This is a genomic window from Rathayibacter sp. AY1G1 (genome assembly GCF_002932095.1).
Classification (GTDB): domain Bacteria; phylum Actinomycetota; class Actinomycetes; order Actinomycetales; family Microbacteriaceae; genus Rathayibacter.
Map to the genome: position 1 here is coordinate 1 of NZ_PSUZ01000020.1, position 56,860 is coordinate 56,860.

The following is a 56,860-nucleotide window of genomic DNA, read 5'->3' on the forward strand; positions in this document are numbered from 1 at the left end:
GGCGGCGAGCGCGTCGACGGAGGCCAGGTCGGAGGCGATCACCTCGGCCTCGAGGTCGAGGGTCTCGAGGGCGCGCTCGGCGCCGAGCTTGAGGATGGCGGAGGTGCCGATTCCGGCGCCGCAGAGGGTGACGATCTTCATGCGCTTCTTCCGTGGTGCGGGTGGTGCGGGGTGCTGTCGGTGAGGACGGCGTTGATGCTGCGGAGGGTGCGGGCGGCGGCGAGGGCGCCGACCGCGTCCGGACGGCTGAGCACGTCGGCGAGCCCGGAGACGAAACCGACGTGCCCGTGCGCCTGGGTGGCGGCGATCCCGATGACGACCGAGACCGGATCGTTGGTGCTGTGCCCGAAGGCGACGGGCTCGGCCAGCGTGACGACGGAGAGGCCGTCCGCGAGGACGTCGTTGCCGGGCCGGGCGTGCGCGAGGGCGAGCCCGGGCGCGATGACGATGTACGGCCCGAGCACGTCGACCTGCTCGACCATGCGCCGGGAGTAGGCGGCGTCCACCGCGCCGGTCCGCTCGAGAGCACGGCCCGCCTCGAGGACGGCCTCCCGCCAGGATCCGGCGGAGTGGCGGAGGGCCACCGCCTCCTCGGGGAGCGCGTCGAGCGGCACCGTCAGGCCGCCTCGAAGCCGGCGCTGATCGTCTCGACGAGCTCGCGGCGCTCGTCGAGCGGCAGGAAGGCGGCGTGAGCCGCGTTCAGCTGGAAGGCCTCGAAGTCGTCGAGATCGTACCCGAACGCGTCGGACAGGAGGGCGAGCTCGCGGCTGAGGGTCGTCGCGCTCATCAGGCGGTTGTCGGTGTTCACCGTGACGCGGAAGCCCAGCTGGTAGAGCAGGTCGAAGGGGTGGTCGGCGAGCTCGGCACCCCACGCCGCGACGGCGCCGGTCTGCAGGTTGGAGGAGGGGCTGAGCTCGAGGGCGATCTCGCGGTCCTTCACCCACTCCGAGAGCTCGCCGAGGGTCACGTAGCTCGCGTCGTCGTCCTGGCGCTCGATGCGGATGTCCTCCGCGATCCGGACGCCGTGACCCAGGCGCAGCGCGCGGCCGTCGAGCAGGGCGGAGCGGATGCTGTCGAGGCCGTCCGCCTCCCCCGCGTGCACCGTGGTCGGGAAGTGCGCCGCCGCGAGCAGCTCGAAGGCGGGACGGTGCCTCGAGGCGGGGAAGCCCGCCTCGGCTCCGGCGATGTCGAAGCCGATCGCACCGCGCTCGCGGTGGCGCAGCGCCAGCTCGGCGACCTCGAGCGAGCGGTCGGCGTGCCGCATCGCGGTGATCAGCTGGCCGACGCGGATGCGATATCCCTGCGCCGCCGCCGCCTGCACGCCCTGCTGCAGCCCCTCCTGGACCGCCTCGACAGCCGCGTCGAGCGAGAGCCCGGCGCGCTGGTGCTGCTCCGGCGCCCAGCGCACCTCGCCGTGCACGACTCCGTCGGCGGCGAGGTCGAGCACGAACTCGCGGGCCACGCGCTCGAGCGCCGGCGCGGTCTGCATCACGGCGACCGTCGTCTCGAAGGTGGCGATGTAGTCGGTGAGGGAGCCGGAGTCGGCCGTGGCACGGAACCACTCGGCGAGCGCGTCCGGCTCCTCGGCCGGGAGCGGCACGCCCGTCTCGCGGGCGATCTCGAGGACCGTCCCGGGCCGCAGGCCTCCGTCGAGGTGGTCGTGCAGCGACACCTTGGGGAGCTCGTCGATGAGGACGCCCTCGCCCGGGAGGAGGTACTCCTCGGTCTGATCGGTCACGGTGCTCCTCGCAGGTCGGCGGTGGTTCGCCGACCACCCTAGAGGGTCGGCGGAAGCGGCTCGCCGGGCGGCGCCTCCTCCGTGCCGGGCGGCGCGGGGCTAGGAGACGCGCTCCGCCACGAGGGGGCCGCCGTCGAGCACCTCGTCGCCCTCGTCGCCGATCCGGAAGGCACCGTCGAGCGCCTCGAGCGCCCGGGCGAAGCGCTCCGGCTCGTCTGCCGAGAGGGTGATCAGGGGCTGGCCCGCGCGGACTCGGTCGCCCGGCTTCGCGTGCAGGTCGATCCCCGCCGCGTGCTGCACTGCGTCGGCCTGGCGGGCGCGTCCGGCGCCCAGGCGCCAGGCGGCGATGCCGAACGGCAGCGCCTGCTGCTCCACCAGGACGCCGTCGCGCTCGGCGACCACGACGTCGGTCTCGCGGGCCTCGGGGAGCGCCGCATCCGGATCCCCTCCCTGAGCGCGGATGACCGCGCGCCAGGTGTCCATGGCCGCGCCGCCGTCGAGGGCGCGCTCGACGTCCGCGTCCGGCTGCCCGGCGAGGGCCAGCATCTCGCGGGCCAGGGCCAGCGTCAGCTCCCGGACGTCCGAGGGGCCGCCGCCGGCGAGCACCTCGACCGACTCCCGCACCTCGTTCGCGTTGCCGATGGCCAGACCGAGCGGCACGTTCATGTTGGTCAGCAGCGCCGTGGTCCGCACCCCCGCGTCGTTGCCGAGGTCGACCATCGCCCGCGCCAGCTCCCGCGAGCGCTCGATGTCGACCATGAACGCCCCGGAGCCGAACTTCACGTCGAGCACCAGGGCGTCGGTCCCCTCGGCGATCTTCTTCGACATGATCGAGGACGCGATCAGCGGGATCGCCTCGACGGTCCCGGTGATGTCCCGGAGCGCGTAGAGCTTCTTGTCGGCCGGGGCCAAGCCCGAGCCCGCGGCGCAGATCACGCCGCCGACCGTCCGCAGCTGCTCCAGCATCTCCTCGTTGCCGAGGTCGGCCCGCCAGCCCGGGATCGACTCCAGCTTGTCGAGCGTTCCGCCCGTGTGGCCGAGCCCGCGTCCCGAGAGCTGGGGCACCGCCACGCCGAAGGAGGCGACCAGCGGCATCAGCGGCAGCGTGATCTTGTCGCCGACCCCGCCCGTGGAGTGCTTGTCGACCGTGCGCTTGCCGAGTCCGTCGAACCGCATGCGCTCGCCGCTGGCGATCATCGCCAGGGTGAGGTCGCGGATCTCGTCGCGCTCCATCCCGTTCAGCAGGACCGCCATCGCGAAGGCCGCCATCTGCTCGTCGGCGACGTAGCCGCGCGTGTAGGCGTCGATCAGCCAGTCGATCTGCGCGGTCGAGAGCGTGCCGCGGTCGCGCTTGGTGCGGATGATGTCGACGGCGTCGAAGTCCTCGACGGGGGTGGTGCGGGTCATGCGGAGTCCTCGGTTCGGGAGTGGGAGCGGTGACGGCGGCGCTAGGAGGCGGCGTAGGCCTCGAGCGTGCGCGGGCCGAAGGCGTCGGGGATGACCTCGTCGATCGTCTTCACGCCCGACACGGTCTGGAGGAGCATGCCCTCGGCCGAGTGCTCGAAGAGCAGCTGGCGGCAGCGCCCGCAGGGCATCAGGACGCCGCCCTTCCCGTCGACGCAGGTGAAGGCGACGAGCCGGCCGCCGCCCGTCATGTGCAGCGAGGACACCAGCGCGCACTCGGCGCAGAGCGTGAGCCCGTAGGAGGCGTTCTCGACGTTGCACCCCGAGATCGTCCGGCCGTCGTCCACGAGCGCGGCGACCCCGACGGGGAACTTCGAGTACGGGACGTAGGCGTGGCTCATGGCCTCCAGGGCGGCCTCGCGCAGCGCCTCCCAGTCGATGTCGGTCACGACGGCTCCTCTCAGGACTTCAGGTACGGCTTGCCGGCGGCGGCCGGTCCGCGGGACTGGCCGACGAGACCGGCCACCGCGAAGATCGTCACGACGTACGGCAGCATCAGCATGAACTCGCTGGGCACGGGCGAGCCGATGACGCCGAGCACGTTCTGCAGGTTGGTCGCGAAGCCGAACAGCAGCGACGCGAGCGTCGCCTTGATCGGGTCCCAGCGGCCGAAGATGACGGCGGCCAGGGCGATGAAGCCCGCACCCGCGGTCATCTCCTTGCCGAACGCGCCGACCGCGTCGAGCGTGTAGTACGCGCCGCCGACTCCGGCGATCGCCCCGGCGAGGGAGACGTTCCAGAAGCGCGTGCGGGCGACATCGATGCCCACGGTGTCCGCGGCCTGCGGGTGCTCGCCCACTGCGCGCAGGCGGAGGCCCCACTTGGTCTTGAACAGGCCCCACCACACCGCGAAGATCGCGAAGTACATCAGGTAGACGATCACCGTCTGGTTGAACAGGACGGCGCCCACGATCGGCACCTGGCTGAGCACCGGGATCGGGAGGCGGTCGAACTTCACCGGCGAGTTGAACGTCGACGCGTCGGCGGAGAGGACCTGGGAGTAGAGGAAGCTCGTCAGGCCGGTCACCAGCACGTTCAGCACGACTCCGACGATCACCTGGTCGACCAGGTACTTGATCGCGAAGGCGGCCAGCACGAACGACACCAGGACGCTCGCGACCATCGCCGCGAGCAGGCCGAGCACCGGCTGGCGGGTGAGGGAGCCGACCATCGCCGCGGTGAAGGCGCCGGCGAGCAGCTGCCCCTCGATCGCGACGTTGACGACTCCGACCCGCTCCGAGATGACGCCGCCGAGCGAGCCGAAGATCAGCGGAGTGGCGAGCCCGACGGTCCCGAGCAGCAGCCCCGAGACGGGCAGCGCGGCACCGGCCGACGCCCAGACGAGGAACCCGATCAGGAAGACCAGGGCGAAGACCGCCGAGAGCCAGAGCGGGATCCGGCGGCCGGCGCGGGTGAGCGCGGCCGACGCGACGGCCAGGGCGACCAGGAGGATCGCGACGACCACGCCCGTCCCCCGCGTCGGGAACGGGATGTCCGGCAGCGCGAAGAAGTCGGTCCCCGCGGCGAGGCGGAACGAGCTCGTCCCGTCGCGGCCGAGGGCCACGAAGAGGACGACGGCGAGCAGCGCGAAGACGCCGAACGCGATCGGCGCCTTCCAGCTGCGGATCACGACGCGGTCGGGGGCGGTGGCGACGGCGGTGCTCATGCGGACACCTCCGAGGTGCGGCGGGTGCGGCGCTTCGGGGCGGCCCCGGGCGTCGGGAGGCGGAAGATCGCGCGCACCAGCGGCGGTGCGGCGATGAAGAGGACGATCAGCGACTGCACGACGAGGACCACGTCGATCGGCACGCCCTCGGCGGCCTGCATCGAGTAGCCGCCCGCCTTGAAGGCGCCGAAGAGGATGCCGGCGAAGAACACGCCCCAGGGTCGGGAGCGGCCCAGCAGCGCGACCGTGATCGCGTCGAAGCCGATGCCCGCGTCGATCCCCGAGGTGAAGCCGGTCGTGACCGTCCCCATCACCTGGGCGCTGCCGGCGAGGCCGAGCAGGCCGCCGGAGAGCAGCATCGCGTACACGTAGCTGTTCTTCACGTCGATGCCCGCGACCCGCGCCGCGTGCGGGTTCTCCCCCACCGCGCGGAACTTGAAGCCGATCGTCGAGCGGTTCAGGAGCCACCAGACGAAGACGGTCGCGAGGACCGCGAAGACGAAGCCGAGCGTGAGCGAGTAGCCGGGGCCGAGGAGCGCCGGGAAGACGGCGGTCTCCTTCATCCCGGGCGACTTCGGGTTGTTCGAGCCGGGCGCCTGCAGCGCGCCGGGCGTCCGCAGGAGGTAGGAGATCAGGTAGAACGCGACGTAGTTGAGCATGATCGTGAGGATCACCTCGTGCGCGCCGGTGCGGGCCTTGAGCAGTCCCACGAGTCCGCCCCAGAGCGCGCCGCCCAGGATGCCGGCGGCGAGCGCGACGATCAGGTGCACGCCCCACGGGAGGTCGAAGGAGAAGCCGACCCAGCCCGCGCAGGCGGCGGCGATCAGCATCTGGCCGCGGCCGCCGATGTTGAACAGGCCGACGCGGAAGGCCAGCGCCACTCCGAGGCCGCCGGCGATCAGCGGGGTCGCGAAGGCCAGGGTGTCCGTCAGTGGCTTGATGCCGTTGGCGAAGCCCTCGCGGCGGAAGTTGTAGACCGAGCCCTGGAAGAGCGAGGAGTAGGCACCGGAGACGGACTGCCAGATCGCCTGCAGGGTGTCGAGCGGCCGGGCGAAGAAGTAGCCCGACGCCGCCTGGACGTCCTTGTCGGTCGCGGCGATCAGCACGCCGCCCGCGATGAGGGAGAGCAGCACGGCGAGCACCGACATCAGCGCGGTGCCGGAGAGGATCTCGCGCAGGACGCGGGAGGCGCCGCTCTCGAGCGGGCCGGTGCGCACCTCCTGATCCGGCTTCTGGCCGGGCTCGAGCCCGGACGCCTTCTCGGTCTCCGCGTCGGGATCGACCGCGGGCAGTTGCGCGTCGCTCACGCCGACGCTCCCTTCTCGGCGGGCGTCTGCCCGGCCATCATGAGCCCCAGGACCTCGCGGGGCGTGTCGGAGGGGACGATGCCGATGATCCCGCCCTTGTACATGACCGCGATGCGGTCGGCGAGCGCCGCGACCTCGTCGAGCTCGGTCGACACCACGATCACGGGTACCCCGGTGTCGCGCGTCTCGACGATGCGCTTGTGGACGAACTCGATGGAGCCGACGTCGATGCCGCGAGTGGGCTGCGCCGCGATGAACAGCCGCAGCTCCCGGCTGAGCTCGCGCGCGAGCACCACCTTCTGCTGGTTGCCTCCGGAGAGGCGGCCGACGTGGGTGCCGATCCCCTGGGCGCGCACGTCGAACTCGCGCACCCGCTCCTCGGCGAAGCGCTCGAGCTCCTTGAGCCGCAGGCCCAGTCCCTTCACGAACGGACCGCGGTCGCTGCGGTCGAGCATGAGGTTCTCGGCGATCGTGAACTCGGCGACCAGACCGTCCTCGGTGCGGTCCTCGGGGACGAAGCCGACCCCCGACTCGAGGACGCGGCGCACGGACAGCCCGTCGAGGCGGCGCCCGTCCAGGGTCACCGAGCCCTCGACCCGCTCCTGCAGGCCCATGATCGCCTCGGTGAGCTCGGTCTGGCCGTTGCCCTGCACGCCCGCGATCGCGAGGATCTCGCCGCGGCGGACCTCGAAGGAGACGTCGTCGACGACGGCCTGGCCGTTGGCGTCGCGCACGGTGAGGTTCGAGACGACGAGGGCCTCGTCGCCCGGCACCGCCTGCTCCTTCTGCACCGTCAGCTCGACGGCGCGTCCCACCATCAGCGAGGCGAGCTCGGCGTTGCTCGCGGTCGGCGACGCCTCCCCCACGACTCTGCCGAGGCGGATGACCGTGATGCGGTCTCCGACCTCGCGCACCTCGCGGAGCTTGTGCGTGATGAAGACGATGGCGGTCCCGGCCGCACGCAGCTGGCGCATGATCGCGATGAGCTCGTCGGTCTCCTGCGGAGTCAGCACCGCGGTCGGCTCGTCGAACACGAGCACCCGGGCGTCGCGGGAGAGGGCCTTGATGATCTCGACCCGCTGCTGCACGCCGACGGGGAGGTCCTCGACCAGGGCGTCGGGATCCACGTCGAAGCCGAAGCGGTCCGAGATCTCGCGCACCCGGGCGCGCGCGGCGGCGAGGTCCAGGCGCCCGCCGGCTTTCGTCTCCTCGTGGCCCAGCATGACGTTCTCGGCGACGGTGAACACGGGGACGAGCATGAAGTGCTGGTGGACCATCCCGATGCCCGCCTTCATGGCGTCACCCGGACCGGAGAAGTGCTGGACCGCGTCGTCCAGCAGGATCTCCCCCTCCTCGGCCTGGTACAGGCCGTAGAGCACGTTCATGAGCGTCGACTTGCCCGCGCCGTTCTCGCCGAGGAGGCAGTGGATCTCACCGGGTTCGACGGTGAGATCGATGTGGTCGTTGGCCACGAGCGCGCCGAAGCGCTTCGTGATGCCACGCAGTTCGAGCTTCATGGGACCAATCTAACTTTCGGTTCGCGCCACGATGCGCCGTCGGCCGGGATCGATGGCCGCAGCGGAGCCGATCCGCCCGCCGGACCGACGAAGAGGCCGGCGGGCCCGAGGTGTGCTCGGGCCCGCCGGCCTCTTCGAGGAAGCAGCTAGGACGCCGCGGGAGCGGACGGGGAGGTGACGGTGATGGAGCCGTCGATGATGCCCGCCTTGATGGTGTCGAGCTCGCCCTGCAGGTCGCCCGAGACCTTCGACTCGAAGTCGTGGAACGGCGCGATGCCGACTCCGTCGTTCTCGAGGGTGCCCACGAAGGGAGTGGGGTCGAAGTCGTCGGCTCCGGCGGAGCTGGTGACGTCGGTCGTGCCGGCCTCGATGCCCTTGAGGATCGAGGTCAGGTACAGGTCGGCGCCGTCGGGGTAGGTCTCGTACAGGTCCGCGTCCACGCCGACCATCGCGATGTCCTTGCCGGAGTCGCGGATCGCCTCGATCGCCGACTGGAAGATCGGACCGCCGACGGGGAGGATGACGTCCGCGTTCTGGTCGATCAGCGACTGCGCGGCCGACTTGGCCTCGACGCCCGCCGCGAAGCCGCCGGTGAAGGAGCCGGTCTGCGCGTCGACGTCCCAGCCGACGACCTTGACGTCCTTCCCCTTCTGCTCGTTGTAGTACTTCACGCCGTCGGCGTAGCCGTCCATGAAGATCGTGACGGTCGGGAACTGCTGGCCGCCGTAGGTGCCGACGACGCCGGTCTTGGAGTACGACGCGGCCGCGTAGCCGGCGAGGAACGCCGCCTGCGAGGTGTCGAAGGTGATCGGCTTGACGTTCGGCAGGTCGATCGACGCGTCGTCGATGATCGCGAAGTCGATGTCCGTGTTCGCCTCGGCCGCGGCCGACGTGGCCTCGGCCAGCGCGAAGCCGACGGTGATGATCAGGTTGCAGCCCTGGTCGACGAGGCTGGTCAGGTTCGGGGCGTAGTCCGTCTCGGACTCCGAGGTGACGGTCTTCGGCGTGACGCCGAGGTCCTCCGAGGCCTTCACGAGGCCGTTGTAGCCGAGCTCGTTGAACGACTTGTCGTCGAACCCGCCCGCGTCGGAGACCATGCAGGGCAGGAAGTCGCCACCGGCGGCGGCGCTGGAGCCGCTCTCCTCGGGGGCGGAGGCGCAACCGGCGAGAAGCGCGGTGACGCCGAGGGCGGCGAGACCGCCGAACGCGGCCTTACGCGAGGTGATAGTCAAGATGTCGTCCTCCAGGAATGCGGCCCCGCGCGACGAGCGCAGCAGGGCGTCGATTCCCACACGTTACCCAATGTGACAAGTCGCTCAGCCGCCCGGACGGTGGTGGTCAGGAAGAGTTACACAGTGTTGATCTTCGCGACACGCGGAGCGTGTCGCGGGGCGCGGTCGGCTGGGCTCGATTCCGAGCCGGGGAGCGGCTCGGCGCGGTCGGCTGGGCTCGATTCCGAGCCGCGGAGCGGCTCGGCGCGGTCGGCTGGGCTCGATTCCGAGCCGCGGAGCGGCTCGGCGCGGTCGGCTTCGCGACGGGTGCGTTCCGCAGAGCGGGTCGCGTCGGGCTGGCCTGAATCGCTGGCACGCGATTCCGGCTCGCGGCCCTCTCCCCTGCTGCCGGATGTCGAAGGCGTTCGGAGGAGCTCCGCGCTGCGCGCGGTCGGGCTCGACGCGATGCTCCTCCATGGTGGTCGAGTTGCCGCGGAAGCGGCGGATCGAGACCCAGCCACCAGCACCCAGGGCGACGGCCGAGGCCCTCATCGAGGGTGGTCGAGTGGCCGCGCGAACGGCGTATCGGGACCGCCGCACGCGCATGAGGCGAGGGGGCGGAACGGCGAAGCGCGGCGCCTCCGGGGGGAGGGCCGCGCTTCGCCGGGTGTGACGGAGGGCTAGAGGACGTCGGTGCGGCCGGAGAGGCGCAGTGCGTCGACGACGCCCTTGACCTTCTGGGCGTTCTCGGTCGTGGTCACCAGGAGTGCGTCGGGGGTGTCCACGACGACGATGTCCTTCACTCCGATGAGGGCGATGGTGCGGTTGCCGCCGCTGACGACGATGCCCGTCGCGGAGTCGGCCAGAACACGCGCGTCCTCGCCGAGGATGGCGAGGTCCGAGCGGAGTCCGCTCGAGTGCAGCTTCGCGATCGAGGCGAAGTCGCCCACGTCGTCCCAGGAGAAGTGGCCGGGCACGACGGCCAGCTTGCCCGCGGCCGCGGCCGGCTCGGCGACGGAGTAGTCGATCGCGATCTTCTCCAGGCCCGGCCAGATGCGGTCGACGACCGCGCCGCGCTCCGGGGTGTCCCACGCGGCGGCGAGCTCGAGCAGTCCGGCGAGCAGCTTCGGCTTGGCGCGGCCGAGCTCCTCGAGGAGGCGGTCGGCGCGGGCGATGAACATGCCCGCGTTCCAGAGGTACTGACCACTGGAGAGATAGGCGCGCGCGGTGTCGGCGTCGGGCTTCTCGACGAAGGAGTCGACGGCGAGCGTGTGCGTCGCCCCGTCGATCCCGAGGTGCTTCCCCGTGCGGATGTAGCCGAAGCCCACGGCAGGCTCGGTCGGCGTGATGCCGATGGTCGCGATGTAGCCCGCGTCCGCCGCGACGACGGCCTCGGCGACCGCGTCGTGGAACAGCTGCTGACCGCTGATGACGTGGTCGGCGGCGAACGAGCCGATGATCACGCCCGGCTGGCGGCGCTCGAGGATGGCGGCGGCCAGGCCGATCGCGGCGGACGAGTCGCGCGGCTCGCTCTCGAGGACGACGTTGAGGTCCTCGAGGCTCTCGAGCTGCTCCTCGACGGCGGCGCGGTGGGCGCGGCCGGTCACGACCATGATCCGGTCGGCGCCCGAGATGGGCGCGAGGCGGTCCCAGGTGTCGCGGAGGAGGGTCTGTCCCGACCCCGTCAGATCGTGCAGGAACTTCGGGGCGTCGGCCCGGGAGAGCGGCCACAGCCTCGAGCCGATCCCGCCGGCGGGGATCACGCTGTAGAAGCGGTCGAGCGGGGCGCGGCCATCGGTCTCAGGTGATGTCATGTCCGCAGGATACAAGGGAGCCCGAGCGCGACCGTCCGTTCACCCGGGCGCGCGCCGCCGTTCATCCCGCCGCCGTAGCGTCCGGGGCGTGAGAGTCGCGGTCGTCACCGAGAGCTTCCTGCCGTCGTTGAACGGCGTGACCACGAGCGTCCTGCGGGTGCTCGACGAGTTCGCGGAGCGCGGGATCGAGGCGCTCGTCGTCTGCCCGGCCGCGGGGGCGCCGGGCCACTACGCGGGCCACCGCGTCGTGGAGCACCCGGCGATCGCCTACCGCGACTTCCCGGTCGGAATCCCCACGCTCGCCCTCACCCGGGAGCTGGCCGACTTCGAGCCCGACGTGGTGCACGTCGCCTCGCCCTTCCTCCTCGGCGCCCGCGCCATCGCCTCGGCCGGTCGGCTCGGGGTGCCGAGTGTCGCGATCTACCAGACGGACGTCGCGCGATTCGCGGCCCGCTACGGCATCCGCGGCGCCCGCGCCCTCGCCTGGCGGGTGATCCGCCAGATCCACGCCGGGGCGGACCTGACCCTCGCCCCCTCCACCAGCGCCCTCGACGACCTCGCCGCCGCCGGCATCGAGCGCACCGCGCTGTGGGGCCGCGGCGTGCAGAGCGACCGCTTCCACCCGCGCCGCCGATCCTCCCCCTACGCGCAGGCCGTCCGGGCCGGACTCGGCGCGGACGACGCGCTCGTCGGCTACATCGGGCGCCTCTCCCCCGAGAAGAGAGTGGAGCGGATGGCGGCACTCGCCTCCCTCCCGCACGCGGAGCTGGTCGTGGGCGGCTACGGCCCCTCCTCCGCCCGGGTCGCCGCCGCCCTCGGCCCGGCGGCGCGGATGCTCGGCCGGCTCGACGGCGACCGGCTGCCGGCGGTCTTCGCCGCGCTCGACGTCTTCGTGCACACCGGCACGGAGGAGACGTTCGGCCAGACGGTCCAGGAGGCGCAGGCGTCCGGCACCGCCGTGGTCGCGCCGCACGCGGGCGGCCCCACCGACCTCATCGAGCACGGCGTGGACGGCCTGCTCTACGCGCCCGAGAGCGACTCCGACCTCCGCCGGCAGGTGGAGCGCCTGGTCCGAGATCCCGCACTGCGCGCCCGGCTCGGCGAGGCGGGCCGCCGCCGCGTGCTCCACCGCACCTGGAGCGCGCTCACCGACGAGCTCCTCGCGCACTACGCGACCGCGGGGGCGCCCGCCCTCGCCCTGCCCCGCAGCTAAGGCTCGCCTAAGCCGCGCCCGCCTGCGAGCGCGCTTAGAATCGGAGGGCGAGTTTCTCGTCGCTCCCCGCCCCGTCCCCGTCCACGCGACGTGGGAACAGGTCAGGCCGTCGGAGCACAACCAGGGAGGGTTGTTCGTGTCAGTTCAAGCTGCTCAAACCCTCGCACCCCGGAAGCAGGGGAAGATCCGGCGTCCGGCCGGCACCCTGTACCGCGGTCGCGAAGGCATGTGGTCGTGGGTGCTCCACCGGATCACCGGTGTCGCCATCTTCTTCTTCCTCCTCGTCCACGTCCTCGACTCCGCTCTCATCGCCGTGAGCCCCGAGGCGTACAACGCGGTCATCGGGACGTACAAGAACCCGATCATGGGACTCGGCGAGACCGGGCTCGTGGGCGCCATCGCGTTCCACGCGCTGAACGGCCTGCGGATCATCCTGGTCGACTTCTGGAGCTGGGCGACCCGCAACCAGCGCGTCCTCTTCTGGGTCGTCATGGGCCTCTGGGTCGTGCTGATGCTCGGCTTCGCGCCGCGCCACCTGATCAACGTCTTCAGCGAGGGGGGTGCGCATTGAGCACCGTCGCCGCACCGCGGACCCCGCACACCCCGACCCGCTCCTCCGGCACCAACTGGGAGAAGTGGGGCTGGATCTACATGCGCGCCTCCGGCGTCGTGCTGATCGTCCTGATCTTCGGGCACCTCATCTACAACCTGCTGCTGGGCGACGGCATCAAGGCCATCGACTTCGGCTTCGTCGGCGGCAAACTGGCGAACCCGTTCTGGCAGTGGTGGGACGTCCTCATGCTGTGGCTCGCGCTGATCCACGGCGGCAACGGCATGCGCACGCTGGTCAACGACTACGCGACCTCGCCCCTGCTGGCCAAGGCCTTCAAGGGCGGCATCCTCGTCGCCGTCGTCGCGCTGATCGCGCTCGGCACCTGGGTCGTCTTCGCGTTCGACCCGTGCCCCGCCGGCACCGCCGCGGACCTGCTGCCCTCCTTCTGCGCAGCGTGACCACGGTGCCGCGGATCGGAGAGGGGCCCGCGCCCCTCCCGGTCCGCGGCACCGCGTCCCGGCACCTCCCCCTCCCATCCCCGTACGACGGAGCACCCACCCCGTGAGCACACCAGGCCACTCCCACACCGGCGCCGACCAGAGCGCCTTCGCGCAGACCGTCGGACCCGACGGCGTCCACTACCACCAGTTCGACGTCGTCATCGTCGGCGCCGGCGGTGCCGGGATGCGCGCGGCCATCGAGGCCGGCCCCAAGGCGAAGACGGCCGTGATCTCGAAGCTGTACCCGACCCGCTCCCACACCGGAGCGGCGCAGGGCGGCATGGCCGCCGCCCTCGCGAACGTCGAGGAGGACAGCTGGGAGTGGCACACCTTCGACACCGTAAAGGGCGGCGACTACCTCGTCGACCAGGACGCGGCCGAGATCCTCGCGAAGGAGGCCATCGACGCGGTCATCGACCTCGAGAACATGGGCCTGCCCTTCAACCGCACCGAGGAGGGCAAGATCGACCAGCGCCGCTTCGGCGGCCACACCCGCGACCACGGCAAGGCGCCCGTCCGCCGGGCCTGCTACGCGGCCGACCGCACCGGCCACATGATCCTGCAGACGCTGTTCCAGAACTGCGTCCGGCTCGGCATCAACTTCTACAACGAGTTCTACGTCCTCGACCTGGTGATGACCGAGGTCGACGGAGTGGCCAAGCCCTCCGGCGTCGTCGCCTACGAGCTGGCCACGGGCGAGCTGCACGTCTTCCAGGCGAAGGCGATCATCTTCGCGACCGGCGGCTTCGGCAAGATCTACAAGACCACCTCCAACGCGCACACCCTCACCGGCGACGGCGTCGGCATCATCTGGCGCAAGGGCCTCCCCCTGGAGGACATGGAGTTCTTCCAGTTCCACCCGACCGGCCTCGCCGGCCTCGGCATCCTCCTCACCGAGGGAGCGCGAGGAGAGGGTGCGATCCTCCGCAACGCCTCGGGCGAGCGCTTCATGGAGCGCTACGCCCCCACCATCAAGGACCTCGCGCCGCGCGACATCGTCGCCCGCTGCATGGTCCAGGAGGTGGCGGAGGGACGCGGCGCCGGACCGCACAAGGACTACGTGCTGCTGGACTGCACCCACCTGGGCGCCGAGGTCCTCGAGACCAAGCTCCCCGACATCACCGAGTTCGCCCGCACCTACCTGGGCGTCGACCCCGTCGTCGAGCCGGTCCCCGTCATGCCGACCGCGCACTACGCGATGGGCGGCATCCCGACCAACGTCAAGGCCGAGGTGCTCTCGGACAACACGACCGTCGTCCCGGGCCTCTACGCCGCCGGCGAGTGCGCGTGCGTCTCGGTGCACGGCTCCAACCGCCTCGGCACCAACTCCCTCCTCGACATCAACGTCTTCGGCAAGCGCAGCGGCAACAACGCCGCCGACTACGCCAAGACGGTCGACTTCACCCCCCTGCCCGCCGACCCGGCCGGAGCGATCCGCGACATGCTCGCCTCGCTCCGCTCCGCGACCGGCACCGAGCGGATCGCCTCGATCCGCAAGGAGCTGCAGGACGAGATGGACAAGAACGCTCAGGTGTTCCGCACCGACGAGTCCCTCGAGGCCGTCACCGGGACCATCCAGCGCCTGCGCGACCGGTTCCGCAACATCTCGGTGCAGGACAAGGGCAAGCGCTTCAACACCGACCTCCTCGAGGCCGTCGAGCTGGGCTTCCTGCTCGACCTCGCCGAGGTCGTCGTCTACTCGGCGCGCAACCGCAAGGAGAGCCGCGGCGGCCACATGCGCGACGACTTCCCGAAGCGCGACGACGAGAACTACATGCAGCACACGATGGCGTACCTCTCCGGTGACGCCCACTCCTCCGACGCCGGTGACCACATCCGGCTCGACTGGAAGCCCGTCGTGATCACCCGGTACCAGCCGATGGAGAGGAAGTACTAGCCATGTCGACCGCTACCCTCGAGCAGCCGCCCGCCGCCCCCGCGGCCCCGGAGGCGTTCACCGTCACGTTCATCATCCGCCGTTTCGACCCCGAGGTGGACGCCGAGCCGCGCTGGCAGGACTTCGACGTCGAGATGTACTCGACCGACCGCGTCCTCGACGCCCTGCACCGCATCAAGTGGGACCAGGACGGATCGCTGACCTTCCGCCGCTCGTGCGCGCACGGGATCTGCGGATCCGACGCGATGCGGATCAACGGCCGCAACCGCCTGGCCTGCAAGACGCTGATCAAGGATCTCGACATCTCGCAGCCGATCTACATCGAGGCGATCAAGGGCCTGCCCCTCGAGAAGGACCTCGTCGTCGACATGGAGCCGTTCTTCGCCTCCTACCGCGAGGTGCAGCCGTTCCTGGTCGCCAACACCCCGGCACCCAAGGGCAAGGAGCGCGTGCAGTCGGTCGCCGACCGCGCCCGCTTCGACGACACCACGAAGTGCATCCTCTGCGCCGCGTGCACGTCGTCCTGCCCCGTGTTCTGGACCGACGGGCAGTACTTCGGCCCCGCGGCGATCGTGAACGCCCACCGCTTCATCTTCGACTCGCGCGACGACGCCGGTGGAGCGCGCCTGGACATCCTCAACGACAAGGAGGGCGTGTGGCGCTGCCGCACGACCTTCAACTGCACGGAGGCGTGCCCGCGCGGCATCCAGATCACGCAGGCGATCGCCGAGGTGAAGCAGGCCGTCATCCGCGGCCGCGCCTGACCCTCCCCCTCGCGAAAGCGTCCGGCCCGCCGGGATCCTCGGATCCCGCGGGCCGGACGCGTTCCTGCGTGCAAGCGGGCGCGTGCACGAGAGCGCCGCGAGGCCTCAGTACGCTGGAGGAATGACCGAGGCGGCCGACACTCCCCGCGGGATCCCGGGCCTGTTCGAGCGGGTCATGCGGACGCGGCCGGTGCGGGTGATGCTGCACTACTCCGAGACCGGCGGGCCCCTCTTCGCCTCCGGACTCGCCTTCCAGGCCCTGTTCGCGGTCTTCGCGGCGCTCTTCGTCTTCTTCGCCGTCTTCGGCTTCTGGGTGCGCGACGACTCGGTGCTGCGCGACTCCCTCCTCGACCTGGTGACCCGCTCCGTCCCCGGCCTGATCGGCGGGAAGAACGCCCTCGTGTCGGTGAACGACCTGCTCGACTCGTCGATCCTCGGCTGGACGGGTGCGATCGCGGCCGCCGGCCTGCTCTGGACGGCGCTCAACTTCCTGGGGAGCCTGCGCCAGGCGGTCCGGCTGCTCTTCTCGCTCCCCGGACCCACGACCCTCTTCGTCCTGCTCAAGCTCAAGGACGCGGGGCTCGCCCTGGTCTTCGGGGCGGTGCTGCTGGTCTCGGCCGGTCTCTCCGTGTTCTCGACCTCGCTGGTCGACGTGGCGTTCGGCTTCCTCGGGATCGGCAGCGAGTCGATGCCGGCCCGTCTCGCCGGCAGCGCGGTCGGCCTGCTGATCATGCTCGCCCTGGACACGGGCACGCTCGCCGGCTCCTTCCGCATCCTCTCGGGCATCTCGATCCCCTGGAAGAACCTCTGGGCGGGCTCTCTGCTCGGCGGGATCGCTCTCGGCGCGCTCAAGGTCCTCGGGACGCAGCTGCTGGGCGGTGCCTCCCGCAATCCGCTGCTCGCCTCGTTCGCGGTCCTCATCGGTCTGCTGATCTGGTTCAACCTCGTCTGCCAGGTGATCCTGATCGCCGCGTCGTGGATCTCCGTCGGGATGAGCGACGCCGGGATCTCGGCGCGCAAGCTCACGCCGGAGGAGCGCGAGAAGGAGCGGGAGGAGCAGCTGCGCACCGCCCGCCGCACCCTCGCCGAGGCCGAGCGCGAGCGGCTTCGCGCCGCACTGCCAGAGGCGTCCCTCCTGAAACGACGGCGCCTGGAGCGCCAGCTCGCGCAGCTCGAGGAGGAGCTCGAGCAGCTCGCCGCCTGACCGGCGGACTACTTCCCGTCCCTCCCGGCGTCGCCGCGCCCGATTCCGCCTGCCGATTCTGTCCGTTTCTGTTGACTTCCCTCCCGAACGGGTCTAAAAAGAGGTAAACGCAGATCCGAGGTCGGCAACGACACCGCGGATCCGGCGCACCACCCACGGCGAGACGACGGAGTCCACATGTACGCACCGGAGCGGCACCAGGCGATCCTGGACCGCGCCCGCACCGACGGGCGCGTCGAGGTCCGCGACCTCGCCCTCTCCCTCGCCGTGACGCCGGAGACGATCCGCCGCGATCTCACCAGCCTCGAGAAGCGGGGCCTGCTGCGCCGTGCGCACGGCGGCGCCATCCCCGTCGAGCGCCTGGGCATCGAGCCCGAGGTCGCCGCCCGCGAGGGACACCTCGCCGGCGAGAAGGACCGCATCGCCACCGCGGCCCTCGCCGAGGTGCCCGACGGCGGCTCGATCGCCATCGACGCCGGCACCACCACGGTGCGGCTGGCGGAGCTGCTCCCCCTGGACCGCCGGCTGACGGTCGTCACCCACTCCCTCCCCGTCGCGATGGCGCTCGTCGGCCGGCCCAACATCGACCTCCACCTCATCGGCGGGCACCTGCGCGGAGTCACGCAGGCCGCCGTCGGGCCGTGGGCCGCCCAGGCCCTCTCCACGGTCTCGGTGGACGTCGCCTTCATCGGCACGAACGGACTCAGCCTCGAGCGCGGGCTCACCACCCCCGATCTCGACGAGGCCGTCGTCAAGTCCGCGATCATCGCCTCCGCGCGCCGGGTCGTGGTCCTCGCCGACCACTCGAAGTTCGGCCGGCAGGACTTCGGGCACGTCGCTCCGCTGTCCGCGGTCGACACCGTCATCACCGACGCCGATGTCGACGACGAGCTCGCCGACGACATCGAGTCGGCCGGCCCGGAGGTCGTCCGCGCATGATCGTCACCGTCACCGCCAACCCGAGCATCGACGTCACCCTCTCCACGAGCGGCTTCGCCGTCGGCGAGGTCAACCGCGCGCACGACGTGCGGCGCGACCCGGCCGGCAAGGGCGTCAACGTCGCCCGTGCCCTCGCGCGCAACGGCGTCGAGGCGACCGCGGTCTACCCGGCCGACGCCTCCACCGGCGTCGACCTGTCCACGATGCTCCGGGCCGCCGGAGTCCGCTCGGCCAGTGCGGCGATCGCCCACCCGATCCGCACCAACATCACCGTGGTCGACGACCGGACGGGCCGCACCACCAAGATCAACGAGCCCGGCCCCGCCGTCACGGAGGAGGAGGCTCACGCCCTCTCCGAGCTGATCGGCGAGCACGTCTCGGCCTCGCCCCGCTGGCTCGTCGCCTGCGGCAGCGTCCCCCCGGGATTGGGAGCGGACTTCTACCCCGCCCTCGGCCGCCTCGCCCTGCACTTCGGCGTCCCCCTCGCCGTCGACACCTCGGGAGCCCCCCTGACCGCGATCATCGCGGCCGGCACCGCCACCCTGGTGAAGCCCAACCTCGAGGAGCTCGAGGAGCTCCTCGGCCGCTCCCTGACGACGGTCGGAGACGTCGTCGCCGGAGCCCGTGAACTCCTGCAGCTGCCCGACGCGCGAGCGCTCGTCAGTCTCGGAGAGCACGGCGCCCTCCTCGTCACGGCGCACGCGTCGTGGTGGGCGGGCGCCCCCGCCGTCGTGCCCCTCAGCACCGTCGGCGCCGGCGACAGCACGCTCGCCGGCTACCTCTCGGCCGTCGACGCCACGGAGGCGGAGCGCCTCGCGACAGCAGTCGCGTGGGGTACCGCCGCCGTCCAGCTCCCGGGCAGCGAAGCCCCGGGTCCCGACTCCCTCCGCCTCGACGACGTCTCCGTCGTCGAGAACCCCGACCCCACCCTCCCGATTGGAGAACTGAGCGCATGACTGCTCTCACCGAGGCGTCGACGGTCATCGTCGACCTCACCGCCGCCACGAAGGACGAGGCCACCGCGCAGCTCGCGAAGACGCTCGCCGACGCCGGCCGCGTCACCGACCTCGACGGCTTCCTCGCCGACGTCCGCGACCGCGAGTCGCAGATGGCGACCGGCATGCCCGGCGGCATCGGGATCCCCCACGCCCGCTCCTCCCACGTCGTCTCGCCCAGCGTGGCGGTCGGCATCGCGAAGCAGGGCGTCGACTTCGGGGCCCCCGACGGCCCGGCCGACCTGATCTTCCTGATCGCGGCTCCGGACGGCGCCGACCAGGCGCACCTCAAGATCCTCGCCCAGCTCGCCCGCAAGCTGATCCACGAGTCCTTCACCGGTTCCCTCCGCGCCGCCGCCAGCGGCCAGGAGGTCGCGGACATCATCGCCCGAGAGGTCGTCGTCTCATGAGGATCGTCGCCGTCACCAGCTGCATCGCCGGCATCGCGCACACCTACATGGCGGCCGAGGCCCTCGAGCAGGCCGCGAAGAAGAAGGGGTACGAGATCCAGGTCGAGACCCAGGGCGCCGCGGGCTCCGATCCCATGTCGGACCGGACCATCGCCGACGCCGACGTCGTGATCCTTGCCGCCGACCTCGAGGTCCGCGGCAAGGAGCGCTTCGCCGGGAAGCCCACCCTCGAGGTGGGCACGTCGGAGGCGCTCGCGAAGGCGGCGGACGTCATCGACCGCGCCGTCGCGAAGGTGCAGGACGCGCCCGCCGCGAGCCCCGCCTCCGGCCCGCGCTTCGTCGCCGTGACCAGCTGCATCGCGGGCATCGCCCACACCTACATGGCCGCGGAGGCGCTCGAGCAGGCCGCGAAGAAGCGCGGCTACCCGATCCACGTCGAGACCCAGGGCGCGGCCGGCTCGGACGAGATGACCGCGGCCGACATCGCCGCCGCGGACGTCGTCATCCTCGCCGCCGACCTCGAGGTCCGCGGCAAGGACCGCTTCGCCGGCAAGCCGATCCTCCAGGTGGGCGTCGCCGAGGCCCTGTCCAAGCCGGACGAGGTCCTCGACCGCGCTCTGGCCCTCCGCGGCTCCGGCTCCGCCGCGTCCTCCCCCGCCCGCTCGACTCCGGCCGCGGCCCCCGCCGCGCCGAAGAAGGTCGGCGTCGGCACGCGCATCCGCCAGAACCTGATGACCGGCGTCTCCTACATGATCCCGTTCGTCGCGGCGGGCGGTCTGCTGATCGCGCTGTCGTTCCTGTTCGGCGGCTACCGGATCGTCGACTTCACGGCCCAGCAGATCATCGACGACGGCTTCAACGTCGCGAACATCACCGACTGGGCCGGAGTGATGTTCCTCATCGGAAGCGCGACCTTCGCGTTCCTGGTGCCGGTGCTCTCGGGCTTCATCGCCTTCGGCATCGCCGACCGTCCCGGCATCGCGCCGGGCTTCCTCGGCGGCGCGGTCGCGGTCACCGTCGGCGCGGGCTTCCTGGGCGGCCTCGCCTCCGGCTTCATCGCCGGCTACGCGGCCCTCTACATCTCGCGGATCAAGCTCCCCGCGGCGTTCAAGTCGCTGATGCCCGTCGTGATCATCCCCTTGATCGCCACCTTCATCACCGGCTTCCTGATGTTCGTGGTGCTCGGAGCGCCGCTCCGCGCACTGAGCGAGGGCCTGTCGTCCTGGCTCTCGGGCCTCTCGGGCGGCAACCTGATCATCCTGGGGATCATCCTCGGCCTGATGATGGCGTTCGACATGGGCGGCCCGGTCAACAAGGTGGCCTACGCCTTCGCGACCACCGGCCTCGCCTCCGTCCCCGCCGACGGCGACCCGAACTCCGTGCAGTTCAAGGTGATGGCGATCGTCATGGCCGCCGGCATGACCCCGCCGCTGGGTCTGGCCCTGGCCACGACTCTCCGCAAGCGCCTGTTCACCGACGCCGAGCGCCAGAACGGCAAGGCCGCCTACCTGCTGGGCGCGTCCTTCATCTCGGAGGGGGCCATCCCGTTCGCCGCGGTCGACCCGCTGCGCGTGATCCCGTCCGCCATGGTCGGCTCGGCCGTCACGGGTGCGCTCGTCGCGCTCTTCGGCTCCACCCTCCGCGCCCCGCACGGCGGCGTCTGGGTCACCGGGCTCGTCGGGCAGCCGATCCTCTACCTGGTCGCCATCCTGGTGGGCATGGTCGTCACGGCCGTCTGCGTGATCATCGCGAAGAGCATCAAGCGCGCCCCGGTGGTCGCCGAGGTGCCCGAGCCCGCCACCGCCCAGGCCGTCCCCGCCTGATCCCCTCCGACCGACCGTCCTGAGCGGTCCCGCCGGCGGTCGCCTCCGCGCTCCTCCCCCTCTCCGAGGGAGTGGCGCGAGGCGGCCGCCGGCTTCCGCGTTCCGGGGTGCGAGCGCGGCCGGGCGGCCCGCTCCGCGGCTCCGAATAGACTGCTCCGGTGACTCGCAGCACCCTCCGCATCGCCTCCGTCAACGTGAACGGCGTCCGCGCCGCCTACCGCAAGGGGATGGGCGACTGGCTCGCCGCGCGCGACGTCGACGTCCTGGCCCTGCAGGAGGTCCGCGCCTCCACGGACGACCTCACCGGGCTCCTCGGGGACGAGTGGGACGTGCTGCACGACGAGGCGACCGCCAAGGGGCGCGCCGGAGTCGCTCTCGCCTCGCGCAGGCGCGCCACGATCCACCGCGTGACCTTCGGCGCCGACGACTTCGACTCGGCCGGACGCTGGCTCGAGGCCGACTACGAGGTCGGCGGCCGCTCGCTCACCGTCGTCTCCACCTACGTCCACTCCGGCGAGGTCGGCACTTCCAAGCAGGTCGAGAAGTACCGCTTCCTCGACGCGATGGAGTCGCGCGTGCCCGAGATCCGGGCGCACAGCGAGCTCGCCGTGGTGATGGGCGACCTCAACGTCGGCCACCGCACGCTCGACATCAAGAACTGGAAGGGCAACGTCAAGAAGGCCGGCTTCCTCCCGGAGGAGCGCGCCTACGTCGACCGCTTCGTCGGCGCCGAGGGCGACCCGGACTACAACGCCGGTGCCGGACTGGGCTGGGTCGACCTCGGCCGCCGGTTCGCGGGCGAGGTGCCCGGGCCGTACACGTGGTGGTCGCAGCGGGGCCAGGCCTTCGACACCGACACCGGCTGGCGCCTCGACTACCAGCTCGCCACGCCCGCGCTCGCCGACCTCGCCCGCAGCTACGAGGTCGACCGCGCCGCCTCCTACGACACCCGCTGGTCCGACCACTCCCCCGTGGTCGTCGACTACGAGCTCTGACCCTCTCCCCCGCGAACCGACCCCTCGAGGCCACCCATGACTCCCAGCACCCCGGGCGCCAAGCCCGTCATCTTCTCCGGCATGCAGCCCTCCTCCGGGTCGCTGCACCTCGGCAACTACATCGGCGCGCTGACCCAGTGGGTCGCGATGCAGGAGGACTTCGACGCCTACTTCTGCGTCGTCGACCTGCACGCGATCACGGTCCCGCAGGACCCGCAGCAGCTCCGCGAGCGCACCCGCGCGACCGCCGCGCAGTACATCGCCGCGGGCATCGACCCCGCGCGCTCGACCCTCTTCATCCAGTCCCACGTGCCCGCTCACGCCGAGCTCGCCTGGGTCCTCAACACCCTGACCGGCTTCGGCGAGGCCAGCCGGATGACGCAGTTCAAGGACAAGTCGGCGAAGCAGGGCGCTGAGGCCGCCTCGGTGGGCCTGTTCACCTACCCGATCCTGATGGCGGCCGACATCCTGCTCTACCAGACGGACGCGGTGCCGGTCGGCGAGGACCAGCGCCAGCACCTGGAGCTCACCCGCGATCTCGCCGCGCGCTTCAACTCGCGCTTCGGCAAGACCTTCGCCGTGCCGGAGCCCCACATCGTGCGCGAGACCGCGAAGATCTTCGACCTGCAGAACCCGGGCGCCAAGATGTCGAAGTCGGCGGAGTCGGATGCGGGCCTGCTCAGCGTGCTCGACGAGCCGAAGGCGACCGCGAAGAAGATCATGCGCGCCGTGACGGACACCGAGTCGGAGGTGCGCTTCGACCGGGCGGCGAAGCCCGGCGTCTCGAACCTGCTGACGATCTACTCGGTCCTCGCCGACCGCTCCGTCGAGTCGCTGGAGCAGGAGTACGCGGGCCGCGGCTACGGGGACCTCAAGAAGGGCCTCGTCGAGGTGGTCGCCGCCACCTTCGACCCGATCCGCGCGCGGACCGCGGAGCTGCTCGCCGACCCGGCCGAGCTCGACCGGGTCCTCTCCCTCGCCGCCGACCGCGCGTCCGAGACCGCGGAGCGCACGCTCACCGCCGTCTACGACTCCGTCGGCCTCCTCCGCCGCGTCCGCTGAGGCGGCCGTGCTGCGGCTCGCGCTCTTCGACCTCGACGACACCCTCTTCGCCCATGCCCGCGCTGTGCGGGAGGGGATCGTCGCGTACGCCGCCTCGCTCGGCGCCGCCTACGCCGGCGAGCCGGCCGACGTGCAGCGCCGCTGGCACCTGCTCGAGGAGGAGCACTACCACCGCTACCTCGCGGGCGAGCTCGACTACGAGGGCCAGCGCCGGGCGCGCGCCACGGACTTCGCCGCGGAGGCCGGAGTCGGGCTGACTCCCGAGGAGGCGAGCTCCTGGTTCCGCGGGTACCTCGAGCACTACGTCGCCGCCTGGACCCTCCACGACGACGCGCTGCCCGTCCTCGACCGGCTCGACGCCGCCGGGGTCCGCCTCGGCGTCATCACCAACGGCGTGCTCGACTTCCAGCGGGGGAAGATCGAGGGCACGGGCCTCTCCGGTCGCTTCGAGCACGTGGTCGCCTCCGGCGACGTCGGCGTCACCAAGCCGGACGCGCGGATCTTCGCGATCGCCTGCGAGCGGTTCGGGGTCTCTCCGGAGGAGGCCCTCTACGTCGGCGACCGGCTCGGCACCGACGCCGTCGGAGCGGCCGCTGCGGGCCTGCGCGGCGTCTGGCTCGACCGCGTCGGCGGTCCCGAGCACGGCCGCGTGCTGCCGCCCGAGGCGGTCGAGCTGGGCGTGCGCCGGATCGGCTCCCTGGACGAGCTGGACGCGCAGCTCGGGCTGTCGGCGGACTGAGGCCCCGCCCGGGTCTGGTCTCGATAAGCCGCCTGCAGCGACTAAGCGACCAGCATGCACGTCCGAATTGCCGGGTCTCGATGAGCCGTCTGCGGCGACCACTCGACCAGCATGGGTGTCCCCGAACCACCCCGTTGCGATAGCCGTTGCGCCGTCGTCGGAACGACGAAGCGCCCCACCCGACCCGAGGGTCGGACAGGGCGCTTCACGTGAACGGACTCACGCCATCCGCTCGTTGCGCAAGGCGAACGGGGAGGACGCGTGTCAGCGTCGTCCCCTAGCCGGACGGAACCCGCTCCCCGAGACGCGACCACCTCGATGAGCCGACCGCGCCGCGGCAGGCAGGGACTGCCGCGGAAGGAACTACTGCACGTCCTCGTCGATCCAGTCGAAGGTCTTGGTGACGGCCTTCTTCCAGAGGCGGTACTGGCGGGCGGCCTCGTCCTGGTCCATCTGCGGGGTCCAGCGCGAGTCCTCCTGCCAGTTCTGGCGCAGGTCGTCGAGGTTCTCCCAGAAGCCGACCGCGAGTCCGGCTGCGTAGGCCGCTCCGAGCGCAGTGGTCTCCGCGACGACCGGTCGGACGACCGGGACGCCGAGGATGTCGGCCTGGAACTGCATGAGCAGGTTGTTGGCGATCATGCCGCCGTCGACCTTGAGCTCCTGCAGGGGGACGCCGGAGTCGGCGTTGACCGCGTCCAGGACCTCGCGGGTCTGGAAGGCGGTCGCCTCGAGCGCGGCGCGGGCGATGTGGCCCTTGTTGACGTAGCGGGTGAGGCCGACGAGGGCTCCGCGGGCGTCGGAGCGCCAGTAGGGGGCGAACAGACCAGAGAAGGCGGGGACGAAGTACGCGCCTCCGTTGTCCTCGACCGTGGCGGCCAGCGCCTCGACCTCGGGGGCCGAGCCGATGAGGCCCAGGTTGTCGCGCAGCCACTGGATCAGCGAGCCGGAGACCGCGATCGAGCCCTCGAGCGCGTAGTGCACCTCGCCGTCGCCGAGCTTGTAGCCGATGGTGGTGAGCAGACCGTTCTTCGAGTGGACGATCTCGGTGCCCGTGTTGAAGATCAGGAAGTTGCCGGTGCCGTAGGTGTTCTTCGCCTCGCCCGGGTCGAACGCCGCCTGGCCGAAGGTCGCGGCCTGCTGGTCGCCGAGGATGCCGGCGATCGGGACCTCGCGCAGCAGCGACGAGGACTCGACGTGGCCGTAGACCTCGGAGGAGGAGCAGACCTCGGGGAGCATCGACTTGGGGACCCCGAAGGCCTCGAGGATGTCGTCGCGCCACTCGAGGGTCTCGAGGTCGAGGAACAGGGTGCGGGAGGCGTTGGTGACGTCGGTCTTGTGGACGCCGCCGTCGATGCCGCCGGTCAGGTTCCAGAGGACCCAGGTGTCCGTCGTGCCGAAGATCAGGTCGCCCGCCTCGGCCTTCTCGCGAGCACCCTCGACGTTCTCGAGGATCCAGACGATCTTGGTGCCGGAGAAGTAGGTCGCGAGCGGGAGGCCCACGATCGACTTGAAGCGGTCCGCGCCCTCGTCGCCGGCGAGGCGGTCGACGATCGACTGGGTGCGGGTGTCCTGCCAGACGATGGCGTTGTAGACGGGCTTGCCGGTCGTCCTGTCCCAGACGACAGCGGTCTCGCGCTGGTTGGTGATGCCGACGGAGGCGATGTCGTGGCGGGTCAGGTCGGCGCGGGAGAGAGCCTGGCCGATCACCTCGCGGACGTTGTTCCAGATCTCGATCGGGTCGTGCTCGACCCAGCCGGCGCGCGGGAAGATCTGCTCGTGCTCCTTCTGGCCGGTGGAGACGATCGATCCCTTCTTGTCGAAGATGATCGCGCGGGACGACGTGGTCCCCTGGTCGATAGCGATGACGTAGTCAGCCATGAATGATTACTCCTTCGTAACGGGGGTGAAAGGAAGCGCGGCGGTCTAGAGGACCGGGAGCAGCACGAGCGAGGCGAGGCCCGCGAGCACTCCACCGACGATCGGGCCGGCGACGGGCACCCAGGCGTAGCTCCAGTCGCTCGAGCCCTTGCCCTTGATCGGCAGGAGAGCGTGCGCGATGCGGGGGCCGAGGTCGCGGGCGGGGTTGATGGCGTAGCCGGTCGGGCCGCCGAGGGAGGCGCCGATCGCGATCACCAGGATGGCGACGGGCAGCGCGCCGAGCGCGGCCAGACCGCCGTCGCCCTGACGTCCGCCGCCGAAGCCGATGACGACGAAGACGAGGACGAAGGTGCCGATGACCTCGGTGACGAAGTTCCAGCCGTACGAGCGGATCGCCGGGCCGGTCGAGAAGACGCCGAGCTTGTTCGCCGCGTCGGGCTCCTCGTCGAAGTGCTGCTTGTAGGCGAGCCAGCAGAAGACGGCACCGAGGATCGCACCGATCATCTGGGCGAGGATGTAGACGAGGATCGAGACGATGTTGACGGGCACGCCGGATCCGAACTCGGTCGCTCCGCTCGCGACGAGGCCCAGGGTGACCGCGGGGTTGAGGTGCGCCCCCGAGTTGTACGAGACGATCACACCGGCGAAGACCGCGAAGCCCCAGCCGATGTTGACCATGAGGGTTCCGCCGTTGAGACCCTTGCTCTTCACGAGCGCGACGTTGGCGACGACACCGCAGCCGAGGAGCACGAGCATGGCCGTTCCCACGACTTCGGCGAGGAAGACCACTCCGAGATTGTCCACGTTGACCTTTTCCTTTTCGTAAGACGGACGCGCACAGGCGTCCGCGGCGGGCTTCGATGCCCGACGGTGTGAAGTTATCGGCGCCCTGTCCTAGCGACAAGGAACGGCGCGTGCACGTTTGTGCGTTGTCACGACGGAAGCCCCGGTCGAGGTGGTCCTCGGTCCGGGGCTTCCGTCGATCCGCGCCTGATCGCCGATCAGGAGGCGGGCACGGCCGTCGGGGTCTGCACCGAGGTGCCCCCGACGTCGACGCCGTTGTACTCCTTGAGGTGCGCGATGGTCGCGTCGACCTCCGACGCGCGGGCGGCGTCGTCCCAGCCCAGCACGGCGCCCGTGTGCTCGGCGAGCTCCTCGAGGAGCTCGCGGCTCAGGCCGCCCGTGAAGGCGTGGTTGGTGCGGCGCATCACCAGGTCGATGAGGTGCACCACGCTCTCGCGCTGGGCGAGGTAGCGGATCTCACCGGTGGTGAAGTCCTTGTCGAAGTCGAGCGCCTCGTCGTGTCCGTCGGCCAGGGCCTCGATGACCTCCTGCGCGCGGGTGCCGTAGCGCTCGAGCAGCTGGCCCGTGCGGGCCGAGGAGAGCCCGGAGCGGTGCTGGCTGATCCACTGCGCGCGGGACGCGTCGGTGCGCGGGAAGCCCTTGCCGCCTCCGATGGGGGTCTTCACGGTGGAGACGCGACGGGTCACGCCGATCCGCTTGAAGACCTCGTTCGAGAGGTGCTCCGACAGGGCGCGGAACGTCGTCCACTTGCCGCCGACCAGGCTGAGCACGGGCGAGCCGTTGCCGGGGAGCGTCGAGGGCTCGATGCGGTAGTCGCGGGAGACGAAGCCCGGGGCCTCGTCGTCGTGGCGGGGCAGCGGGCGGATGCCGGAGAACTTGAAGACGATCTGCGAACGGTCCACGCGGATGGCCGGGAAGACGTGGTTGACGAGCTCGAAGAAGTAGTCGATCTCCTCCTCCGTGCACACCGCCGGCTTCGTGGGGTCGGCGTCGATGTCGGTCGTGCCGACCATCACGCGGCCCTTGAGCGGGTAGATGAGGACGATGCGTCCGTCGCTGTGCTCGAAGAACATCTCGCGACCCTCGCAGGCCTCGACCAGCTCGGGGTTGTCGAGCACGATGTGCGAGCCCTTGGTGCCGCCCATGAATTTCGTGGACGTGCCGAGGGCCGTGTTGGTGAAGTCGGTCCACGGTCCGGAGACGTTGACGACGACGTCCGCCGCGAAGGTGAACTCCTCGCCGGACTCGCGATCGCGGAGGACGACGCCCTTCTCGTCGGCGCCGACGGCCTCGACGTAGTTGGCCGCGCGGGCCTTCCTGCCGCCGATCAGCGCGTCGTGGAGCACGTCGAGCGCGAGGCGCTCGGGCTCGTGCACGGAGGCGTCGAAGTAGGTGGCGGTGTACTTGATCTTCGGGTCGAGCTTGGGGAGCTCGTTCAGCGAGCGCTTGCGCCCGTGGAACTGGTGGCGCGGGACCGTGCCGCCGTCGCGGGAGAAGAAGTCGTACATCGTGAGGCCGACCTTGATCAGCAGCGCACCGCGCTCCTGCGGCTTGCCCGACTTGTGGGTCAGGAAGCGCAGCGGAGCCGCGAGGATGCCCGAGAACGTCGAGTAGATCGGGATCGTCGTCTGCAGCGGCTTCACGTAATGGGGAGCGATCTTCAGCAGGCCGTTGCGCTCGTGCACGCCCTCGTTGACGAGTCGGAACTCGCCGTTCTCGAGGTAGCGGATGCCGCCGTGGATCATGTGGCTCGAGGCGCTCGAGGCACCGGAGACGTAGTCGCCGCGCTCGACGAGGGCGACGTCGACGCCGTTGAGCGCGAGCTCGCGGAAGGTCCCGATGCCGTTGATGCCACCGCCGATGACCAGGACCGTGGCGCGGGGGTTGTCGCGGAGAGCAGCGACGCTCTCGCGCAGAGCGGAGTTTCCGGGAGTTCCGTCGGACTGTGCCACTTCGTACTCGCCTTCGTGTCGTAGGGGTGTCGTCGAGGCCTCCGCACCAGCGTGCACCGGGGAGATGACCGATTGATTTCGCGGAGGAATACAGCCATCCTTGACCCGACAACACATCCGGTCAAGACGGGTGGAAATCCGTGCAGGGAGCGCTATGACCCCGGTGAGACCGGTCGTCGAACTCGACGAGACGACCCACGCGACCCATCCCGACAAGACGCGGGACGCGCTGCGTGCGGCCCAGCTGTACTACATGCAGGATCTGACGATGGACGCGATCGCGCACGAGCTGCACACGTCGCGCTCCTCCGTCTCGCGCCTGCTCTCGCACGCCCGCGCGACCGGCCTGGTCGACATCCAGATCCGCTCCCCCCTCGACCGGGCGAGCGCCCTCTCGGCCGAGGTGCGGTCCCACTTCGACATCACGGCGCACATCGTGCCGGTGCCGGACCACACCAGCGAGATCGACCGGCTCGAGCGGGTCGCCCTGTCCGCAGCGAGGATCCTCGGGCAGTTCATCGACTCGAACATGATCGTCGGCATCGCCTGGGGCTCCACGATGAGCGCGATCAGCCGCCACCTGATCGCCAAGGAGACGCACAACACGCAGATCGTGCAGCTGAACGGCGCCGGCAACACCGAGACCACGGGCATCAACTACTCGAGCGAGATCCTCCGCCGCTTCGGTGACGCCTACGCGGCGAAGGTCCAGCAGTTCCCGGTGCCGGCGTTCTTCGACGACCCGACCACCAAGCAGGCGGTGTGGCGCGAGCGCTCCACCCGACGGGTCCTGGAGCTGCAGCAGCGGATGGACGTGGCGCTGTTCGGGCTCGGGTCGCCGTTCGCGGCGGTCCCCTCGAAGGTCTACATCGGCGGCTACCTGGAGCCGAGCGACTTCACCTCGCTCAGCGGCTCCGGGGTCGTCGGCGACGTCGCGACGGTGTTCTACCGGTCCGACGGCAGCTGGGACGACATCCCCATGAACGAACGTGCAAGCGGTCCGGACCTCTCCACGGTGCGCCGCGCGTCGCGCCGGATCTGCGTCGTGTCGGGCGCCTCGAAGCTGCCGGGCCTGCGCGGCGCCCTGGCGGCCGGCCTCATCACCGACCTCATCCTCGACGAGGGAACGGCCCGCGCCCTCATCTCGGACTGACGACTCCCGCCCTTCCGCGGGACGCGCTCGGGTACGCGGCACGCCGACCCAGGCGCACCGGAGCGGCGTCTCGCGGGAGCGGTCAGGACTCGCGGGCGTGCGCGTCGAGGAACTCGTAGACCTCGGCGTCGTCGATGCCGGGGAAGGTCCCCGACGGCAGCGGCGCGAGCACGTGCGCGTGCAGGCGCGCGCTCGGCCAGGCGTTGCCGTCCCAGCGCGCGGCGAGCTCCGACGGGGCGCGTCGGCAGCAGGACTCGTCGGGGCAGCGGGAGAGCTCGCGGCGGTCGGTGTCGCGGCCTCGGAAGAAGCGGGCCTCGGCGAACGGGACACCCACGGTGATCGAGAACTCCTCGGTGGCGGTCGTGCCGGTCTGCGACGCCGACCAGAAGGTCCCCGCCGGGGTGTCGACGTACTGGTAGTACTCCGTCGTCCGGTTGGTCCGGGTGAACGCGGAGCGCGCCGACCAGTAGCGGCAGACCACCTGGCCCTCGACGGCCCCGGTGACGTCGGTCGGCAGCGGCAGCCCGTCGTTCTCGTAGGCCTTCTGGATCGAGCCGTCTCCCAGCACCCGCAGGAAGTGCATCCGGATGTCGAGGTGCGAGGTGAGCAGGTTCGTGAAGCGCAGGGCGGCGGCCTCGTGGGTGACGCCGAAGCCGTCGCGGAAGTCCTCCACCGAGATGTCCCGCTCGCGCTTCGCCTCCTGGAGGAACGCGACCGCCGGCTCCAGCGGCATCAGGCACGCGGCGGCGAAGTAGTTGATCTCGAGGCGCTGGCGGAGGAAGTCGGCGTAGGTCACCGGCCGCTCGTGCCCGAGGAGGCGGTGCGCCATCGCCTGCAGCGCCAGCGCCCGCAGGCCGTGCCCCCCGGGGATCGAGGCGGGCGGGAGGTAGATCCTGCCGTTCGCGAGGTCGATCACCGAGCGGGCGGAGTGCGGCAGGTCGCCGACGTGGATGATCTCGAAGCCGAGGTGCCGGGCCATCTTCGAGACGGAGCTGTGGGTCAGTGCTCCTCCGCGGTGCCCGACGGTCCGGAGCATCTCGCCCGCCACCTCCTCGATCTCGGGCAGGTAGGAGCTGCGCTCGCGCAGCTGGAGCCGCTGGGCGGTGTTGGCCCGGCGCGCCTCCTCCGGTGTGGCACTCGCCTCGCTCCGGCGACGGGCGAGCTCGCGGTAGACGCCGAGGAACGCCTCCAGCACGGGCGTGCTCAGCCCCTTGTTGACCTTGAACTCGGGCAGGCCGAGCGAGCGGTACAGCGACCCCTTCTGCACGCGCGCCAGCTCGATCTCGAGCGCGGCCCGCTCGCTCGGCGGCTCGTCCGAGAGCAGCGCCGCCAGCTCGACGCCGAGCGCGGCCGCGAGGCGCTGCAGGAGGGAGAGGCGCGGCTCGCGGCGCCCCGTCTCGATCAGCGAGAGCTGGCTCCCCGACACGTCGACGCGCTCGGCGAGCTGCCCGAGGGTCAGTCCGCGCCGGGTGCGGAAGTGGCGCAGGCGCTGCCCGAGCAGCACGGCGTCGGAGCCCGGGGCGGGCGTCGAGGGATCGGTCACGGCGAGCTCCAGCGATCGGTTGTGACGGAAGCGCAAAAAGGTGGTTTCTTGACCGCCTGAGCGCCGGGAATACCTCCCGATCCTCCTCCATCCTGGCTTCAGGCGCCACTGAGCGCCCCTCCCGGCCCGGCCGGCCTCTTCCTGGCTGCGGCCGGCGACTCCCCACCCCCGTCGACGACGACCACCGAAAGCGGAGCCAGCATGAGCATCTACAGCAACACCGTCCGACTCGAGCCGAGCACCATGACCGCGCCGACGTCCGTCCCCGCGCCCGTCGTGCCGCCGGCGCCCCTCGCCCTCCGCCGCTGGGTGCGCGAGACCGCCGCGATCCTCAAGCCCGACGCGATCGAGTGGAGCGACGGCTCCCCCGGGGAGTGGTACCGCCTCACCGAGCGGCTCGTCGCCTCCGGCACGCTCCTCCCGCTCAATCCGGAGTGGCGGCCCGGCTCGTTCCTGGCCCGCACCGACCCGGACGACGTCGCCCGGGTCGAGGACCGCACCTTCATCTGCACGACCGACGAGGCCGACGCGGGACCGACCAACAACTGGCGCGAGCCCGCCGCGATGAGGGCCGAGCTCGCTCCCCTCCTCGACGGAGCGATGCGCGGACGGACGATGTACGTCGTCCCGTTCTCGATGGGGCCCGTCGGCGGTCCGCTCTCGCAGCTGGGCGTCCAGGTCACCGACTCGGCCTACGCGGTGCTGAACCTGCGGATCATGGCGCGCGTGGGCTCCGAGCCGCTGGCCGCCTTCACCGAGGAGACCCCGTTCGTCCGCGGCGTGCACACCGTGGGGCTGCCCCTCCGCGACGCGGACGGCGTCACCCGCGAGGACGTCGCCTGGCCGTGCAGCCCCGTGAAGTACATCACCCAGTTCCCGGAGACGCGCGAGATCGTCTCGTACGGCTCCGGCTACGGCGGCAACGCCCTGCTGGCGAAGAAGTGCTTCGCCCTGCGCATCGCCTCGGCGATGGGGCGCGAGGAGGGCTGGCTCGCCGAGCACATGCTGCTGATCCGCATCGTCTCGCCCGAGGGACGGCGCTACCACGTCGCCGCCGCCTTCCCGAGCGCGTGCGGCAAGACCAACCTCGCGATGATGCAGCCCGCGATCCCCGGCTGGCGGGTCGAGACGCTGGGCGACGACATCACCTGGATGCGCCGCGGGGAGGACGGACGCCTCTGGGCGATGAACCCGGAGACGGGCTTCTTCGGCGTCGCTCCCGGCACCGGGGAGAGCTCGAACCCGAACGCCGTGCAGACGCTCTGGGGCAACACGATCTTCACCAACGTCGCGCTCCGCGAGGACGGCGACGTGTGGTGGGAGGGCCTGACCGACGAGGTACCGGAGCGGCTGACCGACTGGCGCGGGCAGCCGTGGACGCCGGCGTCCGGCACGCCCGCCGCGCACCCCAACTCCCGCTTCACCGCGCCGGCCGCGCAGTGCCCGTCGCTCTCCGCCGACTGGGACGCCCACGAGGGCGTGCCGCTGGACGCGATCGTCTTCGGGGGCCGACGGGCGAGCAACGTCCCGCTGGTCACGCAGGCCACCTCGTGGCAGCACGGCGTCTTCCTGGGTGCGACCGTCGCCTCCGAGAAGACCGCGGCCGCGGAGGGCACGGTCGGGGAGCTGCGCCGCGATCCGTTCGCGATGCTCCCCTTCTGCGGCTACAACATGGCCGACTACTTCGCGCACTGGCTCGCGATCGGCGCCGAACTCGGCGATGCGGCGCCGGCCGTGTTCCAGGTCAACTGGTTCCGGAAGGACGCGGACGGCGAGTTCCTCTGGCCCGGCTTCGGCGAGAACGCGCGGGTGCTGCAGTGGCTCGTCCGCCGCCTGGAGGGGCTGGCGGAGGCGCGGCGGAGCCCCCTCGGCGACCTGCCGCTCGCGATCGACACGCACGGGCTCCTGCTCTCCGCGGCCCAGAAGGAGGAGCTGTTCTCCGTCCCGGTCGAGGCGTGGCTGGAGGAGTGCGCGCTCACGGAGGAGTTCTTCACGCGGTTCGGCGACCGGCTGCCGCCCGAGCTGTCCGCCGAGCTCCAGGCCCTGCGGCTCCGGCTCCTCGCCGAGAAGCTGCCGCTGGCGGCCTGATCCCCCTGACCGAGCCGGCTCCTGCCGGACACCCCTGTGGCCCGCGGGCGGATCATCCCCCTTTCCTCGCACCCCCGCGGGTCCACTCCCCCCTTCCGCTCCCACGACGACGGGCACCATGACCGACCGCATCACGCTCCGCTTCCTCGCCGCCCCGCAGGACGCCACCGCCGACGGCCGCAGTGCCCAGGCCGGCCGCGTCCTCGAGTGGATCGACAAGGCCGGCTACGCCTGCGCCGTGGGCTGGAGCGGCGGCTACTGCGTGACGGCGTACGTCGGCAACGTCCACTTCACCCGGCCCATCTCGGTCGGCAACCTGATCGAGGCGACCGCCCGCGTCATCCACACCGGGCGCACGAGCATGCACGTGCTGGTGCAGGTCGCGCAGGCGGATCCGCGGACCGGCCTCTACGAGGACGCCACGCACTGCCTCCTCGTGTTCGTGGCCGTCGACGACGAGAAGAGGCCGCGGTCGGTCCCGGAGTGGCGGCCCCGCTCGATCGAGGACCTGTCCCTCGCCGAGGGCGCCGCCGCGCGCATCGAGGGCCGCCGGAGGCTGCACGACGTGATGCGCGCCCAGGAGTACACCGAGGAGGGCACCGGTCCGCGGATCGTGTTCCGCTTCCTCGCGGCACCGGGAGACGTCAACTGGGGCGGCAACGCCCACGGCGGGATCGTGATGCGCTGGATCGACGAGGCGGCCGACGCGGTCGCACAGCGCTGGACCGGCCGCGACGCGGTGGCCGTCTACTCCGGCGGGATCCACTTCTACCGTCCGGTGCGCATCGGGCACCTCGTCGAGGTGGAGGCGCGCCTCATCCACACGAGCGCCCGGAGCATGCACCTGGCGGTGCACGTGCGCTCCGGGGACCCGCGGACCGGCGAGCTGGAGCTGACCACGCAGTGCCGGAGCGTCTTCGTGGTGCGGGGCTCCGACGGGGCGGCCGAGCCGGTCCCGCCTCTCGAGCCGCGGACCGAGGAGGACCGGCGTCTGGACGCCCATGCGCGCGAGCTGATCCTCCTGCGCGCGGCGCTGCCGCCGCTCCCGCTCGCGGGGACGGCCGGCGCTAGGGTCGGAGCGTGAAGCTGCCGATCCTCGTCCTCAACGGCCCGAACCTGAACCTGCTCGGCACCCGCGAGCCCGAGCTCTACGGCTCGGACACCCTCGCTGACGCCGAGGCGCTGGCGGCGGAGGCGGCCGAGCGGCACGGCTTCACGGTCGAGACCTTCCAGAGCAGCTCGGAGGGCGCGATCGTCGACCGGCTGCACGCGGCTCGCGGCTCCGTCTCGGGAGTGGTGCTCAACGCCGGGGCGTACACGCACACGTCGATCGCGATCCGCGACGCCGTCCTCGCGACCGAGCTGCCGATGGTCGAGGTGCACGTGAGCAACGTGCACCGGCGCGAGCCGTTCCGGCAGCACTCCTACCTCTCGGACGTCGCGATCGCCGTGATCGTCGGCGCGGGGATCGCCGGCTACGGCTACGCGGTGGACGTGCTCGCGCGGGCAGCGGAGAAGCGATGAGCGGCCTCGGACGCTCCTTCGGCAGCGCGGTCGACGCCTACGACCGCGGGCGGCCCGGCTACCCCGACGACGCCGTCGACTGGATCGTGGGGCACGCCCCCGCGCGGGTGGCGGGCGCCTTCATCCCGGAGCGGGCCCGCGCGGCGGGAGCCGACGCCTCCGATCGGCTGCGCGCCGTGGACCTCGGCGCGGGAACGGGCAAGTTCACCGCGTCGCTCGCGTCCCGCGGCCTCGCCGTGACCGCGGTCGAGCCCGACGCGGAGATGCTCGCGCGGCTCGCCTCGAATCTGCCGGGGGTCCGCCCCGAGGAGGGGACGGCCGAGGCGATCCCCGCCGCGGACGCCTCCGCGGAGCTCGTCACCGCCGCGCAGTCGTGGCACTGGGTCGACGCCGAGCGCGCGGGAGCCGAAGTCGCCCGCGTCCTGGTGCCGGAGGGCGTGCTCGCGCTGGTGTGGAACATCCGCGACGAGTCGGTCCCCTGGGTGCGCCGGCTCGGCGAGGTCGCCGGAGCCTCCACCGCCGAGCGCTTCGAGACACTCCGGCCGCCGCTCGGCTCCGCTCTCGAGCGGGTGGCGTTCGCGGCCTTCGAGTGGTCCTTCGAGCTGGACCGAGCCGGGGTGCGGGACATGTTCGCGTCCCGCAGCTCCGTCATCGCGATGCCCGAGGAGGAGCGCGCCGCGGTCCTCGCGGCGGTCGACGCCGTGGTGGACGAGGAGTCGGGCGGGAGCGGGACCGTCGCGATGCCGTACTCGACGCGCGTGACGATCGCGCGCCGCTCCTCCTCCGCCTGACTCCGCGCCGCGCGCCGCGGACCGCCCCGCCCGCCGACTACCCTCGGAGGGCGCCGCACCGGCGTGAGCACCGAGAGCACGAGGAGAGACGCACGTGAGCATCATCGCCGCCGCAGACGGGTCCGCACTGGGCAACCCCGGCCCCGCCGGCTGGGCCTGGTACGTCGACGACGAGCGCTGGGCCGCGGGCGGCTGGTCGCACGGCACGAACAACATCGGCGAGCTCACCGCGGTGCTCGAGCTGCTGCGCGCGACCGCGCAGGAGGAGGAGCCGCTGCACATCCTCTGCGACAGCCAGTACGCCATCAAGGCCTGCACCGAGTGGCTGCCGGGCTGGAAGCGGAAGGGCTGGCGCAAGGCCGACGGCAAGCCGGTGATGAACGTCGAGATCATCAAGGCGCTCGACGAGGAGCTGCAGGGCCGGGCGGTCACCTTCGAGTGGGTGAAGGGGCACGCCAACCACCGGATGAACGAGGCCGCCGATGTCCGTGCCCGGAGCGCCGCGACCGCCTACCAGCGCCGGCAGCCCGTCGACGCCGGACCCGGATGGCCGACGGCCGCCGCCGCGCCCGCCGCGGCCCCCGTCGAGGACTCCGCCACCCTCTTCTAGCCGCGTTCCCCCTTGGGCAGCCGCAGCAGCCCCGTCGCCACCAGCTCGCGCACCCGCGGCAGCACCGAGTCGGACACCGCCTCCTCCTCGACCTGGAGGAGCGAGGCGACCGCCGCCGCGATCGCCGCCACCGAGAGCTCGCCGTCGCAGGCGCCGACCACGGCGGCGAGCGCCGTGTCGACCTCCTCGACCCGGGCGAACCCGCCGCCCTGGCGCAGCCGCAGCACCGTCGGATCGTCGTTGCCCGGCCAGTAGTGCCGTTCCTCCGTGACGTCTCCGGCGACGACCAGGGCGAGACCCGCCAGAGCGCGATCGTCGAGCGACGCGAGGGCCTCGGCCGCGTCGAGGCAGGCGGCGAGGTGGCCGCCCAGGCCCGCGGTCGCGACCGGCGTGGTGATCCGCTCGAGGCGGCGGATCGGCGGGCGGGGCTGCTCGGGCAGGCGGAGCGTGACGTAGCCGAAGCCGACGCCGGTCACCCCGCGCCGCTCGAAGTCGGTCAGCCAGGCGTCGACCAGCGCGTCGAACGCGGGGCCGCGAGTCGTGCCGCCGTCCCGGATCCAGGTCTCGGCGTAGACCGCCGGATCCTGACGCTCGCGCTCCACGACCCAGACGTCCAGAGGAGAGGCGGTCCCGCCCATCCAGGCGTCGAGCCCCTCGGGCCCCGCCTCGAGCGCCTGCTCCAGCGGGCTGCGGGCGTCGGCGAGCCAGTCCGCGATCCGGTCGAAGGCGTCCGCGCCCTCCCGGTACTCCCAGTTCCCCAGGAGCTGCGCGACACCGCCGGGCACCAGGTGCTCGGCGGCTCCGAGGATGACGCGGCGCACGATCTCGTCGCCCTCCAGCCCGCCGTCGCGGTACTCGTAGGAGGGGACGCCCTCGGCTCGCGGCGTGATGACGAACGGCGGGTTCGTGACGATGTGGTCGAAGCGCTCCCCCGCGACCGGCTCGTAGAGGCTGCCGCGGCGGAACTCGATGTTCTCGATCCCGTTGAGCGCCGCGGTGAAGGAGGCGAGCGCGAGCGCGCGCTCGGAGATGTCGGTGGCGACCACCTGCTCGGCGTGGCGGGAGGCGTGCAGCGCCTGGATCCCGCAGCCGGTCCCCAGGTCGAGCACGCGGCCGACGGGCCGCTGGATCATCAGGCCGGTCAGCGTGAGGCTCGCGCCGCCGACGCCGAGCACGTGGTCCTCGTCGAGCGCGCGGCCGAGGGCGAGCTCCCCGAGGTCGGAGGCGATCCACCAGGAGGCCGCGCCGCGCTGGTCGACCACGTCGTAGGGGCGCAGGTCGAGGGCCGCGGTGACGACGGCTCCGGCCTCGACGCGCACCAGGCCGAGCTCCACCGCCCCCTCCAGCGCGAGAGCGCCGAACGCCTCGTCCGCGTCGTCCGCCGAGACGGGATCGGCCAGGAGGAACAGGCGGGCGAGGGTGGCCAGCGCGTCGTGGTCGCCGCTGCGCTCGAGGGCGCGGCGGGCGGGGACCCGGTCGCCGCGGTGCAGCGCCTCGGCCGCTTCGTCGCCCCAGAGCCCCCGCACGGCGTCCACGCCGTAGCGGGCGCGGATCAGATCGTCGCGCAGGAGGGCGATACGGGCTCGGTCGAACGGGTCTGCGGAGAACACCGCTCCATCCTCCTGCACACGGGTCGGCCACCGGGGCCGCCGCGGCCGTACGATCGGAGGCATGCCGCTGACCGGAGAGTACGAACCCAGCACGTCCGAGTGGGCCCGCGAGCAGGCGGAGCTCTACGAGCGGACCGGCGGAGCCGAGGGGAACCTCCTCCGCGGCCGCCCCATCATCGTCCTGACCACCGTCGGCTCGAAGAGCGGGAAGCTCCGCAAGACCGCGCTGATGCGCGTCGAGCACGAGGGCGAGTACGTGGTCGTCGCGTCCAAGGGCGGCGCGCCCGAGCACCCCGTCTGGTACGGCAACATGCTCAAGGAGCCGCACGTCGAGCTGCAGGACGGGCCAGTGAAGAAGGACTACGCCGCGAGCGTGCTCGAGGGCGATCTGCGCGCGGCCTGGTGGGAGCGCGCGGTCGCCGCGTGGCCGGACTACGCCGAGTACCAGACGAAGACCGAGCGTCAGATCCCGCTCGTGCTGCTCACTCCCTGGTCCTGAGCGCGGCGGGCGGCTCGGCCCGTCGCTGAGGCGGCCGTCCTCCGGTCGCGGTCGCGCCGCACGGCAGGCGCCTCACGTGGGCGGCGAGCCCAGCGGATCCCGTCCGGCCTCAGACCCGGGCCGCGATGAGGTCGAGCACCTTCGGGCTCGAGAGCAGCGCGAAGTGGCCGACCACCGAGACCGCGATGTTCTCGCGCGCCCCGGCGAGGCGGCTCCCTCCGGGGATGTACTGGTCGCGCATCCCGTAGATCGACGTGATGCGCGCGTCGGCCTCGCGCTCGGCCAGCAGGGTGCGGATCAGCGGGCGGTGGGGCGCGAACTCCCGGAGCGCCCGCGCCGGGGCGATCCGTGCGAGCGACGAGCCGTTGAACGGGGTCGAGACGGCGATCATCCGCTCGATCCGCCCGTCCTCGCGGTCGTCGACGACCATCATGTGCTTGCCGATCAGGCCGCCCTTGCTGTGCGCGACGACGACGACTCCGCGCAGATCGTGCTCGCGCAGGTAGTCCTGGCCGAGTCCGGCCGACGCGACGATCGGCCGCGTGTTGTAGCCGAGCGCGGGCAGCACGTGGATCGGATGGCCCGCCGCGTGCAGCCTCTCGGCGATGGGCCGGAGGAACTGCCACGTCTCGTAGATCCCGGGGATGAGCAGCACCGGAGCGCCGTCGCCGGACGCATACCGCGACACGTCCCAGCCCTCCCGCAGGTGCACGAAGCGCGAGCCGTAGGCGTAGCGGTAGTCGCGGAGGTACGCGCGCCGCAGCGAGGTCGAGCGGCGCGGGCGGGCGGAGTCACGCGCCGGCATGGGCCCGCTCCAGCTCCGCGATGTCGAGGCGGCTCATCGCGAGCATCGCCTGCAGAGCGCGCGCGGACGCCTCGGGGTCGGCGCCTCCGAGCAGACGCGGGAGGACCTCCGGCACGATCTGCCAGGACAGCCCCCAGCGGTCGCGGAGCCAGCCGCACCGGCTCTCCTCGCCGCCGTCCGCGATCAGGGCGTCCCACAGCCGGTCGAGCTCGGACTGGTCGCCGACGGTCACGACGATCGAGACGGCCTCGGTGAACGGGAACCGCGGCCCGGCGTTGATCGCCTGGAACCGCTGCCCGTCGAGCTCGAACGTCACCGACAGCACCTCGCCGGGCGACGGGGAGCCCTCCGGCAGCACCTGGCTTCCGGTGATTCGCGAGTTCGGCACCAGCTCCGTGTAGAAGCGCGCCGCCTCCCCCGCGCCGTCGTCGAACCAGAGGAAGGTGCTGACCGCGCCCATCGGAGTCTCCGTCCTGCGCGGGAGGGTCTCCGCGGCTCCCTCAGTGTGCCGCGGTGGCGCCCTCCCCGCGACGGATCACAGCGGGTTGACGCCGAACGCCGTGGCCAGCTTGTCGATCTTCTTTGCGCGGCCCAGCCGGGGCAGGTCGCTGCCGTCGCGGATGACGCGGCCGCGGGCCTCGAAGTCATCGAGGAAGTCGCGGGCCCAGGCGACGTCGGACGGCGTCGGGCTGATGACCTCGTTGATCACGGCGAGCTGCTCGGTGTCGAGGCAGAGCTTCCCGGTGAGGCCGAGCGAGACCGTGAGCGCGGACTGCTCGCGCAGCACGGGGTGGCTGTTCGAGACGGTCGGGCCGTCGATCGGGCCGGGCAGGTCGCCGATGCGCGAGGCGACGACCAGGCGCGAGCGCGGGTAGGCCATCGCGAGGTCGTCGGCGCTGGTGCCCGTGTCGCGGCGGTAGTCGCCACTGCCGAACGCGAGGCGGAAGGTGCCGCGGGCGCGGGCGATCGAGACCGCCTCCTCGATGCCGAGGGCGGACTCGACCAGGGCGAGCACCGGGGTGGAGCCGCCGAGGCGATCGAAGGTCTCGGTGACGTGCTCAGCGGCCTCGGTCTTGGCGAGCATGACGCCGGCGAGGCCGGGCAGGCCCTTCAGCGCGTCGACGTCGTCGGACCAGAACGGGGTGGAGTGGTCGTTGATGCGGACCCAGGCGCGCTTCTCGCCGGTCAGCCACTCCGCGACGTCGGTCCGCGCGTCGGGCTTCGCCTTGGGGTCGACCGCGTCCTCGATGTCGAGGACGATCTGGTCGGCGCGGGACGCGTGCGCGGCGTCGAACGTCTCGGTGCGGGTGGCGTTCACCAGCAGCCAGGAGCGCGCGATCTCGGGGGCGACGTCGCGCCCCTTCCGCTTCGCGATGGCGGTGGTGGTGGTCTCGGGCAACGTCACGTTCGGGTCCTCTCGGTGGCGCGGTCCTCGCTCCGCGGACGCCACCGCTCTGCGACGGCGCCGGGGACAAGGGTAGCGGCTCCCCGTCGGCGGGGCTCCGGGCACTCCGGCGTCTCTCCACTCCGGGGCTGCGACGCCCCGAGCGCTCCGGATCATCGGCCCTCCGGGCGCTCCCACAGCGTCAGCACCGTTGTCGGCACCCGGATCCGCTCGCGCGCGACGAACCCCGCCTCAGCGAGCACCGTGTCCGCCTCGCCCTCCGGCAGCGCCTGCCAGACCCGGTCCTCCCCGGCGAGCGCGGCGAGCAGGGCCTCGCCCTCCAGGAGCACGTCGGAGTACGTCCCCGTCGTCCCGTACGGAGCGGCGAGGGCGACGTCGTCCACGCCCGCGAACGCCTCCGGGTAGGCGGCGAGCGCCAGCCGGGGCCGGAGCGAGACCGTCCCGGAGGAGCCGAGGAGGACGGCGTCGCCCGGACGGGCCCGCTCCTCGACGGCGGCCGCCAGACCGCGGAGATCCTGCCCGGCCGGCTTCCCGGTGACCGTGCGCATCTGCACCAGGACCGGCAGGGCGGCCACCGCGATCAGGGCGAGGAGGGCGACGCCCGTCCGGGCCCTGAACGAGTCGAGCGCGAGGCCGAGGAGGACCGCGAGGGCGGGCGTGCTCGACGCGAGGTAGCGCGGAGTGAACATCGGCTCGACGAGGAGGGTCCCGAGCACCAGCACCGCCGTCGGCAGCACGATCCAGAGGACGAGGGCCGGCAGGAGCGGCCCGCGCAGGCCGCCCCGCACCGCGGCGACCGCGAGGAGCGCGACGGCGATCCCGGCCAGCCACCACGCGGATCCGAAGAACGGCTCGACCAGGACGGTGAACGCGGTCACGGGCTGCAAGCGGAGCCAGCCGACCTGGCCGCTCTGCCCTGCGGCGAGGAGCAGCACCGGCACGGCGCCCAGTGCCGAGAGGGCGCTCGCCGGGAGAGCCCGCACGGCACCCCGGGGCGCCGCGGCCGCGGCGAGAGCGACGAGAGCCGGCAGCACCAGCACGGAGTAGAGGAACACGGCGTTCGCCAGACCTGCGACGGCCGCGAACGCGGTCCAGCGCAGGGCGCCTCCGGAGCGGGCCGCCCGCACGACGAGGACCGCCGCTCCCACCACGAGCGCGGTGGCCAGAGCGGAGGATCGCGCCTCGGTCCCCGAGAACGAGGACCGCGGGAGCAGCACGAGCACCGCGGCGGCGAGGAGTGCTGCCCGGGGCCGGTCGAACGATCGCAGCAGGACGACGACGCCCGCCGCCGCCGCTCCCGTGGCGAGAGCGGACGGCGCGCGCACCGAGAGCTCCGACTCCCCGGCGATCGCGATCCAGCCGTGCATCAGCAGGCCGTAGACCAGGTGCACCGCGTCCTTCTCCTGCACGAAGGCGAGGAGCTCCCCCACCGGGAGCCGCGCCAGGCGGAGGGTCGCGGTCTCGTCGTTCCAGTAGGAGGGGATCCAGGAGCCGACGAGGGTCAGCGCGGTGGCGAGGGCGAGGACCGCGCTCGCGGGCAGGGTCCGGAGCGCGCGCATCCCGCCAGCGTAGAGGCCGGGCTCAGCGCGCCGAGCGCTCGGCGAGACCCTTCGCGTACGCGGCCTGGCCGACGTGCTGCGTGTCGTCGTCGATCACCGAGACCAGCCGCACCCCGAGGGTCACCGGCGGATCCCACTGCTCGTCGACGACGCGCGCGAGGTCCTCGTCGCCGAGCGTGTCGAGGAGGGCGAGCGTCTGCCGGTGCACGGCGTCGGCGTACTCCGCGAGCAGCGCGGCGGGCACCGCGGCGAGCGCCGCCACCTCGGCCGGCTCCTGCCCGTAGCCGGTCTCGTCGGGCCCGAAGGGCAGGCCGGACCGGCCGTGGAAGCCGTCGGCCGTCCACACCTGCTCGTGGCCGGCGAGCGGGGCGAGGTGGTCGTCCTGCACCCGGACGAGATGCCAGACGAGCCAGGCGGGCGAGTTCGAGCGGGCGTCCGCGCGGAACGCGAGCTGATCGGGGGTGCTGTCGTCGAGGACGGCGTGCACGTTCTCGTGCACCCGGCCGAAGGCGTCGCGGAGGAGGTCGATGGCTGCGCTCATGCCGCCAGCCTGCCGCTCCCGCGCCCGGCGCGGCACCCCCTCCGCGCGCCTCGGAGGAAGTGCGGAGGCGGGTGCCCGATACTCGGCCCGTGACCTCCGGATCCTCGAACCTGGCGACGAAGCCGTGGCTGACCTCCTACGCGGAGGGCGTGCCCGCCGAGATCGACCCTCCCACCCAGACCCTCGTCGACCTGCTCGAGGACTCGGTCGCGCGGTACCGCCGCGGCACCGCCCTCGAGTTCTTCGGCGCCGAGACCAGCTACGCCGAGCTCGGCGAGCAGGTCGCGCGCGCGGCGGAGGGCCTGCGGCGCCTCGGCGTGCGCGCCGGCGACCGCGTCGCGCTGGTGCTCCCGAACTGCCCGGAGCACGTGGTGGCGTTCTACGCCGCTCTCCGCCTCGGGGCGATCGTGGTCGAGCACAACCCGCTCTACACGCCGCGCGAGCTGCGGCGGCAGTTCGAGGACCACGGCGCCCGGTTCGCGGTCGTCTGGGACAAGATCGCCGACGTCGTCGCGACCATGCCCGCCGACCTGGGCATCGAGCGCGTCGTCTCCGTCGACCTCACCCGCTCCTTCCCGCTCGGCAAGCGCCTGGCGCTGCGGCTCCCCCTGCCGTCGGTGCGCCGGTCACGCGAGAAGCTCACCGCGACCCCCCGCAGCCGCTCCCTGGTGCCCTTCGCGTCGCTGCTGAAGAACCGCCGCATCGCGCGCTCGCACCCCCGCCCGGTCCTCGGCGACACGGCCCTGCTGCAGTACACGAGCGGCACCACCGGGACGCCCAAGGGCGCGATCCTCTCGCACGCGAACCTCCGTGCGAACGCCCTGCAGGGCCGCGCCTGGGTGCCGGGCCTGCGCGAGGGCGACGAGACGTTCTACGCGGTGCTCCCCCTGTTCCACGCCTACGGGCTGACGCTGTGCCTGACCTTCGCGATCAGCATCGGCGCGAAGGTCGTGCTGTTCCCGACCTTCGACGTCGGCCTCGTGAAGGCGGCCGCGAAGTCGTCGCCGCCCACCTTCCTCCCCGCGGTGCCGCCCGTGTACGACGCGCTGGCCCGCGCTTCCGAGCGCCACGAGCTCGACCTGCGCGGCATCCGCTTCGCGATCTCGGGAGCGATGAGCCTGCCGGTCGCGACGGTGGACCGGTGGGAGCGCGCGAGCCGGGGACTCCTGGTGGAGGGCTACGGCATGACCGAGAGCTCGCCGGTCGCCCTCGGGAACCCGGTCGGCCCGACCCGCCGGCCCGGCACCGTGGGCGTGCCGTTCCCCAGCACGACGATCCGCCTCGTCGACCCCGCCGATCCGTCGGTCGACCGCGGCCCGGGCGAGTCCGGCGAGCTCCTGCTCCGGGGGCCGCAGGTGTTCCAGGGGTACTGGAAGCGGCCGGAGGAGACGGCCGAGGCCCTCCTCCCCGGCGGCTGGCTGCGCACGGGCGACATCGCGACCGTCTCGGCCGACGGCTTCGTGACGATCGTCGACCGGGCCAAGGAGCTCATCATCACCGGCGGCTTCAACGTCTCCCCCTCCGAGGTCGAGGGAGTGCTGGAGTCGCACCCGGACGTGACGCGCGCGGCCGTCGTCGGGCTCCCCCGCGAGGACGGCGGCGAGAGCGTCGCGGCGGCCGTGGTCCTGCGGGCCGGGACGGCCGTGGATCCGGAGGCGCTGCGCGACTTCTGCCGGCTGCACCTGACGCCCTACAAGGTGCCCAGGCGGATCGTCCCGGTGGACGAGCTGCCGACCTCGCTGATCGGCAAGGTGCTGCGCCGCCAGGTGCGCGAGAGTCTGCTGGACTGAGGCGACCGGAGCGGGCGGTGGCCCGCGAGGAGGAGGACGACATGGCGAGGATCGTGCAGTACGAGCGGATCGGCGGGCCCGAGGTGCTCGAGACCGTCGAGGCGCCGGAGCCCGAGGCGGGGCCCGGCACCGTGGTGGTCGCCGTCCGCGCGGCCGGCGTGAACCCGATCGAGTGGAAGGTGCGCTCCGGCCTGCGCCCGAGCCCGCCGTTCGACGGTCCGCGGAGGCTCGGGTCGGACGGCTCCGGCGTGGTCTCCGCCGTCGGTCCGGGAGTGACCGGTTGGAGCGTCGGCGACCGGGTCATCGTCAGCGGCGCCACCGGCACCTACGCGACCGCCGTCGCGGTCTCCCCCGACTCCCTCGATCCGCTCCCCGACGGACTCGGCTTCGAGGAGGCGGCCGCGCTCGGCATCCCGGTCTCCACCGCCTACCAGGCGGTGGTCTCGCTCGGCGTCGCGGAGGGATCGACGTTCGTGGTCCACGCGGGCGCCGGCGCGGTAGGACGGGCGGCGATCCAGTTCGCCGTCGACCGCGGAGCCCGGGTGATCGCCACGGCGAGCCCGGCGAACCAGGAGGCGCTGCGCGCGCTCGGAGCGGTGCCGGTCGCCTACGGGCCCGGGCTGCTCGAGCGGCTGCGCGCCGTAGCGCCCAAGGGCGTCGACCGCGTGCTCGACGCGGCCGGGACGGACGAGGCGCTCGCCGCCTCGCTCGCGCTGGTGGCGGATCCGCAGCACGTCGGAACAGTGGTCGCCGGCCCTCGTGCGGCAGAGCTGGGCATCCGGGCCTGGAGCGGCGGCAGTCCCGTGCCGCTGACCGAGGAGGAGCAGCGCCTCCGCCGCGAGGGCGTGCCGCTCGCCGCCCGGCTGGCGAGCGAGGGGCGCTTCGCGGTCGCGACCGGTCCGCGCCTCCCGCTCGAGCAGGCCGCCGAGGCGCATCGGCTCAGCGAGGACGGCCACGTCCGCGGGAAGATCCTGCTCGTTCCCTGACCCGGGCCGGCATCCGGCATCCGTCTCCCCACCGCTTCCCCCGCTCTCACCGTCGAGAAGGAGTCCCCGTGTCCACTGACGACACCACCCCCGTGATCCTGGGGGGCGCCCGCACCCCGTTCGCCCGCTTCTCCGGAGCCTTCGCGCCGCTCTCGGGCGTCGAGCTCGGCGCCGCTGCCATCCGAGGGGCTCTCGAGCGCTCAGGCGCCTCCGCGGCCGACGTCGACGCGGCCGTGCTCGGCCAGGTGATCCAGGCCGGAGCCGGTCAGGGCCCCGCCCGGCAGGCCGCGGTCCTCGCGGGCCTGGGCTGGGACGTCCCGGCGGTCACGATCAACAAGCTCTGCCTGTCGGGTCTCACCGCGGTGATCGACGCGGCGCGGATGATCCGGCTCGGCGAGGCGCAGGTGGTCGTCGCCGGAGGGCAGGAGTCGATGACCAACGCGCCGCACCTCCTGCTCGGATCCCGCTCGGGCCTGGGTGTCGGTCCGCGTCCGCTCGAGGACGCACTCCTCCACGACGGCCTGCTCGATCCGTTCGACCGCCGCCTGATGGGGAGGGTGACCGACGACGGCAACGCCGCACGGGGCATCCGCCGCGAGCGCCAGGACGCCTTCGCCGCGCTCTCGCACCAGCGGGCCGCCGCGGCACGGTCCACCGGCGTGCTCGCCGAGGAGATCATGCCGGTCGCGGTGCCGCAGCGGCGCGGACCGGACCTCGTCGTGTCCGCCGACGACGGGATCCGGGAGGACAGCACGGTCGAGACGCTCGCCCGGCTGGCCCCCGCGTTCTCGCCCGAGGGCACGATCACCGCGGGCAGCTCGTCCCCGATCACGGACGGCGCCGCCGCGCTGGTCGTCGTGTCCCGCGGCTGGGCCCGCGAGCGCGGACTGCCCTGGCTCGCGACCGTCGCCGAGCACGGGCAGGTCGCCGGACCGGACAACTCCCTGCATTCACAGCCGTCGGCGGCGATCCTCCGGGCGCTCGGCCGCCGCGGTGCAGCGGTGTCCGACCTGGACCTGATCGAGATCAACGAGGCGTTCGCCTCCGTCGTCCTCCAGTCGGCGGACGATCTCGGCGTCGAGCCCGAGGAGGTCAACCTCGACGGCGGGGCGATCGCGCTCGGCCACCCGGTGGGCGCCTCCGGAGCACGGCTGGCCCTGCACCTGGCGCTGGCCCTCCGTCGCCGAGGCGGCGGGCTCGGCGTCGCCGCGCTCTGCGGCGGAGGCGGCCAGGGCGAGGCGCTGATCCTCGAGGGCTGACCGGCGGTCCGCCCCCAGGAGCGCGTCGGCGCCTCCGGCTACGCTCGCGGGATGAGCATCCTGAGCGCCGACGGCCTCGCCTTCGTCACCGAGCGCCACCTGGCCACCCTCTCCACCCCCGGCCGCCAGGGCCGCCTGCACGTGGTCGCCGTGGGTTTCACCTACGAGGACGGCGTCGTCCGCGTCATCACCTCCCGCGAGAGCCAGAAGGTGCTCAACGTCCGGCGGGGCGGCACCGCGACGGTCGGGCAGGTCGACGGCATCCGGTGGCTGAGCCTGGGCGGTCCGGCGACGATCGAGGAGGAGCCGGACGCCGTGCAGCACGCCGTCGAGCTCTACTCCCAGCGCTACCGCACCCCGCGCCCGAACCCCCTCCGCGTCGCTATCCGCATCGACGTCGACTTCGCCCTCGCCTCCTCCGGCCTGCGCGCGGAGTAGCCGGGTGGCCCGCGGCGACGCGCTGGGCGGGGGCGGTGCCGTCTCCTCCCTCCGCACCTACCGCTACGTCCGCCTCTCCCTGGTGGCGGCCGTGGTGCTCCTCACGGCCGGCCTCGTCCACCAGCTCGTCGTCGGAGGCCCGCTGCGCTCGATCAGCGCCTCGTACTACACCCCGGTCCGCTCCCTCTTCACCGGGGCGCTCTTCGCGGTCGGCGTCGCGCTGGTCGTCCTCGCCGGGAGGAGCGTGCGGCGCTTCCTCCTGCTGCTGGCGGGCATGACGGCGCCGGTCATCGCGATCGTGCCGGTGCCCCTCGCCTCGGAGGAGCTGCAGCGCCTCCAGGGAGCGGTGTGCCCGGCGGGAGGGGCGTCGTGCCTTCCCACGACGGCCGCGGGTGAGGTCGCCGCCTCCCTGCCCGCCTACCTGGTCACGGCCGCGGCCGTCCTCGTCGCCTCCGTGATCCTGCTCGCCCTCGACCGGGTCCTCGACCGCTGGGCGCTCGTCCGCACCGCGATCGCCGCCGCCCTCCTGATCGCTCTGGCGGCCTGGAGCACGCTTCCGTCGTTCCTGCGGCTCGGCCACTACGCCGCCGCCGGCGTCTTCTTCCTCCTCATCGCCGTCACCGCGGGTCTGCACGCCGTCGCGGTGCGCGAGGAGGGAGCGAGCGGGCCGGGGACGCCGCGCTTCTACTCCCGCTGCTACGCCGTTCTCGCGGTGCTGATCGCCGCGGTCGATGCGGCGCTGGTGCTCCTGCTTCTCACGGGGCGGGGAGCGGAACTTCTCGGCGAGCAGTGGCTCCTGCTCGGCGAGGCCGTCGCGCTCGCCCTCTTCGGGATCTTCTGGGTGCTGCAGACCGTCGAGAACTGGGATCGTCCCGACGTGCTGCTCGTCGCGCGGGGCTGAGGGGGCCGGTGGCGGCCCCCTCAGCCGCTCAGCGCTTGAGGGTGATCGAAGCGCTCCGCCCGAGGTTTCCCGCGGCGTCGGAGGCGTGCGCGACGATCGCGTACCGCCCGGCCGGGTAGGAGGAGGCCGAGACGGTCAGGCGCCACGTGCCGTCCGACGCCCTCGTCGCGTCGCCCAGCCGCGTGGCTCCGCTCCAGAAGCTCAGCTTTGTCGTGCCGACGTCGTCCTTGGCGGTGGCGACCAGGGTGACCGAGCCGCGCACCGTCGATCCGCTCGTCGGCGCGGTGATGACGGTCTTCGGAGCCGTCGTGTCGCGCGACGGCGCGGGCGAGCCCGTGGGTGCCGGAGCAGGAGCCGCGGTGGGCGCCGACGTGGGAGTCGGGGTCGGGGTCGGAGCCGGTTCGTCGCCGAGGCCCCAGGCCGTCCACAGCTCCTCCGCGATCATCGCCTGGCCGGCGACGTTCGGGTGGAAGTAGTCGACGTCCGTCGAGAGCTGGTCGAGCGAGATCGGAGCCGCCGTGAGGGCGCCGCCGTCCCAGACGCAGTCGTTCGCGGCGGACGCGCAGGCCGATTCCAGTGCCTCGTTGAAGGCGGCCTCCCGGTCCTCCGCCGCCGCGAGCGAGGCGGTGTAGGCCGAGCCGATCAGAGAGGCTCCGGTCGTGGCGTCGACTCCGCGCTGGGTCCGGCAGACCCCGCCCCAGGCCCAGATCGCGGCGCCCGGCGTCGGCTTCACGGCCTCCCACTCCGACTCGATGTCCGGGACCGAGCCGACGAGCACCGTCGCCTCCGGCCACTCCTCGCCGATCGAGCGCAGGATCCGGGTCGCCGACGCGGCGAAGGAGGCCGCGGGCGTCATCGCGTAGCCGTCGCGGGAGTCGGGCGAGAGGCTCAGCGAGCAGAGGTCGTTGCCGCCGATCAGCAGCGTGACCACGTCCGGCTCCTCCCCGGCCGCGACCGCGGCGTCGATCCGCGACTCGACTCCGCTGATGACCGCGCCCGACTTCGCGTAGTTCACCGCGCGGACCGCCGTCCGCGGATCCGCCGCCGCCATCCGGCTCGCGATCGAGTCGACCGCGGGCGCCGATCCCGTCGCCCAGGAGTTCTCGACGCAGTCGCGGTTCACCCCGCAGGTCGTCGCCGCGCGCGTGATCGAGTCGCCGAGCGCGAGCAGCGTCTGCGTCCCGGACGCCTGCGCCGGAGGTGCCGCCAGGAGCCCCGCCAGGAGCGCGATCGCCCCCGCGCCGACCCCTGCCGCTCTCCGCCGTGCCCTGTGTGCTGTGGTCCCCATGTCGTCCCGTCCCCTGGTCGTCCATCGTTCGAGTGCCTCGCGTGCTGCGAGAGCACGAGGGGCGAGCGTACGTCGCTGCGGATCCCCCGACGGACCGGAGGAGAACGGCTCCCGCCCGGCGCGGCCCGGATGGGGGACACGGAAGACGCACGGAGGCGAGCGGCCCACAGCTTGGGGCGCCCGATCGTCAGGACCTGCACGACCGGCCCGCGCGCTCTCCCGCCCGGAGAGCACGTGGACCGACGGCTCCTCCTCGATACTCTGAAGCGATGATCGGCCGTCGCCGTGGAGGGAAGAGGGATCAGCATGGACTACTCGAACGAGGACGATCTCAAGCAGAGGATCGGTATCGACTCTTGGAGGAATCTGTCGAAAGAGAAGTTCATAGCGTTCGCATCCGAGCTGCCGAACATGAGCGAGGAGCTCGCCCTGAAGGTCGTCGAGCAGTTCCCGGATTTCAAGAATCTCGTCCTCGACTCGTTCAGTGAAGTGCGAGATCAGGCGAGTTCAGCCGTTCGAGTCAACTGGAAGAGTCAGAAGAAGGTTCACAGGGCCTTCGCCGAGTACCGCGCCGTTCTGAACCGCGAACTGGATCGCGACACCCTGAGCGCGGCGGACCGCTACTCGGTCCTTCGGCTGTTCAAAGAAGCGATCGACGACGAAGCACTCAAGGATTCGGAGCACAAGGCGTTCGTGCTCCGGGCACTGGGCATCGTCGCGATGGTCGCAGTCGCCGGAGTCTCGACGGGAGTCGCCGTCCTCGGCGGTCGAGCCAGGATCGGCGGAGACGCCTAGTACCGAAGCCGATCCAACGGACCACTCCTCCGCCGACGAGCGCGTCGAGGCCGCGAGGCGGTCGACCCGCCGAACAGGCGAGGTTCCCGATCCGGCCGCCGGGAGAACACAGAAGGCCCGCTCTCTCGAGCGGGCCTTCCGTGGTGGTGGATCCGAGGGGATTCGAACCCCTGACCTCTTCATTGCGAACGAAGCGCGCTACCAACTGCGCCACGGACCCGTGCCTTCCGAGCCGTCACCGGCCCGAACAACTCGTCCACACTAGCACGGACGAGCAGGCGCCTCGCACTCGGGTCAGGCCCCGCGGCGGCGCTGCAGCGCCTGGTCGAGGTCGATCGCGTCGACGCCGTCCACGACGCCCATCGCGGCGAAGCGGGAGGAGGGACGCGGCGCCTCGGGAGCGGGAGCGGCGGCACGCGGGACGCGCAGCGGCGCCACCTCGGGAGCGGTCGCGGCGGCGCGCTGGGCGAGCTCCGCCTCCGCCGCGGCGGTGCGCAGGCGCTCCACGGCGTCGATCGACGCCATCGCGGAGGCGGCCACCGTGCCCCGGGAGAGGTAGAGCGGCTTGGGGAGCGGCTGCGGCGTCCAGCTCGCACGGTCCTCGGCGAGCTCCTCGGAGGCGTCGTCCGCCGCCTCCTCGGCGAGCTCGGCCTCGAAGACCTCGGCGCGCCGGCGCTCGGTCGCGGCGGCCGTCGTCGCTGTCGCGGCCGGAGCGGCGGCGCGGCGGCGACCCGGAGCCAGCAGGATCAGCGTGCCGAGCCCCGCGACGGCGAGGAGCAGGCCGACGAGCGGCACCGCACCCGTGCCGCCGAAGGGCAGCATCACGAGCCCGACCAGCGCGGCGACCGCCCCGACCAGCACGGCCAGCGCGGCGCCCTGGCGCCAGCGCAGGACCGAGGGCCCTGACCGCGTGCTCCGCCGTGCGCTCGCGGTCGCCCGTCGCAGCGCGTCGCGCGCCGCCTTCTCCGCCTGTGCCAGCTCCATCGCCTGTGCCTTCTCTTCGGCTCGTCGTCGTGTCTCGGTCACCCGGAGCCGGCGCTGCTGCAGCGCCACCTCGCGGGCTGTCGCCTCCGCACGCACGTGCTCGGGCACTTCCGCGGTCTCGGCGAGGATCCGCAGCGTCTGCTGCAGCCTCACCGCGTTGCGCTCGGTCGCGTTGTACGACCGCCTGCGCATCCACGTGGGGATCAAATAGGCGACCCACAGAACGGCGGCGAGCGCCCAGACGACGCCCCCGCCCAGCCAGTCGCTACTCATGCGGACAACGCTAGGAGCACCGGGCACTCCCGTCCGTCATTACGGGTAGGTGTGTCCGTGCGGATCGCGGATCAGCCGGGGCCCCGTCGGAGGGACACCGGCGCCGTCGGAGGGTCCGGAGAGACCCGAGCGGCGCGAGGCGCGGAGGTCCGCGTCGGTCGGCAGGCCGACCTCCGACGGGACCTGCCCGTCGCGGTAGCGGCGGAGCACGCCGCGGGGCACCTCCTCCGCCACGAGGGCGAAGCAGAAGTGGTCCCGCCAGTCGCCGTTGATGTGGATGAAGCGCCGCCGCAGGCCCTCGTAGCGGAAGCCGAGCTTCTCGACCACGCGCAGGCTCGGCCGGTTCTCCGGGCGGATGCAGATCTCGATCCGGTGCAGGCCCAGGTCGAGGAAGGCGTGGTCGGCAGCTAGTGCCACGGCGATCGGAGTGATCCCCCGCCCGGCGTAGCGCTCGGACACCCAGTAGCCGATCGACCCGGAGGAGAGCGAGCCGTACCCGATGTTCGAGATGTTGAGCTGCCCGGCGAGCTCGCCGTCCCAGTCGATGAGGAACGGCACTCCCCCGCCGGCCCGCGCGTTCTGCTGCAGCGAGCGGATGCTGGCGCGCACGTCGAATGCGGCGCCTCCCCGGGGGTCGGACGCCTCCCACTGGCGCAGCCACGACCGGTTCGCGATCAGCTCCCGCTCGAGAGGGCGGGCGTCGCGCACGCGGATGGGGCGGACGGTGACACGACCCTCGGTGAGCGTCGGGATCGGGAGCGGCATGATGCGACCCTACTGCTCCGCCGCACTGCGGGAGGGGGACTGGACTCCGCGGCGTTCCGTGCTCTCGGGGAACGGACGAACGGACGGGATCCCGTGCCGCAGCAGGGGGTCCCGTCCGTTCCGGAGGAGCGCTCGCCGGGGCTCAGAGGCCGGCGACGAAGTCCTTCAGCCAGGGCTTGAGGTCCTTGCCGAGGTCGTCGCGGTCGGAGGCGAGCTGCACGATGGCCTTGATGTAGTCGAGCTTGTCGCCGGTGTCGTAGCGGCGGCCGCGGAACACGACGCCGTAGACGCCGCCGAACTCGGCCGGGTCCTGCGCCATGCGCTCCAGCGCGTCGGTCAGCTGGATCTCGCCGCCCTTGCCCGGAGCGGTGTGCTCGAGCACGCCGAACACGTCGGGCTTCAGCACGTAGCGGCCGATGATCGCGAGGTTCGAGGGGGCGTCCTCCTTGGAGGGCTTCTCGACCAGCCCGGTGATCCGCACCACGTCGTCCTCGTCGGTCGCCTCGACCGCCGCGCAGCCGTAGAGGTGGATCTGGTCGGGGTCGACCTCGAGCAGCGCGACCACCGTGGTGTCGCGCTGCTCGGCGACGTCGATCATGCGGGAGAGCAGCGGGTCGCGGGCGTCGATCAGGTCGTCGCCGAGGAGCACGGCGAAGGGCTCGTCGCCGACGTGGCGTTGCGCGCGGGAGACCGCGTGGCCGAGGCCCTTCGGCTCGCCCTGACGGACGAAGTGCACGTCGGCGAGGTCGCTGGCGTACTTGACGTGCTCGAGCTTCTTGTCGTCCTTCTTCTGGGACAGGTTCTGCTCGAGCTCGGGCACCGAGTCGAAGTGGTTGGCGAGCGCGTTCTTGTTGCGCCCGATGATCACGAGCACGTCCTGGAGGCCGGCGTCCGCAGCCTCCTCGACCACGTACTGGATCGCCGGCTTGTCGACGACCGGCAGCATCTCCTTGGGGATGGCCTTCGTCGCCGGCAGGAAGCGGGTGCCGAGACCTGCGGCGGGGATGACTGCTTTGCGGATTCGAGTGCCCATGGGGCGCCATCCTAGCGGCGGGGGAAGTCGCGGGAGTTTCGCGCCAGGACCGGCGACGGAAGGCGCCGGACCCCGTTCCGGGGCGGTCCGGGACGAGCGTCCCTCAGGGTCGTCCGCGCGGAGGCCGGCGCGGGGCCCGGTTCTAGACTGAGCGCATGCCAGCCGACATCACGCACGAGAAGCGGGCGCTGCGCGCCGAGCTGCGCGAGCGCCGCCGCACTCAGACCTCGACCGCTCGCGACCAGGCCGCGGAGCAGATCACCGCCCACCTGATCGAGCTCGCCACCCGCGTGGGGGCCCGGTCCCTCGCGTGCTACCTCTCCGCTCCGGACGAGCCGAGCACCCGGCCGTTCCTGGGCTGGGCCGAGAGCCACGGCATCCGCGTCCTCTTCCCCGTCTCGCGCCAGGACGGCCTGCTCGACTGGGCGGTCGGCGACGGCCACACCGAGACCCAGGGCCTGTTCGGCATGCCCGAGCCCGTCGGGCAGCTGCTCGGCCCCATCGCGATCAACGACGTCGACCTCATCGTCGTCCCGGCCGCCACCGTCGACCGGCAGGGGATGCGGATGGGCTGGGGGCGCGGCTACTTCGACAAGACCCTCGGCTCGATGGAGAAGTGCCCGCCGGTCTACGCCGTCGTCTTCGACAGCGAGCTCGTCGACCGGGTGCCCAGCGAGGTCCACGACCAGGCCGTCGACGGAGTCGTCACTCCCTCCGGCATCGTCGACCTGCGCCACTGACCCCGTCCTCCTTCTCCCCCACCCGCCTCCGAGGAGCCCCCTGTGCCCACCTACTCCTACCGCTGCACGCAGTGCGGCAACGCCTTCGACATCCAGCAGAAGTTCACCGACGACACGCTCACCGAGTGCCCGAGCTGCCAGGGGGCGCTGCGCAAGGTGTTCAGCGCGGTCGGCGTGACCTTCAACGGCTCGGGCTTCTACCGCACCGACTCCCGCTCCGGCGGGAAGTCGAGCGAGGGCGGCTCCTCCTCCTCGGGTTCCGGCTCGTCCGGCTCGGGCGCATCCGGCTCCGGCTCATCCGACTCGTCGTCGGGCTCCTCGGGATCGGGCGGCTCCTCCTCCGGATCCTCGGGTTCATCGGGCTCGGGCGGCTCCTCGTCCGACTCGGGGTCCTCGGGCTCCGGATCGTCCTCCTCCTCGTCGTCCTCGGGCTCCTCCGGGTCCTCCTCCTCGGGTTCCTCCTCCGGGAGCTGACCCGCCACCCACCGCTCACGGCAGAAACGGAACAATCATGATCAACGGCTTCAAGGAGTTCATCCTCCGCGGCAACGTCATCGACCTGGCTGTCGCCGTGGTCATCGGCGCCGCCTTCACGACCATCGTCAACGCGATCGTGACGGGGATCTTCAACCCGCTCATCGGCGTGATCTTCGACGCCTCCTCCCTCGAGGCCCTGGTCTGGCCCATCCGACCGGGAGAGAACGGCGAGGACCCGACCGTCATCGCCTACGGCTCGGTCGTCTCGGCCCTGATCCAGTTCGTGATCGTCGCCTTCGTCCTCTACTTCGCGTTCGTCCTGCCGATCAACCACCTCAAGAACGCCGCGTTCGCCAAGAAGGCCGCCGACGCCCCCGCCGCGGAGGACAAGGCCCCCACCGAGCTCGAGCTCCTCGCCGACATCCGCGACCTGCTCGCCAACAACGGCAACGCCACCACCGCGAACTCCGGCAAGCACGTCGACTGAGTCGCTCTGTCGTCTTCCCGATGGGGAACGGCTTGCAGAGCGTTGTGCGAACGGTGCGTCCGAAACGCTGGCACGCGGCTCGGACGGCACCTGCACCTTCGGGAGGTCGCCGATCGGGACCATGAGCAACTCTGGCGGGGACCGATCGGTCCTGTCTCCACGCGTCCATCGGACACCGCCGGGCACCGGGTGGGAAGCGATCGGTCAGCGGGCACCGGACGGAAGCAGTCGGTCGACGGGCGCTGGGCGTACGCGGTCGCCAGCGGGTGCCGGGCCGAAGCAGTCGGTCAGCGGGTGCCGGGCCGAAGCAGTCGGTCAGCGAGCACCGGACGGAGGCGGTCGTCAGCGGACACAGGGCGGGAAGCGGTCGGCCACCGTCGACGGGACCGACGTGAGCGGTCGGCAGGCGTCGGCGTGACGTGGTCGCTCGTCGAGCGGGGGCGCGCCGGGGGGAGGTCCGAAGTCGCCGACGGGACATGTCTCGACTCGCGGATCACCGACCGGTCCGGCTGACGTCAGTAGTGCGGGGGGACGTCCTGGCGCAGGCGCGCGTCGTTCGGGCCGGTGTCGGGGCGCGCGGGCGGCGCGGAGGGGTCGGCGATCGGAGCGTCGTGCGGGGACGGATCGGTGCCCGGCTTCGCGGGGAGCGTCGCCCGCCGACCGCCGCGGGTGCGCCGCAACGGGCGGTCGGCACCCGCGGGGGCGTCGGGATCCGGCGCCACGATCAGTCGCGCGGCAGCGGCTCGACGGGCTGCGTCTCCCCCGACGCCGGAGCGGCGGCGGCAGCAGGAGCGGCGGGAGCAGCAGCGGTGGGAGCAGGAGCCTCGCCGGCGGCGGGAGCAGCGGTCTGCTCCTCCCCCGCGGTCGCACCGATCAGCCCGGCCACCCGCGCGGCCACGGCCTCGGGGTCGGCGAACAGCTCGAAGTTGTGCACCCGCAGGTAGTGCCAGCCCAGCCGGCGCAGCAGCTCCGGACGCAGGCGCAGCGACACGCGCAGGCTCTGCGTGCTCACGTCGCGGTCGGTCTCGACCACCACGGCACGGGTCCCGTGCGCGGCGACGAGGGCCAGCTTGCCCTTGTGCCCGATGTTGACCCGGAGTCCGCGGCGCTCGAGGCGCGCGGCGAGATCCACCAGCATCGGCTCCGAGTAGTCGTCGCGGTCGCTCGGCTGGACGCGGTCCTCCGCCTCCTGCAGCACCTGCGCGAGCGCGACCATGCCGTAGCGCATGCGCGACTCGTCGATGTCGCCCGGGCGGAAGCACGAGACGATGTCCATCGAGCGGCGGGCACGGGTCATCCCGACCGCCAGCAGGCGCTCTCCGCCCGGCTCCGCGAGAGCGCCGAAGTTCGACAGCAGGCGGCCGTGGGGCGTCCGGCCGTAGCCGATCGAGAAGATGACGCGGTCGCGGCTCTGCGCGACCGACTGCTCCAGCGTCACGACGGCGAAGGGCTCGGGACGGTCGCCGAGGATGAAGTCGCTCAGATCGGTGCGCTTGGCGAAGGCCGTCAGCACCGCCTGCTGCACCCGCACGGCGTGGCGAGGGCTCGCGGTGATGACCATCAGCGACTCGCGCGGACGGATCACGGCGTGCTCGAGCACCAGCTCGACCACTTTCGCGACCTCGGCGTCGACGGACTCGACGGCTCCGGAGTCGTTCTCGGGCATGCCGTGCCCGCTCGCGATGTAGTGGAAGCGGAGCGAGTCGTGTCCGAGGAAGGAGCCGGCCCAGGGCAGGGAGTCGATGCGGCCGCCGTAGAAGCGGCGGTTGACCAGCTCGGCCAGGTCCTCGCCGCCCGCGCGGTAGCTGCGGGTGAGCGTGACGGTGTTGAGCAGCTCGCCGAGTCGGGCGAGCGCCGACTGGGCGTGCAGCGCCTCCACGTCGGTCCGCGAGGCGGTGGAGCCGAACTCCGGCGTCTCGTCGACGCGCAGGCCGAAGGGAGTGGGGGTCTGCGTGACCGGGTCGCCGAACGCGACGACCTGCTTGGCCCGGCGGATCGCTCCGACGTTCTCGGCCAGCGTGGTCGCCCCGGCATCGACGAGGAACACCGCGTCGAAGGTCGTCTCGGTGCC

Annotated in this window: 54 protein-coding genes, 1 tRNA gene and 1 pseudogene (1 of these 56 cut by a window edge); 29 read left to right on the forward strand and 27 right to left on the reverse strand. The window is 72.2% G+C overall.

Annotation, left to right across the window (positions count from 1 at the left end; all coding sequences use genetic code 11):
• From C5C36_RS11905 to C5C36_RS11950, 10 genes and pseudogenes are all read right to left on the reverse strand, one after another.
• Positions 1–141 (reverse strand): annotated as a pseudogene (locus C5C36_RS11905) (PTS ascorbate transporter subunit IIB); the annotation flags it as partial.
• Positions 138–614 carry a PTS sugar transporter subunit IIA gene (locus C5C36_RS11910; protein WP_104223177.1) on the reverse strand — a complete coding sequence of 159 codons (477 nt, stop codon included), beginning with the start codon at positions 612–614 and terminating at the stop codon, positions 138–140. The gene C5C36_RS11910 and the pseudogene C5C36_RS11905, both read right to left, overlap by 4 nt.
• 2 nt (positions 615–616) lie before the next feature.
• The gene (locus C5C36_RS11915; protein WP_104309795.1) at positions 617–1,738 is read right to left on the reverse strand and encodes an adenosine deaminase; all 1,122 of its coding nucleotides are present in this window, start codon (positions 1,736–1,738) and stop codon (positions 617–619) included.
• Between the two features lie 99 nt (positions 1,739–1,837).
• Complete coding sequence (locus tag C5C36_RS11920) at positions 1,838–3,145, reverse strand: thymidine phosphorylase (RefSeq protein ID WP_104309796.1); 1,308 nt, start codon at positions 3,143–3,145, stop codon at positions 1,838–1,840.
• A gap of 41 nt (positions 3,146–3,186) precedes the next feature.
• Positions 3,187–3,591, reverse strand: coding sequence for a cytidine deaminase (locus C5C36_RS11925; RefSeq protein WP_104223180.1), 405 nt, complete (start codon positions 3,589–3,591; stop codon positions 3,187–3,189).
• Between the two features lie 11 nt (positions 3,592–3,602).
• Positions 3,603–4,868, reverse strand: a complete 1,266-nt coding sequence (locus C5C36_RS11930; RefSeq protein WP_104232837.1) for an ABC transporter permease — start codon at positions 4,866–4,868, stop codon at positions 3,603–3,605.
• On the reverse strand, positions 4,865–6,175 hold the full coding sequence (locus C5C36_RS11935) for an ABC transporter permease (protein WP_208543314.1): 1,311 nt from the start codon (positions 6,173–6,175) through the stop codon (positions 4,865–4,867). Before C5C36_RS11935 ends, C5C36_RS11930 begins: the two co-directional genes overlap by 4 nt.
• Complete coding sequence (locus C5C36_RS11940) at positions 6,172–7,692, reverse strand: ABC transporter ATP-binding protein (protein WP_104309797.1); 1,521 nt, start codon at positions 7,690–7,692, stop codon at positions 6,172–6,174. Before C5C36_RS11940 ends, C5C36_RS11935 begins: the two co-directional genes overlap by 4 nt.
• A gap of 146 nt (positions 7,693–7,838) precedes the next feature.
• Positions 7,839–8,924: a BMP family protein gene (locus C5C36_RS11945; RefSeq protein ID WP_104246690.1), complete on the reverse strand. Its 1,086-nt coding sequence runs from the start codon at positions 8,922–8,924 to the stop codon at positions 7,839–7,841.
• A 659-nt stretch (positions 8,925–9,583) separates the two neighbouring features.
• On the reverse strand, positions 9,584–10,717 hold the full coding sequence (locus C5C36_RS11950) for a mannose-1-phosphate guanylyltransferase (RefSeq protein WP_104223184.1): 1,134 nt from the start codon (positions 10,715–10,717) through the stop codon (positions 9,584–9,586).
• Positions 10,718–10,805: 88 nt separating this feature from the next.
• Between C5C36_RS11950 and C5C36_RS11955 the strand changes: the two genes are divergently transcribed.
• From C5C36_RS11955 to C5C36_RS12015, 13 genes are all read left to right on the forward strand, one after another.
• Positions 10,806–11,930: a glycosyltransferase family 1 protein gene (locus C5C36_RS11955; RefSeq protein WP_181027095.1), complete on the forward strand. Its 1,125-nt coding sequence runs from the start codon at positions 10,806–10,808 to the stop codon at positions 11,928–11,930.
• 136 nt (positions 11,931–12,066) lie between these two features.
• Complete coding sequence (gene sdhC, locus C5C36_RS11960) at positions 12,067–12,501, forward strand: succinate dehydrogenase, cytochrome b556 subunit (RefSeq protein WP_374952907.1); 435 nt, start codon at positions 12,067–12,069, stop codon at positions 12,499–12,501.
• Entirely contained in the window at positions 12,498–12,941 is a 444-nt protein-coding gene (locus tag C5C36_RS11965) for a succinate dehydrogenase hydrophobic membrane anchor subunit (RefSeq protein ID WP_104223187.1), read from the forward strand. The genes sdhC and C5C36_RS11965 overlap by 4 nt, the downstream gene beginning before the upstream one ends.
• Before the next feature lie 202 nt (positions 12,942–13,143).
• Entirely contained in the window at positions 13,144–14,880 is a 1,737-nt protein-coding gene (sdhA, locus tag C5C36_RS11970) for a succinate dehydrogenase flavoprotein subunit (protein WP_104232891.1), read from the forward strand.
• Between the two features lie 2 nt (positions 14,881–14,882).
• Positions 14,883–15,644: a succinate dehydrogenase iron-sulfur subunit gene (locus C5C36_RS11975; protein WP_068254543.1), complete on the forward strand. Its 762-nt coding sequence runs from the start codon at positions 14,883–14,885 to the stop codon at positions 15,642–15,644.
• Between the two features lie 121 nt (positions 15,645–15,765).
• Positions 15,766–16,848: a YhjD/YihY/BrkB family envelope integrity protein gene (locus C5C36_RS11980; protein ID WP_104309798.1), complete on the forward strand. Its 1,083-nt coding sequence runs from the start codon at positions 15,766–15,768 to the stop codon at positions 16,846–16,848.
• Positions 16,849–17,025: 177 nt separating this feature from the next.
• Positions 17,026–17,787 carry a DeoR/GlpR family DNA-binding transcription regulator gene (locus C5C36_RS11985; protein ID WP_104226423.1) on the forward strand — a complete coding sequence of 254 codons (762 nt, stop codon included), beginning with the start codon at positions 17,026–17,028 and terminating at the stop codon, positions 17,785–17,787.
• Complete coding sequence (locus tag C5C36_RS11990) at positions 17,784–18,743, forward strand: 1-phosphofructokinase family hexose kinase (RefSeq protein ID WP_104226424.1); 960 nt, start codon at positions 17,784–17,786, stop codon at positions 18,741–18,743. Before C5C36_RS11985 ends, C5C36_RS11990 begins: the two co-directional genes overlap by 4 nt.
• Positions 18,740–19,192, forward strand: coding sequence for a PTS sugar transporter subunit IIA (locus C5C36_RS11995; protein WP_097166616.1), 453 nt, complete (start codon positions 18,740–18,742; stop codon positions 19,190–19,192). Before C5C36_RS11990 ends, C5C36_RS11995 begins: the two co-directional genes overlap by 4 nt.
• Complete coding sequence (locus tag C5C36_RS12000) at positions 19,189–21,015, forward strand: PTS fructose-like transporter subunit IIB (RefSeq protein WP_104309799.1); 1,827 nt, start codon at positions 19,189–19,191, stop codon at positions 21,013–21,015. The genes C5C36_RS11995 and C5C36_RS12000 overlap by 4 nt, the downstream gene beginning before the upstream one ends.
• Positions 21,016–21,173: 158 nt before the next feature.
• Complete coding sequence (locus C5C36_RS12005) at positions 21,174–22,010, forward strand: exodeoxyribonuclease III (protein WP_104309800.1); 837 nt, start codon at positions 21,174–21,176, stop codon at positions 22,008–22,010.
• Between the two features lie 36 nt (positions 22,011–22,046).
• Entirely contained in the window at positions 22,047–23,072 is a 1,026-nt protein-coding gene (gene trpS, locus C5C36_RS12010) for a tryptophan--tRNA ligase (protein ID WP_104309801.1), read from the forward strand.
• 7 nt (positions 23,073–23,079) lie between these two features.
• Positions 23,080–23,811: an HAD family hydrolase gene (locus C5C36_RS12015; RefSeq protein ID WP_104309802.1), complete on the forward strand. Its 732-nt coding sequence runs from the start codon at positions 23,080–23,082 to the stop codon at positions 23,809–23,811.
• A gap of 363 nt (positions 23,812–24,174) precedes the next feature.
• On the opposite strand, the gene glpK is transcribed toward C5C36_RS12015, so the two are convergent.
• The 3 genes from glpK to C5C36_RS12030 form a co-directional block, all read right to left on the reverse strand.
• Positions 24,175–25,689, reverse strand: coding sequence for a glycerol kinase GlpK (glpK, locus tag C5C36_RS12020; RefSeq protein WP_104226427.1), 1,515 nt, complete (start codon positions 25,687–25,689; stop codon positions 24,175–24,177).
• 45 nt (positions 25,690–25,734) lie between these two features.
• Entirely contained in the window at positions 25,735–26,445 is a 711-nt protein-coding gene (locus tag C5C36_RS12025; protein ID WP_374952909.1) for an MIP/aquaporin family protein, read from the reverse strand.
• Positions 26,446–26,690: 245 nt separating this feature from the next.
• Entirely contained in the window at positions 26,691–28,445 is a 1,755-nt protein-coding gene (locus C5C36_RS12030; protein WP_258061232.1) for a glycerol-3-phosphate dehydrogenase/oxidase, read from the reverse strand.
• A gap of 154 nt (positions 28,446–28,599) precedes the next feature.
• On the opposite strand from C5C36_RS12030, the gene C5C36_RS12035 reads away from it, so the two are divergent.
• A complete protein-coding gene (locus C5C36_RS12035; protein ID WP_104223198.1) occupies positions 28,600–29,598 on the forward strand; it encodes a sugar-binding transcriptional regulator in 999 nt (332 codons plus the stop codon).
• An 82-nt stretch (positions 29,599–29,680) separates the two neighbouring features.
• Here C5C36_RS12035 and C5C36_RS12040 read toward each other — a convergent pair whose 3' ends face one another.
• Positions 29,681–31,141 (reverse strand): helix-turn-helix domain-containing protein, encoded by a 1,461-nt coding sequence (locus C5C36_RS12040; protein WP_104223199.1) that lies wholly within the window; start codon positions 31,139–31,141, stop codon positions 29,681–29,683.
• A 243-nt stretch (positions 31,142–31,384) separates the two neighbouring features.
• On the opposite strand from C5C36_RS12040, the gene C5C36_RS12045 reads away from it, so the two are divergent.
• The 5 genes from C5C36_RS12045 to C5C36_RS12065 all read left to right on the forward strand — a co-directional run bounded on the left by C5C36_RS12045 (position 31,385) and on the right by C5C36_RS12065 (position 36,154).
• Complete coding sequence (locus C5C36_RS12045) at positions 31,385–33,229, forward strand: phosphoenolpyruvate carboxykinase (GTP) (protein ID WP_104309816.1); 1,845 nt, start codon at positions 31,385–31,387, stop codon at positions 33,227–33,229.
• Between the two features lie 118 nt (positions 33,230–33,347).
• Positions 33,348–34,313 carry an acyl-CoA thioesterase gene (locus tag C5C36_RS12050; protein WP_104226429.1) on the forward strand — a complete coding sequence of 322 codons (966 nt, stop codon included), beginning with the start codon at positions 33,348–33,350 and terminating at the stop codon, positions 34,311–34,313.
• Complete coding sequence (gene aroQ / locus C5C36_RS12055; protein WP_104238317.1) at positions 34,310–34,753, forward strand: type II 3-dehydroquinate dehydratase; 444 nt, start codon at positions 34,310–34,312, stop codon at positions 34,751–34,753. The genes C5C36_RS12050 and aroQ overlap by 4 nt, the downstream gene beginning before the upstream one ends.
• Entirely contained in the window at positions 34,750–35,544 is a 795-nt protein-coding gene (locus C5C36_RS12060) for a class I SAM-dependent methyltransferase (RefSeq protein ID WP_104263194.1), read from the forward strand. The genes aroQ and C5C36_RS12060 overlap by 4 nt, the downstream gene beginning before the upstream one ends.
• Positions 35,545–35,638: 94 nt before the next feature.
• Positions 35,639–36,154, forward strand: a complete 516-nt coding sequence (locus C5C36_RS12065) for a ribonuclease H (protein ID WP_104263193.1) — start codon at positions 35,639–35,641, stop codon at positions 36,152–36,154.
• Here C5C36_RS12065 and C5C36_RS12070 read toward each other — a convergent pair.
• Positions 36,151–37,764: a methyltransferase gene (locus C5C36_RS12070; RefSeq protein WP_258063665.1), complete on the reverse strand. Its 1,614-nt coding sequence runs from the start codon at positions 37,762–37,764 to the stop codon at positions 36,151–36,153. The genes C5C36_RS12065 and C5C36_RS12070 overlap by 4 nt on opposite strands.
• Before the next feature lie 61 nt (positions 37,765–37,825).
• On the opposite strand from C5C36_RS12070, the gene C5C36_RS12075 reads away from it, so the two are divergent.
• Positions 37,826–38,263, forward strand: a complete 438-nt coding sequence (locus C5C36_RS12075; RefSeq protein WP_104223205.1) for a nitroreductase family deazaflavin-dependent oxidoreductase — start codon at positions 37,826–37,828, stop codon at positions 38,261–38,263.
• Positions 38,264–38,372: 109 nt separating this feature from the next.
• Here the strand turns inward: C5C36_RS12075 and C5C36_RS12080 are convergent, their stop codons facing one another.
• The 5 genes from C5C36_RS12080 to C5C36_RS12100 all read right to left on the reverse strand — a co-directional run bounded on the left by C5C36_RS12080 (position 38,373) and on the right by C5C36_RS12100 (position 42,573).
• On the reverse strand, positions 38,373–39,068 hold the full coding sequence (locus C5C36_RS12080; RefSeq protein ID WP_104223206.1) for a triacylglycerol lipase: 696 nt from the start codon (positions 39,066–39,068) through the stop codon (positions 38,373–38,375).
• A complete protein-coding gene (locus C5C36_RS12085) occupies positions 39,055–39,528 on the reverse strand; it encodes a VOC family protein (protein ID WP_104263191.1) in 474 nt (157 codons plus the stop codon). The genes C5C36_RS12080 and C5C36_RS12085 overlap by 14 nt, the downstream gene beginning before the upstream one ends.
• Before the next feature lie 75 nt (positions 39,529–39,603).
• Complete coding sequence (locus C5C36_RS12090; RefSeq protein ID WP_208543400.1) at positions 39,604–40,467, reverse strand: CoA ester lyase; 864 nt, start codon at positions 40,465–40,467, stop codon at positions 39,604–39,606.
• Positions 40,468–40,625: 158 nt separating this feature from the next.
• Complete coding sequence (locus C5C36_RS12095; RefSeq protein ID WP_104263190.1) at positions 40,626–42,032, reverse strand: glycosyltransferase family 39 protein; 1,407 nt, start codon at positions 42,030–42,032, stop codon at positions 40,626–40,628.
• Positions 42,033–42,054: 22 nt separating this feature from the next.
• Positions 42,055–42,573, reverse strand: a complete 519-nt coding sequence (locus tag C5C36_RS12100; protein WP_104246705.1) for a DinB family protein — start codon at positions 42,571–42,573, stop codon at positions 42,055–42,057.
• 89 nt (positions 42,574–42,662) lie between these two features.
• On the opposite strand from C5C36_RS12100, the gene C5C36_RS12105 reads away from it, so the two are divergent.
• The 5 genes from C5C36_RS12105 (at position 42,663) to C5C36_RS12125 (ending at position 47,947) form a co-directional block, all read left to right on the forward strand.
• On the forward strand, positions 42,663–44,363 hold the full coding sequence (locus C5C36_RS12105; RefSeq protein ID WP_104223210.1) for a long-chain-fatty-acid--CoA ligase: 1,701 nt from the start codon (positions 42,663–42,665) through the stop codon (positions 44,361–44,363).
• 41 nt (positions 44,364–44,404) lie between these two features.
• Positions 44,405–45,349 (forward strand): NADP-dependent oxidoreductase, encoded by a 945-nt coding sequence (locus C5C36_RS12110; protein ID WP_104263201.1) that lies wholly within the window; start codon positions 44,405–44,407, stop codon positions 45,347–45,349.
• A gap of 68 nt (positions 45,350–45,417) precedes the next feature.
• Positions 45,418–46,608, forward strand: a complete 1,191-nt coding sequence (locus C5C36_RS12115) for an acetyl-CoA C-acyltransferase (protein WP_104309804.1) — start codon at positions 45,418–45,420, stop codon at positions 46,606–46,608.
• 51 nt (positions 46,609–46,659) lie between these two features.
• Entirely contained in the window at positions 46,660–47,046 is a 387-nt protein-coding gene (locus C5C36_RS12120) for a pyridoxamine 5'-phosphate oxidase family protein (protein WP_104223212.1), read from the forward strand.
• A gap of 4 nt (positions 47,047–47,050) precedes the next feature.
• Positions 47,051–47,947 carry a hypothetical protein gene (locus C5C36_RS12125; RefSeq protein WP_104246708.1) on the forward strand — a complete coding sequence of 299 codons (897 nt, stop codon included), beginning with the start codon at positions 47,051–47,053 and terminating at the stop codon, positions 47,945–47,947.
• 28 nt (positions 47,948–47,975) lie between these two features.
• Here C5C36_RS12125 and C5C36_RS12130 read toward each other — a convergent pair whose 3' ends face one another.
• Positions 47,976–49,235, reverse strand: coding sequence for a GDSL-type esterase/lipase family protein (locus tag C5C36_RS12130; protein ID WP_104309805.1), 1,260 nt, complete (start codon positions 49,233–49,235; stop codon positions 47,976–47,978).
• Between the two features lie 306 nt (positions 49,236–49,541).
• Here C5C36_RS12130 and C5C36_RS12135 point away from each other — a divergent pair, with 306 nt between their 5' ends.
• A complete protein-coding gene (locus C5C36_RS12135) occupies positions 49,542–50,030 on the forward strand; it encodes a hypothetical protein (RefSeq protein ID WP_104309806.1) in 489 nt (162 codons plus the stop codon).
• 144 nt (positions 50,031–50,174) lie between these two features.
• Here the strand turns inward: C5C36_RS12135 and C5C36_RS12140 are convergent.
• From C5C36_RS12140 to galU, 4 genes are all read right to left on the reverse strand, one after another.
• A tRNA-Ala gene (locus C5C36_RS12140) sits at positions 50,175–50,250 on the reverse strand.
• 74 nt (positions 50,251–50,324) lie between these two features.
• On the reverse strand, positions 50,325–51,287 hold the full coding sequence (locus C5C36_RS12145; RefSeq protein WP_104223216.1) for a hypothetical protein: 963 nt from the start codon (positions 51,285–51,287) through the stop codon (positions 50,325–50,327).
• Between the two features lie 39 nt (positions 51,288–51,326).
• On the reverse strand, positions 51,327–52,052 hold the full coding sequence (locus tag C5C36_RS12150) for a GNAT family N-acetyltransferase (protein WP_104309807.1): 726 nt from the start codon (positions 52,050–52,052) through the stop codon (positions 51,327–51,329).
• 142 nt (positions 52,053–52,194) lie between these two features.
• A complete protein-coding gene (gene galU, locus C5C36_RS12155; RefSeq protein ID WP_104223218.1) occupies positions 52,195–53,085 on the reverse strand; it encodes a UTP--glucose-1-phosphate uridylyltransferase GalU in 891 nt (296 codons plus the stop codon).
• A gap of 155 nt (positions 53,086–53,240) precedes the next feature.
• On the opposite strand from galU, the gene C5C36_RS12160 reads away from it, so the two are divergent.
• From C5C36_RS12160 to mscL, 3 genes are read left to right on the forward strand one after another with little or no spacing between them, the layout of a single operon-like run.
• Positions 53,241–53,825, forward strand: a complete 585-nt coding sequence (locus tag C5C36_RS12160; protein WP_104223219.1) for a 5-formyltetrahydrofolate cyclo-ligase — start codon at positions 53,241–53,243, stop codon at positions 53,823–53,825.
• Positions 53,826–53,867: 42 nt separating this feature from the next.
• On the forward strand, positions 53,868–54,299 hold the full coding sequence (locus C5C36_RS12165; RefSeq protein WP_104309808.1) for an FmdB family zinc ribbon protein: 432 nt from the start codon (positions 53,868–53,870) through the stop codon (positions 54,297–54,299).
• A 37-nt stretch (positions 54,300–54,336) separates the two neighbouring features.
• The gene (gene mscL / locus C5C36_RS12170; RefSeq protein ID WP_181133810.1) at positions 54,337–54,789 is read left to right on the forward strand and encodes a large conductance mechanosensitive channel protein MscL; all 453 of its coding nucleotides are present in this window, start codon (positions 54,337–54,339) and stop codon (positions 54,787–54,789) included.
• A gap of 515 nt (positions 54,790–55,304) precedes the next feature.
• Here mscL and C5C36_RS12175 read toward each other — a convergent pair.
• Together C5C36_RS12175 and C5C36_RS12180 are read right to left on the reverse strand one after the other, a co-directional pair.
• Positions 55,305–55,511: a hypothetical protein gene (locus C5C36_RS12175; protein ID WP_104223221.1), complete on the reverse strand. Its 207-nt coding sequence runs from the start codon at positions 55,509–55,511 to the stop codon at positions 55,305–55,307.
• Between the two features lie 2 nt (positions 55,512–55,513).
• A protein-coding gene (locus tag C5C36_RS12180; RefSeq protein ID WP_374954349.1) for a DEAD/DEAH box helicase crosses the window boundary here: on the reverse strand, positions 55,514–56,860 show its final stretch. Its footprint extends 2,490 nt past the window's final position; 1,347 of the gene's 3,837 nt are visible here — the last part of the coding sequence; its start codon lies beyond the right edge, outside the window; the stop codon is at positions 55,514–55,516.

Coding starts and splice junctions, on each gene's coding strand:
- C5C36_RS11920 (WP_104309796.1), bottom strand. CDS start 3,145: ATGACCCGCACCACCCCCGTCGAGGACTTCGACGCCGTCGACATCATC.
- C5C36_RS11930 (WP_104232837.1), bottom strand. CDS start 4,868: ATGAGCACCGCCGTCGCCACCGCCCCCGACCGCGTCGTGATCCGCAGC.
- C5C36_RS11940 (WP_104309797.1), bottom strand. CDS start 7,692: ATGAAGCTCGAACTGCGTGGCATCACGAAGCGCTTCGGCGCGCTCGTG.
- C5C36_RS11950 (WP_104223184.1), bottom strand. CDS start 10,717: ATGACATCACCTGAGACCGATGGCCGCGCCCCGCTCGACCGCTTCTAC.
- C5C36_RS11975 (WP_068254543.1), top strand. CDS start 14,883: ATGTCGACCGCTACCCTCGAGCAGCCGCCCGCCGCCCCCGCGGCCCCG.
- C5C36_RS11980 (WP_104309798.1), top strand. CDS start 15,766: ATGACCGAGGCGGCCGACACTCCCCGCGGGATCCCGGGCCTGTTCGAG.
- C5C36_RS11985 (WP_104226423.1), top strand. CDS start 17,026: ATGTACGCACCGGAGCGGCACCAGGCGATCCTGGACCGCGCCCGCACC.
- C5C36_RS11990 (WP_104226424.1), top strand. CDS start 17,784: ATGATCGTCACCGTCACCGCCAACCCGAGCATCGACGTCACCCTCTCC.
- C5C36_RS11995 (WP_097166616.1), top strand. CDS start 18,740: ATGACTGCTCTCACCGAGGCGTCGACGGTCATCGTCGACCTCACCGCC.
- C5C36_RS12000 (WP_104309799.1), top strand. CDS start 19,189: ATGAGGATCGTCGCCGTCACCAGCTGCATCGCCGGCATCGCGCACACC.
- trpS (WP_104309801.1), top strand. CDS start 22,047: ATGACTCCCAGCACCCCGGGCGCCAAGCCCGTCATCTTCTCCGGCATG.
- glpK (WP_104226427.1), bottom strand. CDS start 25,689: ATGGCTGACTACGTCATCGCTATCGACCAGGGGACCACGTCGTCCCGC.
- C5C36_RS12025 (WP_374952909.1), bottom strand. CDS start 26,445: ATGCTCGTGCTCCTCGGCTGCGGTGTCGTCGCCAACGTCGCGCTCGTG.
- C5C36_RS12035 (WP_104223198.1), top strand. CDS start 28,600: ATGACCCCGGTGAGACCGGTCGTCGAACTCGACGAGACGACCCACGCG.
- C5C36_RS12045 (WP_104309816.1), top strand. CDS start 31,385: ATGACCGCGCCGACGTCCGTCCCCGCGCCCGTCGTGCCGCCGGCGCCC.
- C5C36_RS12050 (WP_104226429.1), top strand. CDS start 33,348: ATGACCGACCGCATCACGCTCCGCTTCCTCGCCGCCCCGCAGGACGCC.
- C5C36_RS12060 (WP_104263194.1), top strand. CDS start 34,750: ATGAGCGGCCTCGGACGCTCCTTCGGCAGCGCGGTCGACGCCTACGAC.
- C5C36_RS12075 (WP_104223205.1), top strand. CDS start 37,826: ATGCCGCTGACCGGAGAGTACGAACCCAGCACGTCCGAGTGGGCCCGC.
- C5C36_RS12080 (WP_104223206.1), bottom strand. CDS start 39,068: ATGCCGGCGCGTGACTCCGCCCGCCCGCGCCGCTCGACCTCGCTGCGG.
- C5C36_RS12085 (WP_104263191.1), bottom strand. CDS start 39,528: ATGGGCGCGGTCAGCACCTTCCTCTGGTTCGACGACGGCGCGGGGGAG.
- C5C36_RS12095 (WP_104263190.1), bottom strand. CDS start 42,032: ATGCGCGCGCTCCGGACCCTGCCCGCGAGCGCGGTCCTCGCCCTCGCC.
- C5C36_RS12100 (WP_104246705.1), bottom strand. CDS start 42,573: ATGAGCGCAGCCATCGACCTCCTCCGCGACGCCTTCGGCCGGGTGCAC.
- C5C36_RS12110 (WP_104263201.1), top strand. CDS start 44,405: ATGGCGAGGATCGTGCAGTACGAGCGGATCGGCGGGCCCGAGGTGCTC.
- C5C36_RS12120 (WP_104223212.1), top strand. CDS start 46,660: ATGAGCATCCTGAGCGCCGACGGCCTCGCCTTCGTCACCGAGCGCCAC.
- C5C36_RS12130 (WP_104309805.1), bottom strand. CDS start 49,235: ATGGGGACCACAGCACACAGGGCACGGCGGAGAGCGGCAGGGGTCGGC.
- C5C36_RS12135 (WP_104309806.1), top strand. CDS start 49,542: ATGGACTACTCGAACGAGGACGATCTCAAGCAGAGGATCGGTATCGAC.
- C5C36_RS12145 (WP_104223216.1), bottom strand. CDS start 51,287: ATGAGTAGCGACTGGCTGGGCGGGGGCGTCGTCTGGGCGCTCGCCGCC.
- C5C36_RS12150 (WP_104309807.1), bottom strand. CDS start 52,052: ATGCCGCTCCCGATCCCGACGCTCACCGAGGGTCGTGTCACCGTCCGC.
- galU (WP_104223218.1), bottom strand. CDS start 53,085: ATGGGCACTCGAATCCGCAAAGCAGTCATCCCCGCCGCAGGTCTCGGC.
- C5C36_RS12160 (WP_104223219.1), top strand. CDS start 53,241: ATGCCAGCCGACATCACGCACGAGAAGCGGGCGCTGCGCGCCGAGCTG.
- mscL (WP_181133810.1), top strand. CDS start 54,337: ATGATCAACGGCTTCAAGGAGTTCATCCTCCGCGGCAACGTCATCGAC.